The organism is Calorimonas adulescens, assembly GCF_008274215.1.
GTDB lineage: Bacteria > Bacillota > Thermoanaerobacteria > Thermoanaerobacterales > UBA4877 > Calorimonas > Calorimonas adulescens.
Map to the genome: position 1 here is coordinate 1 of NZ_VTPS01000002.1, position 57,671 is coordinate 57,671.

Annotated in this window: 50 protein-coding genes (1 of these 50 running past the window's edge); all 50 read right to left on the bottom strand. The window is 39.5% G+C overall.

The features are described from left to right. Nucleotides 1-358: 358 nt before the first annotated feature. Nucleotides 359-1,204 carry a protein phosphatase 2C domain-containing protein gene (locus FWJ32_RS01745; RefSeq protein WP_149544269.1) on the bottom strand — a complete coding sequence of 282 codons (846 nt, stop codon included), beginning with the start codon at nucleotides 1,202-1,204 and terminating at the stop codon, nucleotides 359-361. Beyond that, nucleotides 1,205-2,305 carry a tetratricopeptide repeat protein gene (locus tag FWJ32_RS01750; RefSeq protein WP_149544270.1) on the bottom strand — a complete coding sequence of 367 codons (1,101 nt, stop codon included), beginning with the start codon at nucleotides 2,303-2,305 and terminating at the stop codon, nucleotides 1,205-1,207. Nucleotides 2,306-2,346: 41 nt separating this feature from the next. Then, nucleotides 2,347-3,423, bottom strand: a complete 1,077-nt coding sequence (locus FWJ32_RS01755; RefSeq protein ID WP_149544271.1) for a mannose-1-phosphate guanylyltransferase — start codon at nucleotides 3,421-3,423, stop codon at nucleotides 2,347-2,349. Nucleotides 3,424-3,606: 183 nt separating this feature from the next. Continuing rightward, nucleotides 3,607-4,986, bottom strand: coding sequence for a sugar transferase (locus FWJ32_RS01760; RefSeq protein ID WP_149544272.1), 1,380 nt, complete (start codon nucleotides 4,984-4,986; stop codon nucleotides 3,607-3,609). Nucleotides 4,987-5,107: 121 nt separating this feature from the next. Continuing rightward, on the bottom strand, nucleotides 5,108-6,343 hold the full coding sequence (locus FWJ32_RS01765) for a glycosyltransferase family 4 protein (protein WP_149544273.1): 1,236 nt from the start codon (nucleotides 6,341-6,343) through the stop codon (nucleotides 5,108-5,110). A gap of 51 nt (nucleotides 6,344-6,394) precedes the next feature. Next, nucleotides 6,395-7,342 (bottom strand): GDP-L-fucose synthase, encoded by a 948-nt coding sequence (fcl, locus tag FWJ32_RS01770; RefSeq protein WP_149544274.1) that lies wholly within the window; start codon nucleotides 7,340-7,342, stop codon nucleotides 6,395-6,397. Nucleotides 7,343-7,382: 40 nt separating this feature from the next. Further along, nucleotides 7,383-8,450, bottom strand: coding sequence for a GDP-mannose 4,6-dehydratase (gene gmd / locus FWJ32_RS01775; protein ID WP_149544275.1), 1,068 nt, complete (start codon nucleotides 8,448-8,450; stop codon nucleotides 7,383-7,385). 131 nt (nucleotides 8,451-8,581) lie between these two features. Next, on the bottom strand, nucleotides 8,582-9,433 hold the full coding sequence (locus tag FWJ32_RS01780; RefSeq protein WP_203227540.1) for a glycosyltransferase family 4 protein: 852 nt from the start codon (nucleotides 9,431-9,433) through the stop codon (nucleotides 8,582-8,584). After that, nucleotides 9,400-9,654, bottom strand: coding sequence for a hypothetical protein (locus FWJ32_RS13405; protein WP_203227541.1), 255 nt, complete (start codon nucleotides 9,652-9,654; stop codon nucleotides 9,400-9,402). The genes FWJ32_RS01780 and FWJ32_RS13405 overlap by 34 nt, the downstream gene beginning before the upstream one ends. Before the next feature lie 82 nt (nucleotides 9,655-9,736). Then, the gene (locus FWJ32_RS01785; protein ID WP_149544276.1) at nucleotides 9,737-10,951 is read right to left on the bottom strand and encodes a glycosyltransferase; all 1,215 of its coding nucleotides are present in this window, start codon (nucleotides 10,949-10,951) and stop codon (nucleotides 9,737-9,739) included. Nucleotides 10,952-11,034: 83 nt separating this feature from the next. Continuing rightward, complete coding sequence (locus FWJ32_RS01790; RefSeq protein WP_149544277.1) at nucleotides 11,035-12,231, bottom strand: hypothetical protein; 1,197 nt, start codon at nucleotides 12,229-12,231, stop codon at nucleotides 11,035-11,037. A 17-nt stretch (nucleotides 12,232-12,248) separates the two neighbouring features. Continuing rightward, nucleotides 12,249-13,388, bottom strand: coding sequence for a glycosyltransferase family 4 protein (locus FWJ32_RS01795; RefSeq protein ID WP_149544278.1), 1,140 nt, complete (start codon nucleotides 13,386-13,388; stop codon nucleotides 12,249-12,251). Between the two features lie 278 nt (nucleotides 13,389-13,666). After that, complete coding sequence (locus FWJ32_RS01800; protein WP_203227542.1) at nucleotides 13,667-14,221, bottom strand: UDP-N-acetyl glucosamine 2-epimerase; 555 nt, start codon at nucleotides 14,219-14,221, stop codon at nucleotides 13,667-13,669. 9 nt (nucleotides 14,222-14,230) lie between these two features. Further along, nucleotides 14,231-14,941: an acyltransferase gene (locus FWJ32_RS01805; protein ID WP_149544279.1), complete on the bottom strand. Its 711-nt coding sequence runs from the start codon at nucleotides 14,939-14,941 to the stop codon at nucleotides 14,231-14,233. Nucleotides 14,942-14,944: 3 nt separating this feature from the next. After that, nucleotides 14,945-16,048, bottom strand: a complete 1,104-nt coding sequence (locus FWJ32_RS01810) for a Gfo/Idh/MocA family protein (protein WP_149544280.1) — start codon at nucleotides 16,046-16,048, stop codon at nucleotides 14,945-14,947. 8 nt (nucleotides 16,049-16,056) lie between these two features. Then, nucleotides 16,057-17,397, bottom strand: coding sequence for a nucleotide sugar dehydrogenase (locus FWJ32_RS01815; RefSeq protein ID WP_149544281.1), 1,341 nt, complete (start codon nucleotides 17,395-17,397; stop codon nucleotides 16,057-16,059). 13 nt (nucleotides 17,398-17,410) lie between these two features. Continuing rightward, the gene (locus FWJ32_RS01820) at nucleotides 17,411-18,517 is read right to left on the bottom strand and encodes a DegT/DnrJ/EryC1/StrS family aminotransferase (protein ID WP_149544282.1); all 1,107 of its coding nucleotides are present in this window, start codon (nucleotides 18,515-18,517) and stop codon (nucleotides 17,411-17,413) included. Between the two features lie 438 nt (nucleotides 18,518-18,955). After that, nucleotides 18,956-19,291, bottom strand: coding sequence for an RpnC/YadD family protein (locus FWJ32_RS01825; protein ID WP_149544283.1), 336 nt, complete (start codon nucleotides 19,289-19,291; stop codon nucleotides 18,956-18,958). Between the two features lie 139 nt (nucleotides 19,292-19,430). Beyond that, entirely contained in the window at nucleotides 19,431-19,832 is a 402-nt protein-coding gene (locus tag FWJ32_RS01830) for a CpsD/CapB family tyrosine-protein kinase (RefSeq protein WP_203227543.1), read from the bottom strand. Further along, entirely contained in the window at nucleotides 19,819-20,070 is a 252-nt protein-coding gene (locus tag FWJ32_RS01835) for a hypothetical protein (RefSeq protein WP_149544285.1), read from the bottom strand. The genes FWJ32_RS01830 and FWJ32_RS01835 overlap by 14 nt, the downstream gene beginning before the upstream one ends. 107 nt (nucleotides 20,071-20,177) lie before the next feature. Then, a complete protein-coding gene (gene pyk, locus FWJ32_RS01840; protein ID WP_149544286.1) occupies nucleotides 20,178-21,932 on the bottom strand; it encodes a pyruvate kinase in 1,755 nt (584 codons plus the stop codon). An 11-nt stretch (nucleotides 21,933-21,943) separates the two neighbouring features. After that, a complete protein-coding gene (pfkA, locus tag FWJ32_RS01845) occupies nucleotides 21,944-22,909 on the bottom strand; it encodes a 6-phosphofructokinase (protein ID WP_149544287.1) in 966 nt (321 codons plus the stop codon). 64 nt (nucleotides 22,910-22,973) lie between these two features. Further along, nucleotides 22,974-23,171, bottom strand: coding sequence for a hypothetical protein (locus tag FWJ32_RS01850; RefSeq protein WP_149544288.1), 198 nt, complete (start codon nucleotides 23,169-23,171; stop codon nucleotides 22,974-22,976). 64 nt (nucleotides 23,172-23,235) lie between these two features. Next, nucleotides 23,236-26,673 carry a DNA polymerase III subunit alpha gene (locus FWJ32_RS01855; protein WP_149544289.1) on the bottom strand — a complete coding sequence of 1,146 codons (3,438 nt, stop codon included), beginning with the start codon at nucleotides 26,671-26,673 and terminating at the stop codon, nucleotides 23,236-23,238. Nucleotides 26,674-26,678: 5 nt separating this feature from the next. Continuing rightward, the gene (locus FWJ32_RS01860; protein WP_149544290.1) at nucleotides 26,679-27,980 is read right to left on the bottom strand and encodes a DRTGG domain-containing protein; all 1,302 of its coding nucleotides are present in this window, start codon (nucleotides 27,978-27,980) and stop codon (nucleotides 26,679-26,681) included. Nucleotides 27,981-27,989: 9 nt separating this feature from the next. After that, on the bottom strand, nucleotides 27,990-29,051 hold the full coding sequence (locus FWJ32_RS01865) for an HD-GYP domain-containing protein (protein WP_149544291.1): 1,062 nt from the start codon (nucleotides 29,049-29,051) through the stop codon (nucleotides 27,990-27,992). A 14-nt stretch (nucleotides 29,052-29,065) separates the two neighbouring features. After that, the gene (whiA, locus tag FWJ32_RS01870) at nucleotides 29,066-30,016 is read right to left on the bottom strand and encodes a DNA-binding protein WhiA (protein WP_149544292.1); all 951 of its coding nucleotides are present in this window, start codon (nucleotides 30,014-30,016) and stop codon (nucleotides 29,066-29,068) included. Between the two features lie 157 nt (nucleotides 30,017-30,173). After that, nucleotides 30,174-31,163, bottom strand: coding sequence for an acyl-CoA dehydratase activase (locus FWJ32_RS01875; RefSeq protein WP_149544293.1), 990 nt, complete (start codon nucleotides 31,161-31,163; stop codon nucleotides 30,174-30,176). A 167-nt stretch (nucleotides 31,164-31,330) separates the two neighbouring features. Beyond that, nucleotides 31,331-32,410 carry a 2-hydroxyacyl-CoA dehydratase gene (locus tag FWJ32_RS01880; protein ID WP_149544294.1) on the bottom strand — a complete coding sequence of 360 codons (1,080 nt, stop codon included), beginning with the start codon at nucleotides 32,408-32,410 and terminating at the stop codon, nucleotides 31,331-31,333. A gap of 1 nt (nucleotide 32,411) precedes the next feature. Next, complete coding sequence (locus FWJ32_RS01885; RefSeq protein WP_149544295.1) at nucleotides 32,412-33,392, bottom strand: acyl-CoA dehydratase activase-related protein; 981 nt, start codon at nucleotides 33,390-33,392, stop codon at nucleotides 32,412-32,414. Between the two features lie 234 nt (nucleotides 33,393-33,626). After that, a complete protein-coding gene (locus tag FWJ32_RS01890) occupies nucleotides 33,627-34,859 on the bottom strand; it encodes a gluconeogenesis factor YvcK family protein (RefSeq protein ID WP_238988757.1) in 1,233 nt (410 codons plus the stop codon). A gap of 2 nt (nucleotides 34,860-34,861) precedes the next feature. Continuing rightward, nucleotides 34,862-35,716, bottom strand: a complete 855-nt coding sequence (gene rapZ, locus FWJ32_RS01895) for an RNase adapter RapZ (RefSeq protein ID WP_149544296.1) — start codon at nucleotides 35,714-35,716, stop codon at nucleotides 34,862-34,864. Between the two features lies 1 nt (nucleotide 35,717). Continuing rightward, complete coding sequence (gene murB, locus FWJ32_RS01900) at nucleotides 35,718-36,587, bottom strand: UDP-N-acetylmuramate dehydrogenase (protein ID WP_238988764.1); 870 nt, start codon at nucleotides 36,585-36,587, stop codon at nucleotides 35,718-35,720. A 386-nt stretch (nucleotides 36,588-36,973) separates the two neighbouring features. After that, the gene (locus FWJ32_RS01905) at nucleotides 36,974-39,382 is read right to left on the bottom strand and encodes a heavy metal translocating P-type ATPase (protein ID WP_149544298.1); all 2,409 of its coding nucleotides are present in this window, start codon (nucleotides 39,380-39,382) and stop codon (nucleotides 36,974-36,976) included. A gap of 293 nt (nucleotides 39,383-39,675) precedes the next feature. After that, entirely contained in the window at nucleotides 39,676-39,837 is a 162-nt protein-coding gene (locus FWJ32_RS01910) for a DUF2933 domain-containing protein (RefSeq protein ID WP_149544299.1), read from the bottom strand. Between the two features lie 127 nt (nucleotides 39,838-39,964). Then, entirely contained in the window at nucleotides 39,965-40,129 is a 165-nt protein-coding gene (locus FWJ32_RS13265; protein ID WP_162523469.1) for a hypothetical protein, read from the bottom strand. 27 nt (nucleotides 40,130-40,156) lie between these two features. Continuing rightward, nucleotides 40,157-40,366: a copper chaperone CopZ gene (gene copZ, locus FWJ32_RS01915; RefSeq protein ID WP_149544300.1), complete on the bottom strand. Its 210-nt coding sequence runs from the start codon at nucleotides 40,364-40,366 to the stop codon at nucleotides 40,157-40,159. A gap of 192 nt (nucleotides 40,367-40,558) precedes the next feature. Continuing rightward, nucleotides 40,559-41,842, bottom strand: a complete 1,284-nt coding sequence (locus FWJ32_RS01920) for an ABC transporter substrate-binding protein (protein WP_162523470.1) — start codon at nucleotides 41,840-41,842, stop codon at nucleotides 40,559-40,561. 132 nt (nucleotides 41,843-41,974) lie between these two features. After that, nucleotides 41,975-42,106: a hypothetical protein gene (locus tag FWJ32_RS13665; protein ID WP_275266204.1), complete on the bottom strand. Its 132-nt coding sequence runs from the start codon at nucleotides 42,104-42,106 to the stop codon at nucleotides 41,975-41,977. Nucleotides 42,107-42,220: 114 nt separating this feature from the next. Beyond that, nucleotides 42,221-43,276 (bottom strand): bifunctional phosphoglucose/phosphomannose isomerase, encoded by a 1,056-nt coding sequence (locus FWJ32_RS01925; RefSeq protein ID WP_238988758.1) that lies wholly within the window; start codon nucleotides 43,274-43,276, stop codon nucleotides 42,221-42,223. Between the two features lie 14 nt (nucleotides 43,277-43,290). Continuing rightward, a complete protein-coding gene (hprK, locus tag FWJ32_RS01930; protein ID WP_149544302.1) occupies nucleotides 43,291-44,211 on the bottom strand; it encodes an HPr(Ser) kinase/phosphatase in 921 nt (306 codons plus the stop codon). Nucleotides 44,212-44,260: 49 nt separating this feature from the next. Next, the gene (gene uvrC / locus FWJ32_RS01935; protein ID WP_149544303.1) at nucleotides 44,261-46,141 is read right to left on the bottom strand and encodes an excinuclease ABC subunit UvrC; all 1,881 of its coding nucleotides are present in this window, start codon (nucleotides 46,139-46,141) and stop codon (nucleotides 44,261-44,263) included. 47 nt (nucleotides 46,142-46,188) lie between these two features. Beyond that, the gene (locus FWJ32_RS01940; RefSeq protein WP_149544304.1) at nucleotides 46,189-47,574 is read right to left on the bottom strand and encodes a peptidoglycan D,D-transpeptidase FtsI family protein; all 1,386 of its coding nucleotides are present in this window, start codon (nucleotides 47,572-47,574) and stop codon (nucleotides 46,189-46,191) included. Further along, nucleotides 47,571-48,782, bottom strand: a complete 1,212-nt coding sequence (locus tag FWJ32_RS01945) for an FtsW/RodA/SpoVE family cell cycle protein (protein WP_149544305.1) — start codon at nucleotides 48,780-48,782, stop codon at nucleotides 47,571-47,573. The genes FWJ32_RS01940 and FWJ32_RS01945 overlap by 4 nt, the downstream gene beginning before the upstream one ends. A gap of 4 nt (nucleotides 48,783-48,786) precedes the next feature. After that, nucleotides 48,787-49,179: an FHA domain-containing protein gene (locus FWJ32_RS01950; RefSeq protein WP_149544306.1), complete on the bottom strand. Its 393-nt coding sequence runs from the start codon at nucleotides 49,177-49,179 to the stop codon at nucleotides 48,787-48,789. A gap of 3 nt (nucleotides 49,180-49,182) precedes the next feature. Beyond that, the gene (gene uvrA / locus FWJ32_RS01955; RefSeq protein WP_149544307.1) at nucleotides 49,183-51,963 is read right to left on the bottom strand and encodes an excinuclease ABC subunit UvrA; all 2,781 of its coding nucleotides are present in this window, start codon (nucleotides 51,961-51,963) and stop codon (nucleotides 49,183-49,185) included. A 132-nt stretch (nucleotides 51,964-52,095) separates the two neighbouring features. Next, nucleotides 52,096-54,093: an excinuclease ABC subunit UvrB gene (uvrB, locus tag FWJ32_RS01960; RefSeq protein WP_149544308.1), complete on the bottom strand. Its 1,998-nt coding sequence runs from the start codon at nucleotides 54,091-54,093 to the stop codon at nucleotides 52,096-52,098. A gap of 90 nt (nucleotides 54,094-54,183) precedes the next feature. After that, complete coding sequence (locus tag FWJ32_RS01965; RefSeq protein WP_203227544.1) at nucleotides 54,184-55,428, bottom strand: PDZ domain-containing protein; 1,245 nt, start codon at nucleotides 55,426-55,428, stop codon at nucleotides 54,184-54,186. 5 nt (nucleotides 55,429-55,433) lie between these two features. Continuing rightward, nucleotides 55,434-56,642, bottom strand: coding sequence for a S41 family peptidase (locus tag FWJ32_RS01970; RefSeq protein WP_149544310.1), 1,209 nt, complete (start codon nucleotides 56,640-56,642; stop codon nucleotides 55,434-55,436). 81 nt (nucleotides 56,643-56,723) lie between these two features. Further along, nucleotides 56,724-57,671: the 3' portion of a murein hydrolase activator EnvC family protein gene (locus FWJ32_RS01975; protein ID WP_149544311.1), read on the bottom strand. It continues 189 nt past the right edge of the window; the window shows 948 of its 1,137 coding nt (coding positions 190-1,137); its start codon lies beyond the right edge, outside the window; the stop codon is at nucleotides 56,724-56,726.

Here is a 57,671-nt window from a genome sequence, read left to right on the forward strand (position 1 = left end):
GCCAAGTTTGATACAGTTCCTGATGACTTTAAAAATAAAATATTAAAAATAGATGATGAAGCTAAACTTGATGAAATTTTAGTTGCAGTTATTAAAAGTGATTCAATAGATGAGGTATATAAAATGGTATGAGGCTTATTTCGTGGCCTTATACCATGGTTAAAAAAGAAAGGGCCGGGTTGAAAACTGTACCTTTTTCTTGCATACTCAATTCTTGCATATACTACTTATGGTATGCCATAAGAACTGTCCCCGCTGGCCCTTTTAAAATAATAACTACAAAAATGTTTAGTCTCCACATTTTAATTTACTCTCCTTATAAATTATTTAAAAATCTATAAGAAACTGTCTCGCCACTTTATTCACTTTCAAACTCTGCATAGATAGCAGTAGCATCATCATGAATACTAAAACGGGGATAATTTATGCATTCTGGATCTTGCAGTTCCAATTTCCTAAGACGGTTGGCCATATCTTCAAGTGTTTTATTCTCAAGGTCATTGAGCAATGACTCCCATGTGTTATAAGCACTAAATAAATCAACTAACCTTGAAAAACCGTCAGTTGACAGCAACAGTTTCCCACTATTTTTTATCTGAATTTTACCTGTTAAGGCGTTATCTATAGCGTTTATATCACCATTAAATATCCAATAGCTATTGGGAGTATTCATCTTGCTGCGGTTTTCTCTCAAGATTGGTGTTATTGCATTACGGGCTTCCTTAGATGTGAAGCCATAATCTACTTGAAGACGATATTTTTCAGTGATGGCTATCTTATCTAACACACCCACTGAATTATCTGTTATTACGTGTAGGCCATCGCTTTGAAAAACAGCAATAGTGACATCACCAAGAAGAATATAGTCTATACTTTCTTCATTTACACGGGTAATTGCAATGGCACAGCTGGGTATCTCCCATGGTTCTCGGCGGTGCAGTTCAGGGATCAAAGTATTTACTTCCTCTGCAGCCTCATACATGATATTTTTTAAAGATACTCTCGTATCATCTGTTCTGGTTTTGATTGTCTCATCGATTTTCTCAACAATTGATTGGACTTCGTATGTGGCTTTATCAGGCTTGTCAGAAGATAGTGCTGTAGCTCCGTCTATTACCCAAAAAACATTTTCTTTATGCCCTTGAAGGTCTAAATTTACATATCCACCAGACACCGAGACTTCATCTATTCTTGTAAATTTCAATCAAAATCCTCCATTCATATAAATGATAGGTAATAATGTTAGAAGTAAACCAATCAGGAATACAAGAAGGCTCCTCTGCCAATAGGTCTTCCCATGAAGTATAATACTAAGAGAGCTATATGTTATCAAAAGGCAACCGCTAAATACAACAAGCAGCATAGCCCCTTGGTTAAAAGGTTGATTTAATACAAGCTGTATGCTGGCCACAGTAAATGATATAACCGCTGCAAACAAACCTAAAAGCTCAATGCTCTGATTCCTAAAACCATTCATCTGGCTTTCTATTTCTTTCATTTTCTCATTAGTTCTTGCTGATAATTCTTTTATACGTATATTGAATAATACTTCTATATACCCGCTTATACGTATAGGATAATCGGCAGCACTGGAATCTTCTTTATCGATTGCAGTCTTAATCAAATTATAAGCATCCTGGTAATCCCCTTTTGCCGCCATAATCTGAGCCTTTGTGCTATAAAATTTAGGAAAATCAGGGTCAAGACGAATTGCCTCATCAACAGCTTCTTCTGCTTCTATGATCATCTTATTTATATCATTAGGATCAGCATAACCATCATTTACTACATTTATTATCGATTCCGCCAGATTATGAAGTACGCCCGCATGACCTTCAATCCTTTTACTTGCTTCTTTAGCATACTCCAGGGACTTAATCATGTTATAGTGCCCACCCAACGTCTTATAATATATTGATAAAAGATGGTACATTATGGGATGTTTATCATTTGTATATTCACGTCTATTTTCCTCTATAAAATCTTTCAACCTTGAAGTATCTTTCATCCTGCGATAGTAAATATTAATAGCATAAAAGCAAGTAAAAGATATCTTTTCTGATTCTGGATCTTTATTATTCTTTGTTTTATTAAACAAACCTGTTAGCAATTTAAAAACATCAGGCACTTTTTGTACAATCATTGTAACAACAAGTTCATAAAGTCTGCTTTCTTCTGATGGCATATCCGCCAAAAAGTCTTTTAGATATTCTAATTTATTTTCTTCAGTACTTTCACGCATATTATCATTTAATATATCAATCTTTTTCTTATAGTCATCTAAATTACTTTTTATATCAACCATATTATATTAATCCGCCTCTACAATCAATATTTATAAACAAGCTATAGATATTCCTCTGCCCTTTTCTTCTTTATCTCATTTAAGACTTCTTTTATATTCTGAGCTTTATCTTTTGAGCATATGAGGGTAGCGTCTTCTGTATCAACTATAATGACGTCCTCAAGGCCAAGTGTGGCTATAAGCTTGTCACTGCCTGCTATTATACATTTCTTTGTGTCTATGCTTATTACATTGCCGTTAATGACGTTTCCCTGCTCATCCTTTTGATACAGCCTTTCTATGGATGTCCAACTCCCTACATCATCCCAACCGAAGTCCCCGGGAACAACATATACATTATCCGCTTTTTCCATGATGCCATAGTCTATGGAGATGCTCTCAAGGTGTGAGTATTCCTCATAAAGGACCTTCTCAATGTCGTCTTTATCCATATGTGCCTTTATTACATTTAACGCATTGTATAGATCTGGCATATGATCTTTAAAAGCCCTTAATATAGATGCAGTCTTCCATATGAACATGCCGCTATTCCAAAGGTAGTCTCCGCTCTCTACATATTTTACAGCAATATTATAGTCAGGCTTTTCGACAAATTTTTCAACAGGATATACTTCATTATTACTTATAGTCTCTCCTGATATCCTATTGCATTTAATATATCCATAACCTGTCTCAGGGTGTTCTGGTTTTATGCCGATAGTAATAAGATAGTCTCCTTGATATGCCTTTTCAACGGCAGTCTTCAACGTTTCTATATATTCGTCCTCGTCCTTTATGACGTGGTCTGATGGCACCACCACCATGACAGATTCCTTATCCAGTCTTTCTGTGTGCAGTGCAGCAAGGCCAATACATGCAGCGGTATTTCTGCCCATAGGCTCAAGCAGTATATTGCCGGTAGGAATATCCGGTATCTGTTTGCTTATGATATCTGCATAATCGGGATTTGTTACTATGAACACATTCTCCACTGGCATTATCCTTTTCAGCCTGTCCACTGTCTGCTGTATCATGGTCCTGTCTCCGTAAATATTTAAAAACTGTTTGGGCATCTTCAGCCTGCTCTTAGGCCAGAATCTCTCGCCCTTACCTCCTGCCATGATAACACCTGTAAGCATAACATCATCCTTTTTACTTTTATTCAACAACCTGGATAAAGTTTAATAAATTGTAAAACATAATAAAGAATAGAGGGGTGAAAATAGCTATTATGCCTAATGAAAAATTTTATAAAGGTCTTTTAAATGGTCTATTATACAGTGCCATATTGTGGATTCTTATTTTTATGTTTATTAAACTTATCAATACGCACCATCTTTTTTCAGCACTGCTGGTATTGTCTTAAAGAGTATATTTATATCCAGCCAGATGCTCCAGTTCATTATATACTGCATGTCCATTTTCAACCTGCCCTCAAAGTCCACATCGCTCCTACCGCTTATCTGCCAGAGCCCAGTTATGCCAGGTGGTACCCTCCATAGATACTTTATATAAGAACCACAATCTGGTATCTCTCTTTCTAAATATGGCCTGGGACCTACAAGGCTCATCTCACCTTTTAGCACGTTAAAAATCTGAGGTAATTCATCCAGGCTGGTCTTTCTTAAGAATTTGCCAACTCTTGTAATCCGCGGGTCATCCTTTAATTTATGATTTTTTAAATATTCATCCCTTATTGCTGGATTTTTTTCCAACCATTCCATCAGTATTTCTTCTGCATTTAAAACCATAGACCTGAATTTATATGCCTTGAACGTTGTCCCATTTAACCCTATTCTGTTCTGTGTAAAAAATACAGGCCCTGGTGAGTCCAGTTTAATTATTATAGCAATTATCAGGAATAATGGAGACAATATTACAATAGCGATCAATGAAAGAACAATATCCATGATCCTTTTCAGTTTGCCTTCCGCTCCAGAAATATATATGTCCTTTACTTTGGTAAGTGCTATATCATCTATAATCTCAATCTCAGATGGTAAATTGAGTATATCAAAGCCATCATTGATCATGTATACCTTTATATATTTATTGAGGCAAATGTTGATTATCTCATTTATATCATCTACCTTAGAGGCTATAAAGACTGCTTTAATATTATGCTTTTTTATGATGCTTTCTGCATCTAACATATCGCCGATTTTATCATAACCGTTTACCGCCCCGCTTTCATTAGATATATATCCAATAATATTTATCCCAACTTCTTTATTATCCGATAATCTATGAAGTATACCCAATATCTTTTCGTCAGGCTTTCCCACCATTAATACATTGCTTAAATCTTTCCCTGTCTTATATCTGCTCGTCTGTATATAAGATACTATGACTTTATCCAGCATTTGGAATACTATTGAAAAAACCACAAAATAGAATAACGTAAGCCTTGAAAAATATGTATTTTTTATGAGATAGGAAAACATTATATACACAAATGTAGAATAGACTATCCCATCAAGTATAATCCCACACTTATTAAAAAAGCTCATAAGTTTATTGTCATACATACCTTTAAAATAAAGGATAAGAATATCCAGTGTGAGAATTATAACCAATGTAGCAATATACCATTCTCTATCTATCAGATTGAGCCTTAAATCAAATCTTAAATACAGAGATAAAATAAAGGATAATATAATTGAAATTATATCAAACAATAGAGATATAAAAGATATACTCATCCTTAGCCCCCCTTATCATTTGTTAAAATCATTTATAAAATATAAAAGGTTTTATATTATTCCTCACAATCATGCTTTTAAACCGTTAATTCGGCAGATCTATGTTATTTACTTAGTTCATTTAAATATTATCTAATAACTCTTTATATTTATTTATAGATTTATCCATTGTTAAATTCTCCTCTAAATATTTTCTTCCTCTTAATCCCATTTCTCTAATTTTTTCCTTGTTCATGTAAAGATATTCTATTTTGTTTTTTATCATTTCATAATTAGCAGGATCAACACATACACCACATTTACTATCCTCTATTAGATTTCTCGCTTCACTTCCTGGTTCCAGAATCCCTAATATCGGTTTGCCAACAGCCATCACACCATAAATTTTACTCGGAACAGAAACCCCCTTAATACCTTTTGAATTAGTAACAAGATGAATATCAGCAGCATTCAAAGAATAAATGATTCTTTCTTTGGGTTGATATGGCAAAAATCTTACATTTGATATATTATTTTTATTACAGTAATTTATAATCTCATCTTTCTTAGCGCCCTCACCGATGAATACAAACATCATATCAGGATATTTATTAAAATATGGAACTATTTTAATAATATTTTCTAAATCATAATACAATCCAATATTGCCTGAATACATAATTATAAATTTATCTTTTAATCCATTTTTCTCTATAAAAGAGCTTACTGAAACATCAGTTTTATCAAGTGGATATATCTCTTTTTCATTGATCCAGTTATTTATTACAGTGCATTTTTTATTATTAAAACTTTTATTTCTACTAATGAGAGTTTCTCTCATATCTCTTCCAACAACTACAATATTGTCTGCCATATTACATGAAAAATTATCTATTTTTCTCATCAAATTTATAATAAACCTATTTCTTGAATACTTTATTGCCTCAATCTGCTCTGGATTAAAGTCCTGAATATTGTATATAAATTTTGCTTTTCTAAATACCTTCCCCAACACCCCTAATATCCCCCCTAATATTGGAGGTTGTGAAATAGAAAATATTATGTCTGGTTTATCGGCTTTAAAAATAGCTAAAAAGGCATTTATGAAATATTCCATGATGTATTTTATTCTACTAGCCTTTTTCGTTTTATTAAATTCCGGTACCTTAACTCTTATAATCTTTATATTTTGATATTTTTCATATACGAATCTCTTACCTTTATATTTTTCTGGAATCCCATTAGCATAGTTGGGAAATGCAGCAATTACAGTAATATCATAATCATATTGTATTTTCTCACAAAGTTCTGTCATGATCTGCCCTGTTGAGGCATAATCAGGATAAAAATAATTTATGATGAATAATATGTGTTTCATGTAATCAATCCTTTAATGTTAAAATGGAGATAATTTAAAAATTAATCTACTTTATTTATTATCCGCATTATAATTAAAAGCTTTTTTATACCACTCGTAAACTTCTCTTATTCCATCTTCTAATTTGATTTTATGGATCCAACCGAGACTATGTAATTTTGATACATCCAACAACTTCCTTGGTGTCCCATCTGGTTTTTCTGGATTAAAACGTATTTCACCTTTATATCCTACTATATTTTTTATAAGATGTGCTAATTCTTCAACAGATTTCTCTTCCCCCGTACCTATATTTACATGCTCTTCTCCATCATAATTTTTCATAAGATATATGCAAGCATCTGCCATATCATCAACATGTAAAAATTCTCTTAATGGTTTACCTGTACCCCAAACTTCTACATATGGTAAATTATTGACTTTCGCTTCATGAAATTTTCTAATTAACGCTGGCATTACATGAGATGTTTCTAAATCAAAATTATCATAAGGTCCATAAAGATTCGTAGGCATAACACTGATAAAGTTATCTCCATATTGTCTCTTGAAGAATTGGCACATCTTAAGTCCTGCTATTTTTGCCAAAGCATACCCCTCATTTGTCGGTTCAAGATAACCAGACAACAAATATTCTTCCTTTATTGGTTGAGGACACATTTTAGGATATATACATGAACTACCTAGAAACAACAATTTTTTAACCTTAAAATCGTGAGCGGCTTTTATCACATTGCATTCTATCTGTAAATTTTCATATATAAAATCTGCTGGATATGTATTATTCGCTTGTATACCTCCTACTTTTGCAGCTGCTAAAAATACATACTCAGGTCTTTCTTCTTCAAAAAACTTCATTACTGCATCTTGATTAGTTAAATCTAATTCTTTATGGGTTCTTCCAATTATATTTGTATACCCATTTGATTTTAAATTTCTAGCAATTGCCGATCCAACTAGTCCTTTATGTCCTGCAATATAAATCTTACTATCTTTCTCCATACAATAACATCTCCCTAGAATATTATTCCAAAAATTATTATTAGCCGATTATATTTGTAAAAGCACATTCTTCATGTACTATATTAGTATTAAGATCACTTTCCACCATCATATATACTAATTCGTCAAATTTTACTCTTGGTGTCCACTTAAGTTTTTCTCTTGCTTTTGTAGAATCACCAACCAATAAATCAACTTCTGTTGCTCTAAAATATCTTGGATCAACCTCTATAAGTACTTTTCCAGTTTTTTTATCAATCCCCTTTTCATCAATTCCAGTACCTTCCCAAACAAGATCTATATCAACACATTTAAAAGCCTTTTCGCAAAATTCTCTCACAGAATGCGTTTCACCTGTTGCTATAACATAATCATCTGGTTCATCTTGCTGTAGCATAAGCCACATAGCCTCTACATAGTCACCAGCAAACCCCCAATCACGCATTGCATTAAGATTTCCAAGATAAAGCTTGTCCTGTTTTCCTTTTACAATATTGGCAACTGCCATGGTTATTTTTCTTGTTACAAATGTTTCGCCCCTTCGTGGGGATTCATGATTAAACAATATACCATTACATGCAAATAAATTATATGCTTCACGATAGTTTACAGTTATCCAATATGCATATAATTTTGCCGCAGCATATGGACTTTTTGGATAGAATGGTGTCTTTTCATTTTGTGGTGCCGTTTCAGGTAACCCCCCAAATAATTCACTTGTTGAAGCTTGATAGAATTTTGTTTTGATACCCGTTTCTTTTATTGCATCAAGTAACCTCAATGTCCCTATTCCAACTACTTCGGCAGTATACTCAGGTACTTCAAATGATACTTTGACATGACTCTGTGCAGCAAGGTTATAAATTTCGTCAGGTTCTATCTTTTCTATTAATCTATTGAGGTTGCTTGAATCAGTTAAATCACCGTAATGCAAAAACAATCTCACATCCTCATTATGTGGATCTTTGTACAAATGATCAATCCTTTTTGTATTAAAAGTGCTTGCTCTTCTTATAATTCCATGAACTTGATATCCTTTATTTAGAAGTAATTCTGCTAAATAAGATCCATCTTGACCTGTAATACCTGTAATCAGAGCTTTTTTCATTTCTTCTCCTCCCCGTTTTATTTAAACATTGTCAAATAATTCGTTATATTTATAAATTGATTCATACATCGCCAAATTTTCTTCTAAATATTTCCTGCCATTTAAGCTTAATTGTTTAATATTCTCTTTATTTAAATAAAGATATTATAAAGATATTCTATTTTATTTTTTATTTCCTCGTAATCCCCAGACTCAACACATATACCACAATTACTATCTTCTATTAAGTTCCTTGCTTCACTTCTTTTTTCAAGAATACCCAATATTGATTTACCCACAGCCATAACTCCATAAATTTTACTGGGTACAGAAACCCCTTTAATGCCTTTTACATTAGTAACAATATATACATCAGCAGCATTTAGCGAATAAATAATCTCCTCTTTAGGCTGATAAGGAATAAACTTTACATTAGTCACATTATTTCTATTACACCATTCAACCACCTCTTTTTTCTTTGCCCCTTCACCCACAAACACAAAACATATTTCTGGATATCTATGAAAATACGGAACAATTTTGATTATATTTTCTAAATCATAATACAACCCAATATTTCCAGAATACATGATTATAAACTTATCTCCCAGTCCATTCTTTTCAATAAATGATTTTGCCAAAACACTGTCTTTAGGAAGTGGATACATTTCCTTTTCATTAATCCAGTTATTTATTACTTCACATTTTTTAATATAAAATGTTTTATTTCTCTTAACAACGGTTTCTTTTATGTCCCTTCCAACTACCACAACTTTATCCGCTTTATTGCATGAAAAATTATCAACCCTTCTCATCAAATTTATAACAAATTTATTTTTAGAGTAATTAACAGCTTCAATCTGTTCTGGATTAAAATCCTGAATATTGTATATAAACTTAGATTTTCTTAAAATTTTTCCTAATACTCCTAATAGTCCTCCCAATACCGGAGGCTGTGAAATAGAAAAGATTACATCCAGTTTATCAGCTTTAAAAATAGCCAAAAAGCATTAATAAAATATTCAATTATGTACCTTATTCTACTACCTTTTTTCGTTTTATCAAATTCAGGAACTTTAACTCTAATAATTTTAATGCTCTGATATGTTTCATAAACAAATCTTTTCCCTTTGTATTTTTCAGGAATTTTATTAGCATAATTAGGAAAAGCAGCAATTACAGTAATATCATAATCATATTGTATCCTTTCACAGAGCTCTGTCATAAGCTGTCCCGTTGATGCATAATCAGGATAAAAGTAATTGATGATAAATAATATTTTTTTTCATGGCATCACCTATTTATAATTAAGATTTTTCAATCAATTTTTTATAGATATTTAAATATCTCTCTGCAAATTTTTCTAAAGTATAATTTTCTTCATACTTTTTCAAAGCATTTAATGAAAATTTTCTTAACAATTGTTCATCATATACTAACTTATTTATTGCATTTTTTAATTCCTTACTATTGCCTTTCTCAACTAAAATCCCACAGTTCTCATCTACTAAATCTGGAATCGGTCCAACATTAAATGCTACTACAGGTAAAGCATTTGAGAGTGCTTCTGCTGTTGTTAAAGAAAATGTTTCTCCTAAAGTTGTATTAATATATATATTACTACTTCTATAGATTTTATTTAATATCTCTCTATCTGATATATATCCCATTTGCTTTAATTTGTCAGTTTTTACATTTCGTATTTCTTTCCCTACTGATAGGAATAATATATCTTGATCAAATTCGTTTATTATATCTAAAACATACTTTATACCTTTTCTTTCGTCATTAATATCGGCAGCTACAAATAAAATTATTTTCTTATCTGTAGGTAAATTTAACTCTTCTCTTAAAATTTTTTTATCAACACCGCTATATGGACTATTTCTAACACCATTTGGTATTATTTCAATATTAAATTCTTTAAAATAAGATTTTCTTAATTCATTTGCAAGCCATTTTGAAGGTGTAACAATAACAGTCTTGTTTGATAGAAGTTTACTAAATATACTTTTCTTTTTAATCCATAGCTTTCTTGATTTATCAATATAACTCTTTGGATAAATATATCTATATTTACAATTTCTACAACCTCTTTCCCACTTAGTACATTCTGTTGGAATTGCACATCTACCAGTTATAGGCCACACATCATGAAAAGTCCAAACAACAGGCTTTTGATACTTAATGATCAAATTAATTAACTTTTCATAATTTATATAATAGCCATGCAGGTTATGCAAATGTACAATATCAGCATTTGCAATAAACCTTTCTATTTGTTTATCGAAATATAAATTCTTCGATTCACCAAAAAATCTCATTGAAAATGCCGAAAAATACACATCTAAATCGTTGCTAATTTTATAGCTATTTGGATCATTACTTTTCCCACGTCCATGCAAAAATACTGATTGATGCTCGGTATTTTCATTTATAAAATTATGTAAACTGCTGGCAATATTAGCAGCTCCACCACCAGAGTATTTTGTATTAATTTGTAAAATATTAATATTTTTCACCCTACTTTTCTCCCTTGAAAAAATCCATAATGTTACTTATAATAAAGTTACTTATCTTATAATCAATACAACTTTTGTGTTAATCAGAAATTTTTATTATTTGCTTCACTATACACTAATTTTGTAAATATATAGTATAAGATAAACCAAAATGCGGGATCCACAAGAGAACTTCCGACTGTTAAACCAATAAAAATAAAATATAATGCTAACAAAAGTAAATAGCAATTAGTATTATCAAAAACATTAATTTTTTTAATCCCCTTGATAAGATTATATAAAACTAAAAATATTAAAGGTAATGTTCCTATAATACCAAACTGACCTAAAGAATTTACAATAGTATTGTGTGCCCATAATCCATCTTTTTCATAACCCAAATACCCAAATAAAGGATTTTTGTTAAATATGTCTAATGCGTAATTTAAGGCATAAACTCTTCCATTATCCAGTGATAATGAATCAAAAAAAACATCAAATCTCAAAGAACTGTAGCTCAAAAGAGAGTAAGCTTGGCTGTATATAAAAAATAATAAACATATCATAAATAAACTACTTAACATAATTTTAATCGTTTTCCATAAATTTAGTTTATAGGATATCTTGATAATATTTTTATTCAAAAAACGTTTATAAGAATAAAAAGCCAAAACAAACATCGAGCCAAAAAATACTTGTCTTGTTGCCAGTATATAACTTATCAACAATATAAAACATGAATATAATATAAATTGTATAAAACTATTTAAAAATAATACCCCAGCAAACATCGAAAATGCAATTGACCTACTAACTGCAATATAATTAGCTTCTTTTCCAAATCTTATATAACTCATATTGTTGTTAAAAATATAATAATAAACTATTAGTGTTCCTACTGATATTAATATCCAAATAGTGCTAGTCTTTTTATTTACAAAATCGTAATTACTTCTGGCCATTAAAATGCCAACAATTGATGGTATTAAGATATACCCGAAAAACATTAGTAAATAATGAATAAAATTTACTGATGGTTTAAATGAACTATAATATATACTTATAAATAACATTAACATATTTGTAATAAAAAAAAATAGGACTTTTTGATTGATTATAGGCATATCTATTTTAACAATTAAGGTAATAACTAAATATATGCACAATAATAATATTAAGATAATTCCTTCTAAATTATTAAACCAAACACCAAACAATCTGGTAAATAATATTACAATTTGAGATCCAATAAGTATATACCAAAATATAAATTTATTATAAAATTGATAAAATCTTTCCATTGAAAGCACCTCAATTATTATGACCCTAAAGTTTTATTTGCAATTACTTGATATGATAAACTATTTTGAGCAAACTCAACAGCTTTTTTATGCATAACATCGATCAAATCTCTATTTTCAATAACTGTTCTCAAGATATTTTCGAGTTCTTCGCTCGTCATTTGCTTTAACAAGATCCCATTGTTATTTGAAACTAAAAATTTATTTAGTTCACACTCTTTTAAAACAACTGGCAAGCCACAGCAAATTGCCTGTTCAAAAATTGCCGATAAGGAGCCCGGTTGTATTAACAAATCAGCTGCGCAAAAATATTTTTCTAGTTCTTCCGAACTTTTCCAACCTATATACTTTATCCTCTTATTTACTACAATATAAGGTTCTAATTCTTTATAATAACTGTTTTCAATATCACCAATAATTAACAAATGTATATTATTAAATTCTAAATGATTAAACGATTCCAGTAATAATTTTGTGTTTTTAGAAGAGGTTATTTTTCCGGCATGAACAAATAATAACTCATTATCATTTATACCTAATAATTTTCTATACTTACTCCTAACCATATCGTAATTTTCTAATACTTTTGTATCGCCACCTAATGGAAGAAATTCTAGCTTATCTTTATATATCTTATAAACATTTTCGGCAAACTTTAGCGATTCAGGTGCTACACAATAAATCTTTTTTATATAAGGTAAACAAAATTTAATTATATTGCGCCAGATAACTTTATGATAAATTTCACTAAAATAATTTCTCATGGAATTATTATAATCCGAGTGAATATCGCAATTTAAAATAACGTATGGATTTTTTTTTACATATTTTATCGCAGTAAACAAAGAAGGCACTGTAATACCATGATGAAAAATATAATCTGGCTGTATGTTTTCTAACAAATTGTATAAGTCATTAAAAATTACAAATCTATTAATGCTCTCATATTTTATATTAATCCTAAACAACTCTACGCCTTTATAATTTTTAATAAGTTTCCCAACAATTCTCTTATCTTTATTATTATGGAATAACGGTTCTCTATCTGATGTTATTATATATACTTTGTGTCCTAAAATTTTTTGGTAAACTGGAAGTAGATTTTCTTGATAACCCATATCTTCAGCAAAATATTGACAGATATGTACAATTTTCATTATTATAACCTCTCATGATTGTTTTTGGATTTAATAATTTAATAATAGAATTTGATGAATTAGCAAAAGCCTTCTAATAACCCATATCCTTTGTTGCAATGCTATGGGTGGCTATGCCAGCAAAGCACCAAAAAAGCCTACAAGGGGAGCTATGCCCTCTACATGCTAAATATTACCAAAAAGGTGGTTAAAAACATGCAGAATATGCCTCTAAAAGTGAATTATACATAAGCCAGTACATACAGATACCAATTATTGCCTTATGCAGTTGTCAATGTTCAGTAAAAGGTGTGAAATATTGGGGTTCTTACACTAAAATCATACATTATATCGCTAACAAAATATACACCTTCTCCTATATTTTCTTTTTCAAGATTTTTTACAGCAAGTTCTGATGGGCAAAAAAGATATTGTGAAATGTGGTCAGTCACAACTCTGTTTATTTCTTCAGGCATATCTTTTGGTTGCTGCCTTATACCTGCTTCCACATGTGCTACAGGAATCTTTAATTTTGCTCCAACTAGTGCCCCAGCAACTGTTGTATTAGTATCTCCATATACAATGATTACGTCGGGTTTTTCTTTTATTACTACCTCTTCAAAAGCTATCATAATCTTACCTGTAACAGCTCCATGACTACCTGAACCCACATTTAAGTTATAATCTGGTTTTCTCATTTTTAAAACTTTAAAGAAAACATCTGACATTTTATAATCATAATGTTGTCCAGAATGAACTAGTATCTCTTGAATATTATTTTTGATAAAATGCTCTTGTAAAACAGCTTTTTTTATAAATTGCGGTCTTGCACCTACCAAAGATATAATTTTCATTTTAACCCCCTACTTCATAAACTCTCTAGCTGGATTCCCTACAACAATCTTACCATCTTTTACATCTTTAGTCACAACTGAACCGGCTCCAACAAAGGCATCTTCACCTATTACTTTGCCGGGTAAAATTGTAGCATTAACTCCAATTCTACTTTTTCTTTTAGCGGTTACTCCTTTCATTTCGCTAAATCTGTCTGGATCTCTTCCAGCCGAGTTATCATTAGAAGTTGCGACACAAGGAGCAATGAAGACTTCGTCTTCTATCTCTGAATAAGCCGTGATATAGGCATTTGTTTCTATTTTGCATTTAGAACCTATTTTGCAGTAATTTTCTATTGCCACACCTCTTCCTACAATAGTCATATCACCTATCACTACATCTTCTCTAACAGTTGACAAATCAGCAATTAAACATTTTTTACCTATTTCACAGCCAGCATATATAACGGCAAATGTACCTATTATACAATCATCTCCTATTTTACAAGGAGGTTTTTGTTGTTTATCTTTGAAAATACTAGTCGCAGCTCTCATTGGCTGTTTACCAATTACTACATTATCGTCAATTCTTACATTGTTCCCTATAATACTTCCTTTATAGATAGTGACATTATTTCCTATAGCACAGTTATCTCCTATCACTACATCATCTTCAATAACTGTAAAATAGCCTATTGTTACGTTTTGCCCAATTCTGGCTTTCTCAGATATGTAATTCATCTCTCATCGTTCCTTCATATCAAGTGTTGAAAAATCTTTTAAAGGAAATTCTACAGGCAAGCCTGTTTTTCTTGATTTATAAATTGCCAACACTATTTCCATTGCTTTTTTACCCTCTTCAGCACTTATATATGGCTCTCTATTATTTACAACTGCATCAATAAAGTCCCTATATAAGGGGGTATGCCCATATCCATATACTGAATCTGGATCATCATAATTAGCTTCTCTTTTTACCTCTTCTTCATTATCAAGTCCATCATCGAACTTCCAATCGCTAATTTTATTAATAGCTACTCCACCAATTCTTACTGTTCCTCGTTCACCAAATATGCTTAATGTTTCTTCAAGATTTTTAGGATAAATACATGCGCTACCCTCTATAATACCAATAGCACCATTTTTAAAGCGGAGTACCGCTGCTCCCATGTCTTCCCCTTCAATATTCCTTAAAAATGTATCTGCTTCCGCATAAAGTCTGTCGACTGGCCCCATCATCCATTGTAATAAATCAATATTATGAATACATTGATTCATTAATGTACCGCCATCTTGCTCCCATGTGCCTCTCCAAGGTGCTTGCTTATAATAAGCATCATTTCTATTCCATCTAATATTAGCAACACCATGAATTATCTTGCCAAATCGTCCATCTTCTAAAGCTTTTCTCAACTTTTGAACAGTCGTGTTAAATCTATTTTGATGACATACCGTTATCTTTTTATTATACTTTTTAGCCGTTTCAATCATTTTGTCAACATCTTTTATAGATAAAGCTATCGGCTTTTCAACAATGACATGCTTATTTGCTTTTAATGCATTTATTGCTATTTCAGCATGAGTACCCGAAAAAGTTGCAACACTAACTACATCTATATTATTTCTATTCAATAAATCTTCATAGTCTTTGTATATTTCTACATCACCAATAGCCAAACCTTTTTGATTAAGCAATTCATTATATTTTTCTTTTAACAACATTGCTTTGTTAACGTCTAAATCACATAATGCAACTAATTGTGCATTATTATAATTATTTGCCAATGCCTCTATATGTTTAGGCGAAATCCTACCACATCCAATAAGTCCAAACCTTAATCTATCCATTTTGCCTCCTATAAGACCTCAATTTTATTTTTATATTTACTTAGATTCTTTGTCGCATTTCTTGTATCAAAAACAAATTTTGATGTTCCTACAATACTTTCATAATCATATTTTGAATGATCTGTAGTTATAACAACAATATCCGATGAACTGAGCAAATCTGATGTTAATTCTTCTGATTTATATATTTTCCCATTATATTTGAACTCAGGTATATAAGGATCATTATATTTTACAACTGCACCATCTTTTTCCAATATTGATATTATCCTTAAAACAGGTGATTCTCTTAAATCATCAATATCTTTTTTGTATGCTACTCCTAATAGCAATACATTTGATCCATTTAGTGGTTTTTTAAACTTATTTAAAATCCTCGATATTCTTTCAACTACGAATTCAGGCATATAATTATTTATTTCTCCTGATGTTTCAATTAACCTTGTATGATAATCATATTCTCTTGCTTTCCAGGTAAGGTAAAAAGGATCTATTGGTATGCAATGACCGCCAAGTCCAGGACCTGGATAAAATGCCATAAAACCATATGGCTTTGTTTTCGCTGCATCGATTACTTCCCATACGTTAATACCCATCCTATTGCAAAGTATAGCCATTTCATTTGCCAATGCTATATTAATATTTCTAAATGTATTTTCATATATTTTCTCCATTTCTGCTACTTTAGGACTAGATACTTCAAATACTTCCCCTTCAAGGACATTTCTATAGAGAGATGCAGCAATCTTTGTACATTCTTTTGTAACACCACCTACAACTTTTGGTGTATTTTTAGTTTTATATTTTTTATTCCCCGGATCTACTCTTTCTGGTGAAAAAGCAAGAAAATAATCTACTCCACATACTAGACCTGTCTCATCCAATATCGGTTTTACAACTTCTTCCGTTGTTCCTGGATATGTAGTACTTTCTAAAACAACAAGCATTCCTCTATGTAAATACTTTGCAATAGACTTCGTAGAATTTACAACATATGATAAGTCAGGTTGCTGATTTTTATCAAGTGGAGTAGGTACACATATAGATACAGCATCAACTTCACCTAAAAAGCTGTAATCCCATGTTGCCATTAATTTTTTATCAATAACTAGTTTCTCTAATTCGCTATCTACTATATCGCCGATGTAATTTATGCCTCTATTAATTTTTTCCACTTTTTCTCTTTGAACATCAAATCCTATAACCTTGTATCCTGCTTTGGCCTTTTCTACGGCAAGTGGCAATCCAACATAACCCAAACCTATTACACCAATAACTGCCTTTTTGCTCTGTATCTTATTCAAAAGTTCTAAATATGTATTGTTAAATTCTTCTTTAACCAATTCCATAATACTTATCCCCTTAATTTATAATTTCATGAAGTACTTCACTTATATAATTAATTTCATTGTCTGTGATTTCAGGAAACATAGGTATTGCAAATATTTTTTTGCATAAATCTTCAGCTACTGGCAAATCACCTTGTCTATATCCTAAATTGGTATATGCTTTTTGCAAATGCAATGGAACAGGGTAATATATTCCTGTTGCGATACCTCTCTCTTTTAATTTCTGCATTATAATTTCTCTATTTTCACATTGAATACAATATAAATGATATATATGTTTTGCTTCTTTTATTTTATATGGAGTTTTAATAACGTCTGATAAATCGCTTAATAAACTATCATATTTATTAGCTGCATTTATTCTCATGTTATTCCATGTATCAAGATATTTTAATTTTACTCTTAAAATTGATGCTTGTAACTCATCCAGTCTACTGTTATATCCAATTTCTTCGTTATAATATTTCTTTTTGCTGCCATGTTTCCGCAATATGTCTACATTTTCAGCTATTTCTTTATTATTAGTTACAACCATTCCTCCATCGCCATAGCCGCCAAGATTTTTTGTAGGGAAAAATGAAAAGCATGCGGCATCTCCAAACGTGCCGACTTTTTGTCCCCTATATTCTGCCCCTATTGCCTGACATGCATCTTCGATTACATATAAATTATGTTTTTTAGCAATTTCCATAATTTTATCCATATTACTGAGTTGTCCAAAAATATGTACTGGTAAAATAGCTTTCGTTCTTTCAGTTATTTTCTCTTCTATTAAATCTGGATTTATATTATAAGTATCTGGGTCTATATCAACAAAGACTGGCACTGCACCTACTAATGAGACTGCTTCTGCTGTTGCAAAAAAGGTAAAAGGAGTTGTTATAACTTCATCTCCTGGCCCTATATTGAGAGCTCTTAATGAAAGAACCAAAGCATCAGTTCCATTTGCTACGCCTATTGCGTATCTTACACCTAAATATTCTGCTATTTCTTTTTCAAAAGCTTTTACTTCTGGACCTAGGATGTATTGCCCATTTTCTAAAACTTTTTCTATTGCTTGATTTATTTCGTCTTTTAAATTTTTATACTGTCGTTTTAAATTAATTAATTCTATTTGCATATTTAAAACCCTCTCTAGAAATTTTGATTTCTATAAAAATAAAAAATCCCCCATCCACCCAATTATACTAAATTTATGTTTCGTACAATTACATTTTATATCATTTTGGCATCCTTTTTTATCTTCTGGAAAATATAAAGGACTTTATTACTATATTACAAACTATGTATTCTGCATTAATCTACAAAATCCTTCTTTATCCATTACATTTTTCCTCTATAAATGTAATATTAAGGACTTTTTTCCTATGTTCTGTAATATATATTCTGCATCACTCTGCAAAATCCTTCTTTGACAATTATAATATTACTATAACTCAGTTAAAATCTGTGTTACACAGTATAACCAACAGGGTTGTCCATAATAAAACAGCCTCCTATGATATTTTTATTTTATCATAGAAAGCTGCATTTTACAGGCTTTTATTTATAGGCTCGCCTAAATCATTTTATATATCTCATCTATTGAATTACTCTTAATTACTGCTATTAGAAGCTCATCAAATTTTTCTTCATTGTTTATCTTTATCACTTTTTCTTTCAGATCATCGGGTATTGTATCAAACTTAGCCTTTATGGCATTTAGAACAGCTTCTTTCCTGCCCTCAATTTTTCCTTCTATTCTGCCTTTCTTTATGCCCTCTTTTCTGCCTTCTTCAATTAATGCTGCACCAATCCTGGTCATCCTTACCACCTCCTTCAGTCGATCTATATATTCCTTTCTAACATACTTATCAGCCAACCCAAGCACCGTAGCAATTACTACAGATTGCATGCTTTCATCCTTTATTTCAATTCAAGAGATTATACTGATGTCGTAGAATAGCTAAAGACGTTTTCCCTCATAATAAAACAGCCTCCTACGATATTTTTATTTTATCATAGAAAGCTGCATTTTACAGACTTTTATTTATTTAAGAATATGCATGACGTTTCTTTTTCCTTACTTTTTGGTTATCTTCTCCATAATAATAATAGTAATAATAATACCCGCCTCTGGATTCTTTTACTTTATTTAAAATTACTCCCAATATCCTGGCGTTTACCTTTTCTAATTGTTCTTTTGCTGCTTTTACAGCTTCTCTTTCTGTCTGATTGGCAGCAGTAACTATTATTGTACCATCAACCATCGTGGATAGTATAGAAGCATCGGCAACACTGTTGACCGGTGGTGTATCAAATAACACAGTGTCATAGATTTCTTTGCATTTTTCTATAAACAGTCTCATCTTTTTAGAGCTTAATATCTCAGCTGGATTAGGTGGAACAGGCCCACTTGTTAATATATCAAGATTTGGTATCTCAGTAGACTGCAAGGTCAACATCTGACCATACTGTATACCTTTCTTTGTCTGTCAAGGAGTCAAAGACAATTACACTTTTTGCATTAAATTTATGATATAAGATGTCAGCGATTTTCTTTGCAATGCCCCATGCCATATCGTATCTCTTGCCTAAATCCTGTCTTTCATTTTCAAGCCGTTCTTTAAGGTAAATGCGATAGGCATCTATCTCTTTTTTTGTTAAGTCTTTTGCTGTTTTAGAGTAGCTCATAGTCCGCCCTCCAAACCGATTGTTCTAGGTTGAGCAAATATTTATACTTTAATTATGGCATTATTCACCTGTAAAATTTTAAGAAAAAAGACAGGTTTCCCTGTCTTTTATACCACATTTATTTTGCCCTCATATATAAGCCCTCTTACAGGATCTATGGTAATGGTCATGCCGTCGGTCAGCCTTTCTGTGGCTCCTGCCGCACCAACTATGACGGGTATTTTGAGCTCAAGCCCTACTATAGCGGCGTGGGATGTGAGGCCGCCCTCTTCTGTTATAACTGCTGATGCCTGTCTCATCAGCTTTATGAAGTCTTCATCAGTGTATCTTGTGACAAGTATGTCGCCCTTCTCAAACTTCTGCTTGTCTTCTTCAAGGTTTCTTATGATAGATACAGTGCCTGTAACAGGCTTACTGCCTATACCCATTCCTTTTACTATGGCGTTACCCACTATATGGACCTTTATCAGGTTTGTTGTGCCCATGAGCCCTACAGGTATACCCGCAGTTATTACGACTACATCGCCGCTCTTTATAACGCCCTTTTCTTGAGCCACCTCCACGCTCTTGTCTATCATCTCGTCGGTAGACTCCATCCTTGGTGCCAGAACGGGATTCACTCCCCAGAGTATGGACAGCTTCTTTAGCACCCGTTCATCAGGTGTAATGGCTACTATGTCTGAAGAAGGCCTGTACCGTGAGACCATCCTCGCTGTATACCCTGACCTTGTGACAGTAATGATGGCATTGGCATTGAGGTCTTCCGCTATGGTGCATGTGGCATGACTGATGGCATTGGTTATATTCACCGTGCTGCCTATGTCTACCGTGCGGAGTATGTTTATGTAGTCTATGGAAGATTCGGTCTTTTCAGCTATCCTTGCCATGGTCTTTACCGATTCTACGGGATACTTGCCAGCCGCCGTCTCGCCTGATAGCATTATAGCATCGGTGCCATCCAGTATGGCGTTGGCCACATCGGTGACCTCAGCCCTGGTCGGCCTTGGGTTCCTCATCATAGAATCAAGCATCTGTGTGGCTGTGATTACCGGTTTACCCGCTTTGTTGCACTTTTTTATTATCTGTTTCTGGACAAGAGGTACCTCTTCCACTGGTATCTCAACTCCAAGGTCGCCCCTTGCGACCATAATACCATCTGATACCTTTATGATGTCATCTATGTTTTCTACGGCTTCCTGGCTCTCTATCTTGGAAATTATCTGTATATCCTCGCCATCATTTTCTTCCAAAATCCTTCTGATCTCCAGGACATCAGCGGCCTTTCTGATAAAGGATGCTGCAACAAAGTCTATACCCTGCTGTATGCCAAAAATTATATCATCGATGTCTTTCTCGGTAATGGCCGGGATATTGAGCTTAGTGCCCGGGACATTTACCCCTTTATGGTCACTGATTGTACCGGAGTTCTGCACATTGCATATGATGTCTTCCCCATCTACCCTTACAACTTCAAGGGCCACAAGTCCGTCATCTATGAGTATTTTGCTGCCCTTTTTAACGTCCCTCAGCAGTTCTTTATAGTTTATAGAGGCAATGCTGCTGTCACCCTCTATATCTCTGGTTGTAAGTATAAAGACCTGGCCCTTTTTCAGTTCTACCGGGCCATCCTTGAATTTGCCGAGCCTTATCTCAGGTCCCCTGGTATCAAGCATAAGGGCAACATTGGCCCCAAGTTCGCCGCTAATCTGTTTTACCCTGTCCATCCTGCTCTTGTGTTCCTCATGGTCTCCATGAGAGAAGTTGAATCTGGCCACATTCATGCCAGCTGCTATCATCTCCTTGAGTATTTCAGGGTTTTCACTGGCCGGGCCCATAGTACAAACAATTTTTGTCTTCCTCAATTTACCCACCTCTAAATAGAAAGGATTTTGCTGAGGTTATACATGTCCATATCAAACTCTCTCTCCATAGCAAGAGCCTCATCTACGTCAAAGTCCACCAATTTATTCTTTTTCATACCTATGACCCTGCATGTCTTACCCTGCAGAAGCAGCTCTACTGCCCTGGCCCCCATCTGGCTGGCAAGCACCCTGTCAAATGCCGTGGGGCTTCCCCCTCTCTGGATATGGCCCAGTATGGTAGCCCTGAAGTCTAATTCCGGAAGCCTTTCTTTTATCCTGTCCAGCAGCTCATATGCTGAGCATACCCCCTCAGCCAGGACTATTATATTGTGGAGCTTTCCTCTGGCCTGGCCTTCTCTTATCCTGTCCACAAGGTCGTCCATGTCAAAGGGTATCTCCGGCACCAATATTATCTCTGCGCCCCCGGCTATACCGGCATAAAGCGCAATATTCCCGCAGTGCCTGCCCATGACCTCTATTATGCTTCCTCTCTCATGGGAAGTCATTGTGTCCCTGATCTTATTGATAGCATCTAATGCGGTGTTCACTGCTGTGAAAAAGCCGATAGAGTAGTCTGTACTTGCTATATCATTGTCAATAGTCCCTGGTATACCTATAGTATTTACACCGTGTTCCTGGCTTAAAAGCTGTGCCCCTCTAAATGAGCCGTCGCCGCCTATGACAACCAGTCCTTCAATCCCGTTATCCTTCAAGACCTTTGCTGCTATCGCCCTGCCTTCGGGCTTTGTAAATTCAGGGCACCTGGCGGTCCTCAAGATGGTGCCACCTCTCTGTATGATGTCCGCCACAGATGACAGGGTCATTTCCTTAAGTTCCCCATTTATGAGTCCTGAATAACCTCTCATTATACCTATTACTTCCAGACCATTAAATATACCTGTTCTCACAACTGCTCTTATACAGGCATTCATGCCCGGGGCGTCACCGCCGCTCGTAAGGACTGCAATCTTTTTCATTGTTAACCTCCTAACCATCATGGACTTATTTTGTCCCGCTTCTCATAAAACATGGGTAGGTTCGCTACCCTATACCCCTGCTGACCAGCACGTCCTGTGCATCCTCTGCTTCAGCTTCGGGGACCATGACCTCATAAAACTCCTCGTCCTTTGCTTTTTTTGAAAGAGGCTGCATCTTTACCAGAAATCCTTCTTCAATTAATATATTCTTGACCTGCTCTGCTGTTTCTTTACTTGTTGCAACATAAACAGCGGTCCACATACTTTGCCTCCTCGAAAAAATGTAATTGAAAATGCCCACTACTATTTTAAGCTATAATTAATTGTTATGCAACTGTTCTAATACAGTTTTGTCCCAAAAGGTTTGACAGCATGTCGTAGAGGTCTTTGCAAGGGGTAACCCACAGGCTCCTGTCAGCCTGAAACCTTTTGTTGTCCCTTTCAAAATAGATGATGACAGGGGTATTCCCCTTGTACCTTTTGAGTATAGACTTTATTTCATTGATTATAGAACCATTAAAATTAGCTGGCACCTTGATGAACATCTTCCCTGAAGACTTTACCATAGGTATAACATCATCACACAGGACCTTGGGCGACTCTTCTTCCTTAATGCTTATCCTGCCTTTTATAAATACAGGCCTTTCCTCGACAAGCATGTTCCTGTATTCCTCATATATGGTCGGGAACACTATCACCTCAATGGTACCATAATAATCCTCTATAGTCACAAAGGCCATCAGGTTGTTACTGCGTGTAAATATTGTCTTGCACTCGGTTATTATCCCTCCTATAGTAACAGGCTGCCCGTCCACAAACCTTGTCTGTTGTCCCTCATCGTCATTCTTGAGGTCAAGACTGGTAATGGTAACTGTGGAGTTGAATTCTTCCTCATACTGGTCTAAAGGATGTCCTGATATGTACACCCCAAGCATTTCCTTTTCAAAATTTAACAGGGCCTCCCTTGGGTATTCCTTTATATCGGGATATTCCTCCTGCGGCATTGCCACAGAAAAAAGCGATATCTGACCAGACAGGTTTTCCTTTTTCTGTTTGCTCGAGCCGTCCATAATGTCCACGTATGCAGCCATGAGTTGAGACCTCTTTACCTTAAAGCTGTCAAATGCGCCAGCCTTTATGAGGCTCTCAATGGTCTTCTTGTTTACTACAGTGAGGTCAACCCTGGATATGAATTCCTTAAAACTCTTATATGCTCCTTTTTTTCTTTCTTCCACTATGCTCTTTACCGCATTCCTGCCTACATTTTTTATGGCGGCCAGGCCAAACCTGATATTGTTCCCAACCACTGTAAACTCTTCATCGCTTTCATTGATGTCCGGTGGGAGTACTTTCATGCCCTTTTTCCTGCAGGATTGAATATAAAAGGCCACCTTATCCATATTGTCTACCACACTGTTTAATATGGCCGCCATAAATTCAACAGGATAATAACACTTGAGGTACGCAGTCTGATAGGCCACAACAGCATAGGCGGCCGCATGGGACTTGTTAAAGGCATAGTTGGCAAAGTCAATCATCTCGTCAAAAATATGGTTTGCCACATCTTCGGGCACACCCTTTCTGATGGCACCGGGCACCTCTATGCTGCCGTCCTCATTGACAATGCCGTATATAAAGTTCTGCCTCTCCTTCTGCATGACATCCATCTTTTTCTTTGCCATAGCACGCCTCACCAGGTCTGACCGACCAAGGGAATAGCCGGCCAGGTCTCTTACTATCTGCATGACCTGTTCCTGGTAGACCATGCACCCATAGGTTACCTCAAGTATGGGCTTCAAAAGCGGGTGCTCATAGGTGACCTCCTCAGGATGATTCTTGTTGTAGACATAGAGGGGTATCTGGTCCATGGGGCCAGGCCTATACAGGGATATGCCAGCTATTATGTCTTCAAGGCAGCTAGGCTTTAAATCCCTCATGAACTGCCTCATCCCGCTGCTTTCCAGCTGAAATACCCCGTCGGTATCACCCGCTGATATCATTTCATATACCTTCGGGTCGTCATAGTCCATCCTGTCCAGGTCTATATCTACACTGCGGTATTTCCTGACATTTTCTATGGCATCCCTGATTACCGTAAGGGTCCTGAGGCCTAAAAAGTCCATCTTGAGCAGCCCCAGCTCCTCCAGCGTGCCCATAGGAAACTGTGTTATGACTGCATCCTCACTCTTCTGAAGGGGTACTATGTCAGTCAACGGAAACTTTGATATTACTACACCCGCCGCGTGGGTCGACGTATGTCTTGGCAGCCCCTCCAGCCTCTTGGCCATATCGATGAGGTTTTTGACGTTTTCATCAGATACATACCTCGCCTTGAGGTCCGGATTTAACTCCAGCGCCTTATCTATGGTCATGTTGAGTTCAAAGGGTATCATCTTGGCTATAGAGTCTACATCCCCATAGCTCATATTAAGCGCTCTACCAACATCCCTTATGGCAGCCCTGGCTGCCATGGTACCAAATGTGGCTATCTGGGCAACCCTGTCCTGCCCGTATTTTTTAACCACATAGTCTATTACCTCGCCCCGGCGCTCATAACAGAAGTCGCAGTCTATATCAGGCATACTGACCCTTTCAGGGTTCAAGAAACGTTCAAACAACAGGCCATATCTGATAGGATCAATCCTGGTGATACCAAGGGTGTATGCCACCAGACTTCCGGCAGCGGAACCACGGCCTGGCCCTGTGACTATCCCATTTTCCCTTGCAAACCTGATAAAATCCCAAACAATCAGGAAATAGTCCACATAGCCCATCTTATCGATAACACTTATTTCATAGTCCAGCCTGTCAGTAAGCTCTTTTGTTATACTGCTATACCTTTCCTTAAGCCCATCATAGCACAGCTTTTTGAGATACGAAAGATTATCATAGCCCTCAGGCACGGGAAATTCAGGAAGGAATACCCTGTCAAACTGAAAGTCTACACTGCATCTCTCGGAAATCCTTACAGTATTCTCTATGGCTTCCGGTATATAATGAAAGAGGTCTGCCATTTCATCGGGCGACTTCAGATAAAACTCCGGGGTTTCAAAGCGGAGCCTGTCCTGGTCGCCTACCTTTTTATTCGTCTGTATGCACAGGAGTATGTCCTGGGCCTGGGCATCCTCCTTATATATATAGTGGACATCATTGGTGGCAACCAGCGGTATACCTGTATCCCTTGAGAGGTCTATCAATTCCTTTACAATATTTTTTTCTACCGGAAGCCCATGATCCTGCACCTCGAGGAAAAAGTTTCCTTCTCCAAATATATCCCTGTACATCAGTGCAATCTCTTTAGCACCTTTATAGTCCCCATATGAGAGCCTGGAAGGTATCTCTCCAGCTACACAGGCAGAAAGGGCTATCAACCCCTCATGATACTCCCTTAAGAGCTCGTGGTCTACCCTTGGCTTATAGTAAAATCCCTCTAACGAGGCTTTGGATACTATCTTTACCAGGTTGGAATATCCGGTATTATTCTCAGCTAACAGTATCAGGTGGTACTGGTCCCTGTCCAGCACCGGATCGCAGTCCCTCATGGTGCGTTGGGCTACATACACCTCACAGCCAATAATTGGCTTTATTCCCTGCTTCCTGCACTCCCTGTAGAAATCTATGACACCATACATTGCCCCGTGGTCTGTAATTGCAATGCTTTCAAACCCCATATCCTTAGCGGTCTGAACCAGCTCCGGTATCCTGCAGGCCCCATCTAAAAGGCTATATTCTGTATGTAAGTGCAAATGGGTAAACCTGTGCATATCCATCACCTGCTCTTAAACATTCTTACAGATAAAATACCCCTTGCCAGTATCTCGTCCTCCGATGACACTGTAATCTCTACCTTGCTAAAGTTTCGACTCATGTCTATAACCTTCGCCTCAATAAATATCTTTATATCTATCTGGATAGGGCGCACATAGAATATGTTAAAGTTTTCTACCTCTGCCTCATAGCGCTTGTTACCAATCACTGCAGAAAGCCCTGCTGCTGCCATAAGGAGCGACAGTGAAGGAAAACTCGCCATCCCTCCATGACTCAACATAAGGGAAGGGACTGTACCTATAAAGATTGCCCTGTTCTGTTCAAAGGTAGCCTCGAAGTTTTTGAGCAGCAGGTCCTCTATGGTCTGTTCCACCTGAGGCTGGTTATACATATCTTGAAAAGCCTTTATGACATCTTCTCTCGAGATTATGCCCAGAAGTTTTTTACCCTCTACAACGGGCATGAGCTCTATACCCTGCCATACCATGGTATGGGCTGCATATGCCACAGTCATCTGAGGAGTGGTTGCAATAGGGTTTTTCGTCATTACATTACCGATGGTCTCATCAGGGCTGGAATCGGCTACATCCCTGGATGTAACCACACCCAGCAGCTCGTTCTTTTCGTTAACCACAGGAAATCTTGTATGTCCTGTCTCCAGCACAGTGTTTCTCCATGTGTCTACCTTATCTTCGGGCCTCAGGCATCTTGGAGATTCCACCATTACATCCCTCACCAGCAGGATTTCCTTTTTGCGCATCTTAAAGTATATGGCCCTGTTTATAAGTGTAGCGGCTGTAAATGTATCATAATCGGTAAGTATGACTGGTATTTTTAGTTCATCTGCCCATGCTTTTATCTCATCAGCACAGTCAAACCCACCTGTAATAAGAAGGCCACATTCTTTTGAAAGACCAATCCTCTGTGCGTCTTCCCTGTTTCCTATTATAAGCAGGTCTCCCGGTGAGATATACTTTTCTATTATATCAGGCGTCATGGCTCCAATAAAAAGCTTATTAACCCTTTTGTACAGGCCATCCTTGCCAGCCGTACATGTACCGCCTACTATGTCTACTATCTCTGTATATGTAAATTTCTCAATATCGCCTTCTTCGTTGTCCTCTACCCTCACTGTACCAACCCTTGGTATGGTATTTACATAGCCCTGGTTTTCGGCCTCCTTTATAGCCCGATATGCCGTCCCTTCACTTACACCAAGGCTAATGGATATGCCTCTAACTGAGATCCTTGTACCTGGCTCGAGTTGCTTTATATATGAAATAATTTCATTATGTTTTGTCAATCAGATCACCTATCCCATATCCTCTACTATAAATAAGCTGGGTTCATTCATCAGATCAACCGTCTTGCCATCATTCATCTTATCGCCTCTACAGTCGTAAATCGGTTTTACCTTTGGCCTCGTAGGCATGTATCTGTTTACCTCTACCACCAGGCCGATAGTCCCATCAGAGAGCTTTACCGTTGAACCAACAGGGTATACGGCTATCCTCTCAAGAAGCTTTGGGACCATAGCAGGGTCAAATTGATGTCCCTCCATAGAAATAAGGTATTCTACCGCCACATGAGGATTTTCCCTTTTCTTATACGGCCTGTTGGATGTGATGGCGTCGAATACATCAGCAACACTGACAATCCTTGCGAACTCATGGATATCATCACCCTTAATGCCCCTTGGATAGCCGGTGCCATCATATCTTTCATGATGAGCAAGAGCAACATATGCGGTCAGACTACTTATTCCCGCATTTCCCTTTAATATATCAAATCCAAAAGTGGTATGCTTTTTCACGAGCTCAAACTCTTCAGGTGTGAGAGGGCCGGGCTTGTTGATTATATCATTGGGAATCATGTTTTTCCCAATGTCGTGCAGCAGCGCTCCAACACCCAGTTCCCTGAGCCTGAGATGGTCATAGCCCAATGATGTCCCCAGTATCAGTGATAACACGCATACGTTGACAGAATGGGCAAATGTATAGTCATTCACACTCCTTATGTCGGTGAGGCTAATCATAACATCTTGATTGGCCAGGATATCATCCATGATATTATCGACAATCCTCATGGCTTCGTAGGCGTTGACTGTCTTGTTCAACTTTATCTTCTCCATAGTTTCAGCCATGAATTTTCTTGCCTCTATCCTTGTTTCCTCTCCTATGACATCTTCTATAACAACATCCTTTGACAGGTCGTCCTCGATATAGATATCATATATACCAAGTTCCTGAAGCTTTTCAATATACTTATAGGTAAGTTTTACACCAGCAGAAAGGAGTATGCTGCCGTTGGAGGCGAAAATATTCCTCGCTACTATATCACCCTCTTTTGCATGTTCTATAAGTATCTTGCGCATTAATATCCCCCTGTCTAAACATTCGCTGCACCCTTTAAAGATTCAGCAATTTTATCCAGTTTTTTGAGTCTGTAATTTACACCCGATTTACCAACCTTAGGTTCTAACATTTCCCCCAGCTCTTTTAAGCTGGCATTTTCATTCATTAATCTCAGCCGTGCTACCTCCTGGAGATTATCCGGCAAGCTCTCCAGCCCAATGGTCTCATCTATATATTTTATATTTTCTATCTGTCTTACTGCCGCATTGACAGTCTTGTCCAGGTTTGCAGTCTCACAGTTTACCAGTCTGTTCACATTATTCCTTATCTCTTTGAAGGCCCTTATATTTTCCATGGACATCAAGGATTGAAAAGCACCCATGATGTTGAGTGCATCCACTATCTTGTCTCCTTCTTTCAAGTATACAACATAATTGTTTTTCCTTTCAATTATTTTAGAACCCAACTTAAAATAGTTCAGGAGACGTCTGAGGGAATATGCGTAGTCAGGGTTATCAGTCACGAATTCCATGTGATAATTCTTTTCCGGGTCACTTAAAGAGCCGCACCCAAGAAATGCCCCTTTGATGTACGCCCTTTTGCAGCAGTTCCTGTGTATTATATCCTTATCAATGGAATAGTTTATGCTTACACCGCCTTCGTTTACGCTTATAATTCCAAGGTCTGCCAGGATGTTTTTGGTATCAGTACCAGGATTTATAGTGTAGGTGTTGTTCTTTTTTAAATGATAATTTTTGGTTATAACTATCTCCGGCTTTATGCCATACTGCTCCTTTAGCAGTATATATATAAGCCTGGCTATGCCTGCATTTTCTGTCTTTATTTGAAATCCCACACTCATATTGCCCATCAGTACCAGGCTCCCAGATGAGTGCAGAAGTGCAGATAATTCAGCCTTCATGCAGCAGGCCTTTTCGGGGATTCCCCTCGCCAGCTCTTCCTTTACATTCATTGAGAACGACATTTATAGCACCACCTATATGCACTATCATATTTATTATATAACAACCGCACATAAGATTCTACAGTTAAACTTATAAGACGCTGTATTAACACAAAATACATGAGACAGGTTCATAAAATCTCAGGGTAAAAAAATAAAAGGCCGCCTCCATGAGCGGTTAAGCCTTTCTCAATATCTCTTTCTCATTATTGTATACGCTGTTTGTCCATTTATTGCACTTATCTCCCCACCTAGCCACAACTGTGCCGTTCTGTATAAATTCAACAACCTCGCACATGTTGGCACAACCATCACAGTCAAAACCATTGGTCTCAAACTTCATATCGGATATTTCAAATCCTTTAAAGTCCGTATACCCTTTTTTCTTCACAGCTTCTTTTGCAAGCAGGGCCGAGCCTATAGCACCCATGACCCCATAGTGCTCAGGCACAATAACCTTTTTGCCCAGTGCCCTTTCAAAAGCTGCCTTTATGCCCTTGTTGGCTGCCACACCCCCCTGAAACAATATTGGCTCCAGTATTTCCTTCCCCTTCCCTATGTTGTTGAGGTAATTTCTCACCAGTGCTTCACAAAGGCCGTTTATTATATCCGGTATGGAGTACCCTAACTGCTGTTTGTGTATCATGTCAGACTCAGCAAATACAGTGCATCTTCCGGCTATCCTTACAGCAGCCTCTGACTTCAATGCAATGTCGCCAAACTCTTCAATCGGTATGTTTAACCTGTATGCCTGCTGGTCTAAAAAAGAGCCTGTCCCGGCTGCACATACAGTATTCATTGCAAAGTCAGTAACAATACCATTCCTCAGTATTATAATCTTTGAATCCTGACCGCCTATCTCCAGGATGGTATGTACATCAGGCAATATATGAGTGGCTGCCACTGCATGTGCTGTAATTTCATTTTTCACTATATCAGCGCCGATAATAAGGCCGGCAAGCTGTCTGCCACTCCCTGTTGTACCTGCACCGCATATTTCCACATCCCTGCTCAGTCCCTCTCCAATCTTTTTAATACCATCCTGTACCGCCCTTATTGGCTGACCCTGTGTCCTTAAGTATACTGAGTTTATGACTTGTCCATCTTCGTCTATTAAAGCTATATCTGTACTCACAGATCCTACATCTACTCCTAAATATGCTCTCATATTAAAGCCTCCATAAACATATATAACTGAATTACATTGCTAAACAAATAATTAAAAGTAATTATATAGTTTTCATTAAGAGCATAATAGACTCCTTTTTAGGATGCCTCAGGATGTTACATGCCTTGCCCAATTAAAGGATGTCTTTGATGTTATCGACATGCATATCATACATTTACAGCGCCCATCTCACGTCTCCTCATGAGCAGGTCTACAAATGCCTCTATGCGTGTTTGGTATCCGGCCTGGCCAGTGTTCTCGTCGTAACTCAAGGACATTACAGGAATATCTAAATCCCTGCTCATCCTGTTTAATATCCCCTGGGCCACAATCTCCGGTGTGCATGTAAAAGGAAATATCTGGATTATCCCATCATACCCCATATCAGCAAACTGCCTTGTATTGCCTATGGTATTTATGGCATGGCCACCAATGACCCTGTTCAGATACGGCCTGGCCGCTTCCTTTATCTTTTTTAATTTCCGGGGAAATATATTCATAAGCACATAGTCGCTTATATACTCAGTCTTCTCCACCTCTACCCCGAGCTCATTGAGCTCTTTAAAAATATCCTGGCTGGGGTATGGTTCAATCAGAAAATATATTTCACCTACCACAGCAATCCTCAATGCCTTGTCATCGGCAGGAACAGTCAGGGACTTCATTTCTTCAATTGCCCTGAGGCCAAGCTCTTTAACCTCCTTAGGGTCCATAGATTCATCGATATAGCCCCTGTATTCATTGTACTTATCTGTCACTGCCCCTCTATGCACCTCATGGGCACGGTACACCAGCATAGCCTTCTCCATCTTGTCCAAATAGGCCATCTTTTCCCATGCCAGCTTTACCGCATTGATGACCTTCTTGAAGGTCAATCCAGGGAACAGCGACCCAAAATCCTTTAGGAAGTCTATGAGCCTTCCCTGTGGCGGCTCTATAATCACCATCTTGGGGTTGTAACCCAAATCCTTCAATATCTCTCTTTCTACCTGCCCGTAGTAGCCAAACCTGCACGGGCCAATGCCACCAAGCATTATTATCGTATCAGCTCCCAATTCCAAGGCCTCAATGAAATTCCCAACGTTTATTTTCAATGGAATACAGGCAAATTCTGGAGAATACTGCACGCCCAATGAAAGTGTCCTCTCTGTGATTGGCGGTGGTGTAACAACCTCCGCCCCAAAGCCTTCAAATAGGGCCTTAAGAATGATATCCAGATTGCCCATATGCGGATAAGTAAGCCTCATATCAGACTACCTCTTTCCACCTCAACAGATCCATAAAGGCCTCAAGCCGTGTTATGACACCAGCCTCACCTGTATGTTCATCTATGGTTAACGATAGTAGAGGGACTGTGTTTCTCCTCTTGTATTCCCTCTCCACCATCTCCTTGATGAGAGAATCTGGACCGCACCCGAAAGCGGTAATTATTATTACTCCATCTACAGTACCGCTGTCCAGCATATATCGCCCCGCCCCAAGCATTTCCCTGCCGTATGTCCAGAACATGTCCTTGGGATAGCACGAGGCTCCATACTCAATATCGCTATCTTTCAGCATATCGGCAGTAACCAGGGTACCGCCAAAGTCCTCAACCTTCTTTATAATATTCATGTTGACATATTCGTCCATAAGGTTATAGCTATGTCCCAGCAGACCAATCCTCAAAAGACCGTTGTCCGGTTTTTTTGCCACCTTTGCACCCTCTATTTTCCTCAATGCTTCTCCCGGAAGGAGTCCCGACTTTAAATAACCCTCATAGGTGCTCTGCGCTATAATGGCCGCCTCTTCAGCCCTCTTGATTTTTTTCCTGTCTCTGGTAAAGATTCTGCCAATCCTGTCCAGTTCTCTGCCAACCATCCTGTTGTATCCCCTGTACAAATCTATCTCCATATCTATAAGAGGGGGGATATCGCTCAATGAAGCCCTTACAAGATCCGGCAGTCCAAGAAACTTGGCGCACAGGTATCTCTTTTTCTCCACACTTACTATGCGTGGAACAAAAATATAGTCTACACCTTTCTCCTTTAAATTCAGGACATGTCCAAAAAATACCTTCACAGGAAGACATGCCTCGTCTACGGTATTTGATACCCCGTCATCCACTATCTTCTTGTTTGTCTTCGGTGATAATACCACCTCTGCTCCCAATTCATTAAAAAAAGCCTTCCATGCAGGATAGAAGTTATAGTATAGCAGTGCACGGGGAACACCTATCTTTATAGCCAAGATGTACCATCCCCTTTGTAATGTTACTCATTCAAATTATTTCCATTCCCTGCGTAAATTATTCATTTTTTATCCTTATTATTTAATAATAAGTAAACAGAATGGCAACCTTCGCTCATCAAGCCATATAACAACATAATAACTTGTTTATAAAGAATTATAGTACTTTCATATAAAAAAACAAGACCCCCGTGCTTTTACATCAAATAAAAAAACAAACAGTCAGCCGCTGTCTTACTGAGGCCTTTTACTGATAAGGAGGCTTTTTATATAAAAATAATCAAATACCCTTGAATGGTCTTTTTTCAATCTGGTGTTTAATACCACCTCCATGATTCTATATGCCAGCTTCTTTTCATCATGCCTTATATAGTCTTTTTTTAATTTGATAAAGTCATCATATATCACTTCGGGCCCTGGTGGAATCTTTTTTATCTCTTTAACAAGTTCTGCACCATCTTCTCTGTATTTATTTTCTATCTCTGCTGATACAGTACCATTGTTCGCTATTATATAGTCAATATTGTCAACCCCTCCAAGCCTTTTTATAGCGTCATAATGGTCAAGCAGGTCATATCCCTCTGTTTCGCCGGGCTGCGTCATTATATTGGATATATAAATCTTAACTGCCCCGGATTCATTTACAGCTTTGCTCACGCCAGCGACACAAAAGTTGGGCAATATACTTGTGTACAGGCTGCCAGGACCTATTATAACAGCATCTGCTTCCCCTATGGCGTCCAGTACCTTCTCATAGGCTGGAGGATCTTTTGGCTTTAAATATACGCTTTTTATTGATACACCGGTATTATGGGATATCACAGGTATCTTGGACTCCCCCTCCACCACTGCCCCATTAGAAAGTTCCGCTACAAGCCTTACATCTTCAAGTGTGACAGGCAATACCCTTCCCGCAATTGAAAGCACCTCACTCATCTTTTCTATACCCTTTTCAAAGCTTCCCGTTATATCATTAATGGCAACAAGAAATAGATTGCCGAAACTCTGACCCTTCAATGAGCCATCCTTAAACCTGTAGTTTAAGAGTTTATCCATTTCTGGCTCAGTGTTGGCCAGTGCAAGTATACAGTTCCTTATATCGCCTGGCGGCAACATGCCCATCTCTTCCCTTATAATGCCGGAACCTCCACCATCGTCAGCTACTGTAACAACGGCCACAAGGTTTGACGTATATTCCTTCAGGCCTCTGAGGAGTGTGGAGAGCCCTGAGCCGCCGCCTATCACCACTATTTTGGGCCCTCTCTGTAAAATATGATACTTAAAGATTCCATTGTGATGAACCAGGGATTTTAGATTCTCATAGTATCGAATGTCAATATACATCACTGCAAATACTATTGTGACTATAACAGCACCAATTATGAGCATGTGGCCATCCATGAAATACGATGCAGTGATAAGTGAAATCCCCCCAAGAAACCCAAGAAGGTATAAAAGACGCTTCACAACTACCCCTCCTCTATGTCCCTGTGTTCAATATACGCATTGTAGTCCTTCTTTTTCAACCTGTCGTAAAGCAGGTTTGCAATGGTAATGGAACGATGTCTGCCGCCGGTACACCCAATGGCTATCACCAGCTGGCTTTTCCCTTCCCTGATGTAGAAGGGTATGAGAAATTCAATCATATCCTCAAGCCTGTCTAAAAACTCAGATGCCTCTTTGTTTTGCATTACGTATCGTTGGACCTCCCCGTCATTGCCGGTGAGCGGTCTTAATTCATCTATATAAAACGGGTTTGGGAGAAATCTGACGTCAAATACCAGGTCTGCGTCTAACGGCAACCCGTATTTATATCCAAAGGATACAATATTGATAATGAGGCCACTGAATTTCCTCCCCTCTACATATATGTTGTAGAGCTGCTCCTTTAACTGTGCAGATGTGAGGCCTGTAGTATCTATTATTATGTTAGCAATCTTCTTTACATCCCCTAAAAGCTCCCTTTCTCTTTTAATCCCCTCCATGATATTCCCTTTATTATTTAAAGGATGCTTTCTCCTTGTCTCTTTGTATCTGCGTACCAGTACAGCATCTGAAGCCTCAAGGAATATTATTTCATAGGGATAGTTTGCCTCTTTAAGATATTCTATACCCTCAAAGAAGTCATGAAAAAATTCTCCCCCGCGTATGTCCATAACAAGGGCCACATTGGAAATTTTTTTTGAATCAAAACACAGGTCAGCCAGCTTTGGTATAAGTGCCGGCGGCAGATTATCTATGCAGAAGTATCCTATGTCCTCCATGGCTTTCATAGCCTGGGACTTTCCAGCCCCTGAAAGTCCGGTGATGATGACAAACCTCATATCAATTCCTCCTACGGTCCTCACCAATAATTTTTATCTCCGGGTACATATCAACCCCAAATTTATCCTTTACGGTTTTCTGTACCATATCTATAAGACGGATGACATCCGATGCAGTGGCATTGCCAAGGTTTATTATAAAGCCGGTATGTTTTTCTGATATCTGCGCATCGCCTATCCTCGCCCCCCTCAAGCCTGCATCCTCAATGAGTTTACCTGCATAATATCCAGGCGGTCTCTTAAACACACTTCCTGCAGAAGGATATTCTAAAGGCTGCTTTTCCTGCCTCCTCCTGGTAAGGTCGTCCATGGTGCGCTTTATTGTTTCCCTGTCTCCTACCCTTAATAAAAAACATGCCCTGAGGACAACCAAATCCTTGCTCTGGACTACGCTCGCCCTGTATCCAAATTCCATTTCTCCATTATTCAGTACATATGATTTCATACTCTTTTTATCTAACACCTCACACCACTCGAGCACATCCTTGATTTCACCGCCGTATGCCCCGGCATTCATATAGACAGCCCCTCCGACCGTACCAGGTATGCCACACGCAAACTCCATTCCTGTAAGAGAGTTCTCGAGAGCAGCATTGCAGACATCCTTTAGAGGCGCCCCTGCCTCTACTGTTATCCTCGTCCCGTCCACATATATGCCATTAAGCTTTGTGACATCCACTACTGCGCCACGTATGCCCCCATCCCTTACAAGAAGGTCGGTGCCTTTGCCAATAATAATATAGGGATAATCGTGCATCGTAAGTACTACGAGTGTGGAAACCAGTTCCTTTCTGTCCTGTGGTGCTATGTATATATCTGCAGGCCCGCCTACCCGGAAAGAGGTATGGCAGGACATGGGTTCATCCATCATAATGTTTTCCGGATTCACACAGTAAAGAAGGTCATTATATATCAATTTAGCTATATTTATTGCAGACATGATCTTTGACTCCTTTTGATTGTATTTATTTGATATTTTATGCAGTAAGTCAATTTTCAAGCACAACCATATTAAGTATATCATAACCTTACGCATTATAGACAAAAAATTAAGGGCCTTTACAGACCCCTATTCATTGATACATACCTTTATCTTCTTGTCAATGCAACCCTCGCTGTCATATTCAAATACATATGCCCCCCATTTTTCTACCCTGAACTCACAGCTGCAATCCCTGCAAAAGTACTTTTTCTTTCCTATTTTCCCTATGTTAGTACTTTTGCATATTGGACAACGCACTTAAATCACCTCGCAATTTAAGGCTTAAACCGCCTCAATCTTAAAGCGTTGGTCACCACAGATACTGAGCTAAAGGCCATCGCAGCGCCTGCAATGGCTGGGTTCAATAGTCCTGCTGCGGCAAGAGGTATGCCTGCTGTGTTATATCCAAATGCCCAGAAGAGGTTCTGTTTTATATTCCTCATCGTAGCCCTGCTCAGCTTTATTGCAGTCACAATACCTCTGAGATCTCCACTCATAAGGGTTATATCCGCTGCCTCCATTGCTACGTCAGTGCCTGTGCCTATTGCTATCCCCACATCTGCTGCAGCCAAAGCTGGAGCATCATTAATGCCATCACCTACCATTGCAACAATTTTACCTGACTCCCTTAGCTTTGCTACCTCCTCTGCTTTATTCTCAGGTAGTACCTCAGCAAGTACGTGGTCTATGCCAACCTGTTTTGCTATAGCTTCGGCAGTACGCCTGTTGTCACCTGTTATCATCCATACTTCTATACCCATATCCTTAAGCGCCTTAATTGCTTCTTTTGAGCCATCTTTGACTGTGTCAGCTACAGCTACTATACCTTTAATCCTGTCTTTCTCTGCTAATATCATAGCTGTTTTGCCTTCGCTTTCCAGTCGGTCCAGTATGGATACAATTTCGTCAGATATTTCAATATTTTTGATATTTATTAATCTCCTGTTACCTAAATATAACTCTTTTCTGTCTATTTCTGCAACCACACCATGCCCCGGTATTGCTTCAAATTTTGCCGGATCTGCCATTTGCAGCTGGTTTTCCTTGGCTTTGTTCACAATTGCTTCACCTAACGGGTGCTCAGAATTTTTTTCTGCTATAGCTGCAAGTCGCAATACCTCGTTCTCCTCTGTACCGTCTATGCTGATAACATCTGTAACCTCAGGTTTACCTTTTGTTATAGTACCAGTCTTATCCAGAATTATGGCATTTATCCTGTGGGCCCTCTCTAAGTGCTCACCGCCTTTTATCAGCACCCCGTTTTCTGCACCCTTGCCTGTTCCCACCATGATGGATGTTGGAGTGGCCAGGCCGAGGGCGCATGGACAGGCTATGACCAGTACTGATACTGCAGCTACCAATCCTACAGTAGCATTGCCAAAGCCAAAGGTCCATACCAAGAATGTAGCTAATGCTATAAGTATAACCGTTGGTACAAATATACCTGATATCTGGTCTGCCAGTTTCTGAATGGGTGCCTTTGAACCCTGGGCATCCTCTACCATCTTTATAATCTGGGCCAGGGCTGTATCCTTGCCTACCTTTGTAGCCCGGAACTTGAACGATCCAGTCTTGTTTATCGTGGCTCCAATGACCTCATCTCCTTCTTTCTTCTCTACAGGAATGCTCTCGCCTGTGAGCATTGATTCATCCACTGAGGAATAACCCTCTATTATCACTCCATCCACCGGTATCTTTTCGCCGGGCCTCACTACCACTATATCTTCTACCTCAACATCCTCTACAGGAATATCCTGTTCCACACCGTCTCTTATCACTCTTGCGGTCTTTGCCCTAAGCCCCATGAGTTTTTTTATCGCCTCGGATGTCCTGCCTTTAGCTGATGATTCCAGGTACTTCCCGAGGAGTATTAAAGTAATTATCACTGCTGCTGCCTCAAAATAAAGCTGATGGTAATGGCCAAGTATGACATTGGCTAAGCTATAAAAATACGCTACTGAAGTACCCATAACTATGAGTACATCCATGTTGGCGCTGCGGCCTCTTAATGCGTGATAGGCATTTTTATAGTATCTTGACCCTATCCAGAACTGTATCGGAGTATCTATGACAAGCTGAAAATATGGGTTTGACAAAAAGGTCATAATGCCAAAACCTATCTCCAGTATCATATTTAAGACCAAAGGGACTGTAAGTATAGCAGATATTACAAACGATGTCCAGAGACTCTTTGCCTCTCTCTCCCTTTCCTGTCTTTCTATATCTACCCCTTCTTCTTTTTCTCTGGCATCATATCCGACTTTCCTTATGGCCTTTATCATGTCCTGGACAGTGACTTCACTGCTGTTGAAGTCAACCGTGGCTGTCTCTGTTGCAAAGTTTACAGTGGCCTTGACTACGCCATTCAACCTGTTTAAAGTCTTCTCTATAGTATTGGCACATGAGGCGCATGACATTCCGATAAGCATAAGCTGTGCCCTGTCAAATACAACATCATAGCCTAAATCCCGCACCTTATTAACCATGTCGTCCATGCTGACCTGGGCAGGGTCGTATATAACTGTGCCTCTCTCTATGCTAAAGTTGACATTGGCCTCCTTCACACCCGGTAGTTTCGATAGGCCACGTTCTATAGTATTGGCACAGGAAGCGCATGACATTCCTTTTAATTTCAATGTCACTTTCTTCTCATTACCCTTTACATCTTTATTTATTGTCTCCATTTTTCTTCCTCCTCTTTGCAGTTATACCCCGTGGGGGTATCTTCTGATTTTATTCTATCCCATATATTTCTTAATGTCAATACTTATTATCCAAAATAATAATTAATTCCAGTGTACAAAGCAGGTAGAGTCGACATGTAAAGACCGGAGGCACCATAAAGTGAGACTTAGCCGCTCTTAGCCTTGAAACAAGCGAGGCATGAAAAAGTGCTATACAAAAACACTGAGTGTGAAAAGCAGAAAATATGTATTCTAAGAAAGAAATAATGAGTAGGGCCAATTGGCCCTACTCATTATTTATCCTGCAACGGCTTCTCCTCATTTTGTTCACGCTGATGATTTCCGTGGCATCCACCGCCGTGGTTATGCCCAAACATCCCAAACGTCATAAGTATCATCATTAATGGACAAGCTAACACTGCAAGCAATGGTAAAACTCCTAATATCCAGTTCATATATTCATCCTCCTTTCATAATACCCTATACGGGTATTATAATATACTTTTCCCGAAAAAGTGTGATGGAAGTATGATATATTTGTAAACATAATAAAGACACCGGAAAGATCCGATGTCTGAATATTTATAGAATATTAAGAGCAAGTACAGCTACCACAGCAGCAACTGTAAGTCCAATTATATAGGGGGTATAATTTACTTTACTGGCTGTCTCTTCATTGCTTATTACTCCAGCCTCTTTTGTCTTTGGCCTCTCCGGATCAAATTCTTCACCACAGCATCCTGCCATTCCGTACACTTCCCTTTAGGTTTAATTTTAAGCTACTACTTCATACCCTGCATCATCAACAGCAGCCTTTATGTCGTCCAATGTAACCTTTGCAGGATCGTATGTTATATCTGCCTTACCTTCTTCCAAACTTACCTTCACATCTGATACTCCATTTAGAGATTTAATGGCATTTTCCACATGCATCTTGCAGTGCTCGCATGTCATGCCGTTAACCTTTACCGTCATTTTTTCCATTTACATCACCTCCAGAAACGTTATATACGGTAGGGGGGTACCCTATCTATTTTTATTTTACACCTAATTGCAAACAAAGTCAATACAAATGCTGGCAGCAATTATGACATATATAAGAATCTTATCATATTTAGTCATTTGCATTACCTATACCAATTATACCTTAATGGGGTATAATATAATAAAGCATAATTATGATGAGGCAGATATATACTCCTTATATTCCCTCTCTATTTCCGCTGCTGCCTCATCCACATTCTCATATCCCAGCACCACCTGTCGAAGGTGTGTCTTTAAAATCTCATCCAGTGCCTCCATGCTTTCATTCTTAGGTAAATATGCTGTGTTGTCAACTATTTCCTGCACCCTACCCATAAGTTCGTCGTCTTTATAGAGTCCTTCAGAACCTTTATAAACGGGCAGCAGATTGAAATCCCTTATTCTTTCCTGTTTGTTCTTTGACGTAATCTGATCTAAAAACATCATTATTGCCTCCATCTTTTCAGGGTCATCCTGTTTGAACACTGAATAGGCTATGACCATTTTGGTCGCTGGAGACTGTACAGGATATGCAACAGCATCGTAATGCCCGGATGTTTTGCCCTTCAGCTTTAGTATCCCTGTGAGATGGTACGGCATCATGACAGTATCATTGTCTTCAAGAAATCCATCCCATGCCTTTGTCTTATCTACCACGCCAAAGTCCCGGGTTAAAAGTTCCCTCTCTTTCAGGTCTGCAAAGAATCTAAGTCCCTCCTTTATCTCTTCAAAATCGGGAGTGCCATCATCATTGAATATTTTACCGTCGTTAAACAGGAATGGCAAAAGGGTGTAATCGTCTATGTCTATATAGCCACCAAGGGCATAGACATTTTCCTTTTTCCTGGATGCATTTGCCCTATCAATAGATTCCAAGAGGTTTTTAAAGGTAGCGGCATTGAGGTCTTTAATGTCATTTAATCCATAGTTGCTCGCTATATCCCTGTTTACATACAGTATGTCAGAGGTTATAGCCCACGGGATACCATAAATATTGCCGTCTTTGCTTACCTGTTCTATAACATCCTCTCTATAGTCGTCTTTATTATTTATGTATTTATTTAGAGGCTCCAGGGCACCGCTGGATATATACCAGTAATTTCCTCCAACAGGGGCTATGTCAGGGTAGACCCCTGTCCTTACAGCCGACTCAAGCCTGGCATAACCGTCCCTGTAGTTTAAAGGGACCAGGTCTATCACAACCCCTGGATTTTGTCTCTGGAACCTCGAAATTTCCTCTCTTATCCATGAAAAGCCACCCGGGTCAGCCGCCGTTGGGTGAGGAAAATCCACCATTGTTATAATTCCTTTATATTTAGTTTCATTCTCCTGCGGGTTTTCTATGCTTTCTTTATACAGATTGTAGTAGAACGGCCAATATATAAGGAAGGTTATAAGCAACAAAGAAAAAAATAGGATAAAAGGACGTTTCAGCATAATCATCATCCCTCTATCCTATTTATATTTTTGCATGTAAATATTATTCAACCAAGTTCTATTACTATAGACTACAAGTCTATATAGGCATATCAATGACATGCCGGGCACCTGATCGTTCGTCTCGATATTCTAAGGATTTGTGTCTGAATTCCATCGGGTGTGCTTCCATTCGGCATCCTGCCTCAGCGTCGGCTCAGCAGGCGTCTTTGCCCCAAATCCAAGAGTATTATAGGCTCTCTTTAAAGATGTCCTGGGTGCCATACAACATACCCCGTAAAGCATAACCTTACCAGAGTGTCCAAACCAGAAAAGACGGTCAGCAGTTAATAATTTGAAATCCCAGGAACCGTCCCCGCAGTTCACGTGGCCTTCCCTCTACTTCGCAAGCTGATCTTTGAGATAGCTTATCCTCTTTACGGGAGATGGATCTGTGCCATTGAGGAAGGCAAGATATACACTGGTGTAGTCACCTATATATATAAGGGAAAACAGCCTTGCCAGCCTTGTACCGCCGACAGCCTGAACCTCATCCACCTTATATACAGCATCTTCTATGATTTCTCTTGTGATTTCCATGCGTCTCTTTATCCTCGGATGGTCCTCATCGTCCTGCAGGTATACAATGACAAATTTCTTTAAGAGCTCTTTTGGAAACTCAAAGCCCACTATCTCATTATGGTTAAGTTCTGAAAATACGTTGTAGTAGGCCATAGCCTTGCCGTTTTCACTCATCTGGCCCTTCCATCTCTGCGCCACTATTTCTGTAGTGCCTGCACTTCCATAGATAACCGGCAATCTGCCATAGAAGTCATCGGCCAACTGCTTTGCATTGTTGTCTTCAAACATGACCTCCGGCTTTAATTGTTCTCTCAGGTCTTTCAACACACCTATGGCATCGTTGATTTCCCCCTTTGGGTCATCTATTATGCCAGCCTTGTATAGGGTCATAAGGGTTGTTACAAAGGAATAGCCAATGGCTGCCCTTGGTTGATATCCAGCAGGGATAGTGAGTACGGGATATCCATCTGCAAGGGCCATTTCCTTCAGTTTGCCACCGGTAGTAATGGCAACTATTTGGGCCCCCTTTTGTTTTGCCTCTGCATATGTAGAAAGTGTCTCTTCTGTATTGCCGGAATAGCTGCTGGCAATAAACAGCGTACTGCCGTCAACAAAGGCAGGTATACTGTAAGCCCTGTTGACCAGGATTGGTATACGTACCCTGTCCATTAGATATACCCTTACCAGGTCTCCCCCAATGGCAGAACCGCCCATGCCGGAAACAACCACATTTTTGATATTGGACGCCTTAAAGTTGAAACCCTCAGAGATTGAAAGGGCCTCTTCCATTTGCTCAGGCAAATGATAGACGGCATCCAGCATCCCTTCTTTGTCAAGTTCCTGCAGTTTGTTTAAATCATCAAGTATGTGCATACACCTCATCCTTTCTATTGCTCTGTTAATCTTTTTAATAATCTTTCATCAAATTCCTTTGCAGCATTGTACCCCATGTCTCTCTGTCTCTGGTTCATGGCTGCTACCTCTACTATGATGGCAAGGTTGCGGCCAGGCCTTACAGGAATTGTTACTTTTGGTTTTTTAACCCCAAGAATCTCCATATACTCATTATCCATTCCCACCCTCTCATAAAACTTGCTGTCATTCCACGGCTCTAACTGTATGACCAGGTCTATGTTTTTGGACTGCCTTATAGCCCCCACGCCGTAGAGCGTCCTTATATCCAGGATACCTATTCCCCTTATCTCTATATAGTACCTGATAAGGTCTGGGGCTGTACCAGTGAGGGTATTTTCATCGGTAAGCTTAATCTCCACAGCGTCGTCAGCAACCAGCCTGTGACCCCTCTTTATGAGCTCAAGGGATGTCTCGCTCTTACCTATGCCGCTCTGGCCCAAAAGAAGTATGCCTACGCCATAGACATCTACAAGGTCGCCATGGATGGTTATGGATGGAGCAAGCATATCATTCAGATAGTTATACAGGCTGTATATGAGCCGCGTGGTGGCTTCTTTTGATCGGAAGAGCGGCCTCCTATACTTGACAGCGGCATCATATATCTCCTCTGGGACATCAAGATTTCTTGAAATTATAGCGCAGGGAAAGGCAAACTTGAAAAGCTCATCAGCCCTTTTTTTCCTCGTAGCAGGGTCCAGTGTCATGAAATAGGTGACCTCCACCTTTCCTATAACCTGCACCCTTTCATAACCAAAGTATTCGTAGAATCCTGCCAGTTCCAGGCCTGGCCTGTTCACATCTGCGGACTCTATATATATATCCTCATCATAGTTATCATTGATTATCTCAAACTTAAAGTCTTCTGCCAGCTTCGTTACAGGTATCCTGTTCATTCTAACCCTCCCTGGACAAATATAGAGCATATGGCCATAAAATGTCCCACTATTTTTTTATTCCTCTAAAATAATTATACACCTGTTCAGCAGCTTTTGCATTCATTGAAGGAACTTTTTTTAATTCCTCTATGTCAGCCCTGCTAACAGCCTCTGCAGAACCAAAGTATTTTAAGAGCTCTTTTCTTCTGGTTTTACCAATGCCAGGTATATCATCCAGCAGGGACTTGACAGCCTGTTTTTGCCTGAGGTCCCTGTGATAGTTTATGGCAAACCTGTGAGCTTCATTCTGTATAGCTGTAATAAGCCTGAAGGCGTTGCTGTTTACGGGTATATGAATTTCTCTATTGTTGTATATCAACCCCCTCGTCCTGTGTCTGTCGTCTTTAACCATGCCGCACACAGGTATATCAAAGCCCACAGCATTTAAAACCTGTTCACATGCACTGACGTGGCCTTTACCTCCATCCACCATAATCAGGTCGGGCAGCGATGTAAACTTTCCCTCCTCAATGTCTATGCCTTCCTTTTTCAGTCTCTCTGCCTCCTCTATGCTGTGGGTAAACCTTCTTTCTATGACCTCTCTCATGCTGGAATAGTCATTGGGACCTGAGACGGACCTGATTTTAAAATGCCTGTAGTCGCTGTTTTTTGGCTGTCCATTCTCAAACACAACCATAGAGGCAACAGAGTTGGTACCCTGAATGTTGGAAATGTCGTATGCTTCAATACGGTATGGTTTGTCAGCAAGGTCCATATACTCCATGAGCTCTTTCAAGGCTTCATGGGAGGACTTCATCTCATTTTTCAACCTGTCTCTGTAATTTTCCAGCATATCCTGTGCATTCTTCATGACCATATTTACAAAGTCTTTCTTTTCTCCCCTCTTCGGTACTGTGAGTTTTACTTTTGAACCCCTCCTGGTTGTCAGCCAGTCCTCAATCAGCTCCCTTTCATCTATCTCACACTGGATGACCACTTCTGCGGGTATATGGGATATATTGGAATAAAACTGTTCTACAAACTGCGTCATAGTATCCCTTATGGTTTCCTCATCTATTTTACTGAAGAAAAAGTGCTCCCTGTCTATCAGCTTGCCCTCCCTGACAAAAAATACCTGAATGCAGAGGTCACCTTCAGAAAGGTAATAGCCAATGACATCCATATCTTTTTCTACAGTCTTTAGAACCTTTTGACTGTAGCTGATCTGTCTTATGGAATCTATCTGGTTTCTTATCTCTATGGCCTTCTCAAATTCCAGATTTTTTACATGATTTTCCATTTTATCCCGGAGTATGGCTATGAGTCTGTCCTGGTGCCCGTCCAGAAACTCGCATATCTCCTCACACATTTGCCTGTAATCTTCCTTATTTATCCTGCCGGTACACGGCGCTTTACATTCACCTATATAATAGTAAAGACATTCCCTTACCTTACCCATCCGCTCTTCAATATTTATATTGCATGTCCTCACAGGATACATACGCCTTAAAATGTTTACAGTTTCTTTTGTGGCATAGGCACTGGAATACGGGCCAAAGTATCTTGCACCATCGTGGGTCACCTTGCGTGTTACAAAAACCTTCGGATAATCTTCATTCATGGTTATCTTAATGTATGGATAGCTTTTGTCATCCTTGAGGGAGATGTTGTATTTTGGCCTGTATTTTTTGATGAGGTTGCACTCTAATATCAGTGCCTCCATCTCATTGTCCGTAATTATATACTCCAGGTCAGCTATGTGGTTTACCATAGACCTGACCTTGGGCATCTGATTTGTTGTATAATGAAAGTACTGCCTCACCCTGTTTTTGAGAACCTTGGCCTTGCCAATATATATTATGTCTCCCAGTTCATCCTTCATTATATATACCCCGGGCTGCGCTGGGAGTGATTTCAAACGTTCCTCAATGAGCGGAGTTATTTCCATGCGTCATCACCCTGCATTAATTATAGCATATTCTGAGCAATCATAGTCTACTTCAGGTACTTATTCAAAACCTGCTTCGCAACCGGTGCCGCCACCTGACCACCGCTGCCACTGTTTTCTACTATCACAGCCACAACAATCTGAGGGTCATCGGCAGGAGCAAATCCCACAAACCAGGCATGAGACTTTTTACCCTCCACCTCAGCAGTTCCTGTCTTTCCCGCCACATCAACACCTGATATCTTGGCTGCCGTACCTGTGCCGTTTTTTACTACCCCTATCATCATTTCTTTTATTTTGGCTGCCGTACTTTCAGTTATTGGGGAGAGGTATGGCTCATCCTGCCTGTTATAACTTATCCTGCCCTCTGAGTCTGTTATGCCCTTTACTATATATGGACGCATTATGGTCCCTCCGTTGGCGACAGCCGATGTAACCAGCGCCATCTGTAGAGGGGTTGCCAGAATATCGGCCTGGCCTATGGACGACAGTGCCAGCTCTCTTTTGCTGGTTGGATATGGAAATACACTCATCTTTGTAGGCAGGTCAAAGTCCAGATTTTTATTAAAACCAAACCTGCCAGAATATGCATACATATTATCTGCGCCCAATTCCAGCCCTATATTTATAAAGGTGGCATTGCAGGATACCTCAACTGCCCTCCTTATGTCAATGTTTCCATGGGCAGTGCCGTTGTAGTCCTTGATTACAAGGCCATCCACATCAGTAGAACCAGTGCACTTAAATGTCCTTTCTTCCAATCCTCCAATCTTTTCAATGGCCGCAGAGAGGGGTATGAGTTTAAAGACTGAACCCGGCGGGTATAACCCTTGTATAGCCCTGTTTAACAGAGGGCTGTCTTTACTGTCCTTCATCATTTCCCAATCCTTTTCTATATTATTGGGGTCAAACCCCGGTGATGAGACAAGGGCAAGTATCTCACCTGTCTTAGGGTTCAGAGCCACCACTGCCCCTTTACGCCCGTCCAGCGCCTCATAGGCTGTCTTCTGGAGACTGCTGTCTATGGTCAGTATGACGTCATATCCCCTGTCCTTAATGCCAAGAATATTCTGCTTGAAGAGCAAGAATGGGTTCTTTGTCTCCAGGCCGAGGAGTTCTTTGTTGTATGCGGCCTCTATTCCTGACCTCCCATACTGCTGGCTGTTGTAACCTACCACAGGACCAATGGCCGGTCCGCCGTAGTAGACCCTCTTTCTCTCTCCTCCGTCCTGGACGGTCTCAGCTATGGTGTTGCCGTTCCTGTCTACTATACTGCCTCTTACCACCCTGTTTTCCTCTTCCCACAGCCTCCTGTTGTAATCAGAGGCAAGGAGGGTATCCCTCATAAAAAATTCAAAATAAAGGAGATAGGCGATGAGTGATGAAAACATCAGGACAACTGCGATAAGGACATTTCGTATATTATTTCTCATTTTGTACCCTCCTCTAAACTGAGAGAGTTCATTATACCAAGGAGGGAAAAGGAGGTAACAATGGAACTCCCACCATAACTTATAAATGGAAGGGTAACCCCTGTAAGCGGTATGAACTTGGTGACCCCTCCTATGATTATAAAGGTCTGAAAGGCCAACATGGAGGCTATGCCGGTAAGAAGCAACTCCTTCAGCCTGTCATTGGAGGACATGGCGCTTATATATGCCCTCACAAATATAAACAGGTAGATTGCTATTACGGCCAGGCCTACCAGAAGCCCAAACTCCTCCACCAAAATGGAAAATATCAGGTCTGTGGACACCGCAGGGATATACTCGGGGTGGCCAAGCCCCAGTCCAGAACCAAACAACCCACCTGCTCCTATAGCAAACAGGGACTGCACTATCTGATATCCCTTGCCCGGTACATCCATCCAGGGGTTCAACCACGCCTCAAACCTCACCCTCACATGGGAAAAGATGAGATAACTCAAGACAGCGCCTGTGACAAGCAGGATAATACCAATCAACGGATATACCGGTTTCCCGGTAGCCACATATACAAATACTATACCAGTCATAAAAAATATGAGGGCGGTCCCAAGGTCCTTTTGAGCAAAAAGCAAAAGGACAACAGTGGCAACAAAGCTGCCATATAAAAGCACATCCTTTGTTTCATTCCTATCCTTTAGAAAGGAGGCTGATGCTATGCAAAAAAGTATCTTTACGAACTCGGATGGTTGAAAGGAATGGCCCGATATAACTATCCAGTTTGTAGACCCTCCAATCTCCCTTCCAAAGATTATAGTAATAAAGAGCAACATGAGCGAAGTTGCTCCAAACAACCAATGATATTTCATAACATAGCTATAATATTTGAATAAAAATGTAAACACAATAAAAGTAGCTATGCCGCCCGTTATCCATATAAACTGGCGATAGGCCAGGCTTTCATTGACCCGATAAATCATCACCAAGCCTATCCCACAGAGGAAATTACTAAGAAGAAACAGCATAGCATCACCATTCAGGGCAAATATGCGCATGGTAATAAAACCTATAGTTATTATTGCTATAAGCCCCAGCCCCATATATAAAGGTTTTGGATTTATTGGTGTCTCGTGAAGAGATAACAGAGAAAAACAGATGGTTAAAAACAAATAGAGGGACAAAAGCATCGCCCTGTAATATCTGGAGGCTTTTGCCATATAATCAACTCCTGTATATAAGTTTGACCGGCCCCACCATTATGACGTCTTTATCCCTTAGCTTCCTGCTGCCTTCAATCTTCTTGCCATTTATTATAGTACCATTTGTGCTTTTAAGGTCCTCTATATAAAACCCCATCATCCCCCTCTTAATGCGGGCATGTTTGCTGGATATAAATGGATTGTTTAAGACTATATCACAGTCCTCGCCTCTACCTATAATAGTGTCATCCTTTAATTCAAATCTCATACCGGGGTCATCTGCACAGATCAGATAAGACCCCAGTTTCTCACCGTACCATCCAGTAAGCCTTATCACCTGTATAGTGTTAAACAGGAAAAAATATACTATAGAAAGCAATATCCATTTAAAAAGGCCTGATAAAAACTCATACATAGGTTATACAACCTCCACGCCCACCTTCAAATAATCCTTTAAATACTGTCCTGTATATGAGTCAGCCACCATGCTAACCTCTTCAGGTGTGCCTACAGCTACAACCTCTCCCCCTCTGTCTCCGCCGTCCGGTCCGAGGTCTATGATGTAATCTGCAGTCTTTATCACGTCCATATTATGTTCTATCACAATTACCGTATTTCCACCATCAACCAGTCTCTCCAGCACATTTAAAAGCATATGGACATCAGCTATATGCAGACCAGTAGTAGGTTCATCCAGGATATACACTGTTTTCCCGGTAGGCCTTTTAGAAAGCTCAGTGGCAAGCTTTACCCTCTGGGCCTCACCACCTGAAAGTTGAGTAGATGGTTGCCCCAGCTTAATATACCCCAACCCTACATCATAAAGAGCCTGCAGCTTTGTCTTTATACGCGGAATATTATCAAAAAACCCCAGAGCCTCCTCCACAGTCATATCCAGTATATCGGCAATATTTTTGCCTTTATACTTGACCTCTAAGGTCTCCCTGTTGTATCTTTTGCCCTTACAAACCTCACAGGGCACATAGACATCCGATAGAAAGTGCATCTCTATCCTTATAATGCCATCTCCGCCACAGGCTTCGCAACGCCCGCCCTTTACATTAAAGCTGAAGCGTCCCGGTTTATAACCCCTCATCTTAGCATCCGGGGTCTGCGAGAATATTTCCCGTATGAGGTCAAAGACACCTGTATAGGTGGCCGGGTTAGACCTTGGGGTACGGCCTATGGGCGACTGGTCGATATTTATTACCTTATCCAGGTATTCTATACCCTCAATTGAGTCATGTTCTCCAGGCTCTTCCCTTGAACCGTTCAGTCTCCTTGCAAGAGACTTGTACAATATCTCATTTATCAGGGTGCTCTTACCTGACCCTGATACCCCTGTAACACATGTGAATACACCAAGTGGAAACGACACATCAATGTTTTTTAAGTTGTTCTCCCTGGCTCCCCTAACGGTAAGCCAATGCCCATTGGGTTTTCTTCTATATTCAGGCACAGGTATGCTCTTCTTGCCGCTCAAATACTGTCCTGTTATGGATCTTTCGCACCTTTTTATATCGTCAATGGTGCCACAGGCCACTATCTCTCCACCATGCGCTCCTGCACCCGGCCCTACATCTATAATGTAGTCCGCCGCATACATCGTCTCCTCGTCATGCTCTACCACTATAAGGGTATTGCCAAGGTCCCTCAGATTGAGCAGTGTCTTTAAAAGCTTGCTGTTATCTTTCTGGTGAAGCCCTATACTCGGTTCATCCAGTATATACAACACACCCACCAGTCCTGAACCTATCTGGCTTGCCAACCTGATCCTTTGAGACTCACCACCAGACAGTGTGGATGCAGCCCTGGAAAGAGTGAGATAGTCCAGACCAACATTTATCAAAAATCCCAACCTTGCTTTTATTTCCTTGAGTATCTGAGATGCAATCACCTCTTCCCTCTCTGTAAGGGTCATTTCATTCAGGAATTTAAGCAGGTCTCTTACAGACATGTCTGTCATAGCAGCAATATTTATGCCTCCGACTGTCACCGCCAAGCTCTCCGGCTTTAATCTGGCACCATGGCAGGCTGGACATGGTGTGGTCTTTAAGAAGTTATATATCTCCTCTCTCACAAAACTGGACTTTGTATTTTTAAACCTTGTCTCGATCTCATTGAGTATGCCATCATAGTGTTCACCGTCGCCGTAGAGGAGTTTGTTATACTCATCCTCCTTCATGTCCTCTACAGGCACATATATATCTACGCCCATCTTTCTCAAGGCGGTAACCATGTTGTGATATGCCATGGTGTCCTTGGCATACAGCCACGAATCTATAGCCCCTGAGGTTATTGCCTTGGACTTGTCAGGTATTAAAAGGTCCGGATCTACCTTAAGGTCTGTCCCAAGCCCGCTGCAAACCGGGCACGCCCCAAAAGGGCTGTTGAAAGAAAACATCCTCGGGCTCAATTCCTCAAGGCTTATACCGCAGTCAGGACATGCGTAGTTCTCACTAAACAGCCATTCTTCTTTATCCAGTACCTCCACAATGACCAGTCCATCTGAATGTTTTAAGGCAGTCTCTATGGAGTCTGTAAGCCTTCCTTCTATGCCCGGTCTCACCACCAGTCTGTCTACTATAACCTCTATGGAATGCTTCTTATTCTTTTCCAGCTTAACAGCATCATTTACATCCACGACAGAACCATCGACACGCATTCGCACAAATCCGCTCTTCTTTATGAACTCAAATACCTTGACAAACTCTCCTTTTCTGCCTCGCACAAGTGGGGACAATATCTGTATCCTTGTCCCTTCTGGCAAAGTCATTACCTTGTCCACCATCTGGTCTATACTCTGCCTGCTTATCTCCCTTCCACAGTTTGGACAATGGGGGATGCCTATACGGGCATATAAAAGCCTCATGTAGTCATATATTTCGGTCACAGTGCCCACGGTGGAACGAGGGTTCTTGCTGGTGGTCTTCTGGTCAATGGATATGGCTGGAGACAGGCCTTCTATATAGTCTACATCGGGTTTATTGGCCTGGCCAAGAAACTGCCTTGCATAAGCCGACAGAGACTCAACATACCTCCTCTGTCCCTCCGCATAAATTGTATCAAAAGCCAGGGATGATTTGCCAGACCCGCTCAGGCCGGTGATTACAACCAATTTGTCCCTGGGTATGGATACATCTATGTTTTTTAAGTTGTGTTCTCTGGCCCCTTTAACGAATATTTCATCTTTGGACATTTATATAATCACCTCAATAAGTTAAATAGCCCGTTAAATTCTGTGCAATTTATCTGTGTGATAGCGTCAATAATATCCATGCACCTGGCACTCACTTCGATACTCTAACACTTGCACATACACTACTATCATCTATTGCCTTGCCAGAAGTTTCTTGAGCTCCATCATTTTATCCCTGAGCTCAATTGCCTTCTCAAACTGAAGATCCTTTGCTGCAGCCATCATCTGGTCCTCAAGGAAACTTATAGTTACCATCAGTTCTTCCTTGTTGACAGGCTTTTTGCCCTTCATTTTCTTTTTATCAGCCTTATACTCACCCTTTGACTCACTTACCTTCGTCATGGCCAATATATCCCTTACTGACTTCTCTATAGTCGTCGGCGTAATGTTATGCTCGATATTATAGCGGATTTGTATTTCTCTTCTTCTGTTGGTTTCATCTATAGCCTTCTTCATAGAGTCTGTTATTACATCAGCATACATTATGACCCTGCCGTTTACATTTCTTGCAGCCCTGCCGGTTGTCTGGATAAGCGAAACTTCTGACCTCAAAAAACCCTCTTTGTCGGCATCCAGTATTGCCACCAGTTCCACCTCCGGCAGGTCTAATCCTTCCCTTAAAAGGTTTATTCCCACCAACACATCAAATTCGCCAAGCCTTAAGTCCCTTATTATCTCCATCCTCTCCAGGGCGTCTATATCAGAGTGCATGTACCTTACCCTGATACCTATATCTTTAAGATAGTCAGTCAGGTCCTCTGCCATTCTTTTAGTCAGTGTGGTGACCAGCACCCGGTTACCTCTTTCTGTTGTCTTTTTTATCTCGGATATCAGGTCGTCTATCTGACCATTGACAGGCCGTACCTCTATGCTGGGGTCTATCAGCCCGGTGGGCCTTATTATCTGCTCTACCACCTGTTCTGAATGTTCCAGTTCAAAAGGCCCTGGTGTGGCTGAAACAAATATGGCCTGATTTATTTTCTTTATAAACTCGTCAAACTTAAGCGGCCTGTTGTCATAACATGAAGGCAACCTGAACCCATGCTCCACCAGGGCATCCTTCCTGGATTTGTCCCCATTATACATGGCCCTGAGTTGTGGTATAGTCTCATGGGATTCGTCTATAAAGAGCAGAAAGTCGTCCGGAAAATAATCTATGAGGGTATAGGGCGCACTGCCAGGCTCTCTGCCAGAAATATGCCTGGAATAATTTTCTATGCCTTTGCAATACCCCATTTCCTGCAGCATCTCCAAGTCAAACATCGTCCTCTGTTTTAATCTTTCTGCTTCCAGTATCTTACCATCATCCTTAAGTTTCTTATACCACCACTCAAACTCTTCCTGTATGCTGTTTATAGCTGTCTTTAATTTTTCCTGTGTGGTTGCATAGTGGGATGCAGGTAGTATTGATACATGCCTGAGTTCCCCCAGTATCTCCCCTGTAAGCACATCTATCTCCGTAATCCTATCTATCTCATCTCCAAAAAATTCAATCCTTACAGCTTTGTTGGTAGAGGATGCCGGAAACACCTCAATGGTATCTCCTTTTACCCTGAACTTTCCTCTGGAAAAGTCTATGTCGTTTCTATCATAATGGATATTAATAAGGTGTCTTAAGACCTCATCCCTGTCCTTGCTCATGCCTGGCCTTAAAGAAAGCACGAGATTCCTGTAATCTGACGGGTCGCCTAACCCATATATGCAGGACACACTGGCTACTATAATGATATCCCGTCTTTCAAACAGGGCCGCAGTGGCGGAGTGCCTCATTTTATCTATCTCATCGTTTATTGAAGCATCCTTTTCTATATAAAGGTCAGACTCAGGCACATATGCCTCGGGCTGATAATAGTCGTAATAGCTAACAAAATACTCCACTGCATTCTCAGGGAAAAACTCCTTAAACTCACTGCATAGCTGTGCAGCTAACGTCTTGTTATGCGCAATAACCAGGGTTGGTTTCTGTACACGCTGTATGATATTGGCCATAGTAAATGTCTTGCCGGAGCCGGTAACGCCCAGCATGGTCTGGTACTTCATACCCTCCATTATCCCCCTGGACAGCTTATCTATAGCCTGCGGTTGGTCTCCTCTTGGTACATAATCACTTACGAGTTTGAACTTCCCCACTATAATCACCACCACTTTTAATTGTCTATCATTTTATTATACCATATCCTACATGTACATATAAAACTGTAGATGTAAAAAGCCACCATGTCAATGGCGGCCCCATCTATCCCTTATATTTTTATACAACCTCTCCAAAATTGAAGGCGCTTCAGATACTATAAAACCGGGACTGGTATTTTTGGGCACAAAGAGTATCCCAAGCTGTTGAATCCCATTCTTGTAATCACTATACTTGTATGTCTTCCTGACACCATCCGTGTCTATGACATCTACCCATATATATGCTGGCATTTCATACATCACATCCTTAACATTGCTCTCACTGTTCACCTCTCTGCCGTTTATGTTCAGGATAACATCACCAGGCCGCAGACCCATTCTATCAGCCGGCCCATCCTTTTTTACCTCCAGCACCCTCATCCCCTTGTCCGGAGGCACATAAAGAGGCTTGCCCTTATCCTCTATATATCTACCATACAAAATCAAAGACTCATGGCCTATAGGGGCAAACAACGCCGCTACATATTTCATGATGGTACTGTTTGCAGCAAATAGTGACAGAACAATCAAGATAATGCTGAAGCCAAGAAGCCTCAAGGCTGAACTCTTGCTCCTCTTTTCGGGAGTTTCAGTAAGGACTATGTCTCCATACCCAAGTGCAGCAATACCATTTAATATTATAAATACAGAGCTCTCTGTAACACCGGGCATCCTTATGAGCGGCCACCAGTCGGGGGTTGGCACTGTGCCACCATTTAAGACTGGCCCTGTATAAAGGACAAGCATGAGTATTGGTATAGGCCAGAACCTCTGGAGGTTAAAACCACCCACTACACTGCCGTCTTTGCGCTCAATAAATATGGGTATCCTGTCCCTGTGGCCATCCAACCATATCAGCAAGCTCTCCATAAGGTGCAGGACCCCCACCAGGGCCATGAGCCCTGCCACATTTATTTCAGGATAGCCAAAAATAAGACTTATAAGGGACACAATGCCTCCTGCATAGGAAAAACACAGATATCTCGGGTTTATAAGCATCAAAAGTATAGCTAACGGCCATACATACGCCAGGCCAAACTGGTCCATGGTAATTCCAAGAAATACCATAATAAAACTGCCTACGAGCCCCCCCAGCAGCCCAAAAAATATGGAGTCCAGCACCCTTTCCCTTATAGGGTACTGGACACTTCCAAGTATTTCAATCTCCATACTGGCAATCCGGCGGTATTGAAGGTACACTATAAGCACCACAACCCAGAAAACCGGTTGGACAAGCGAAAGAGAATATGATTTGATTATAAGCCAGGACATATCAAGAAAATTGGATAACATTTTAATCACCTGCTGCCCATTTTCTGTTTTAGTACCTCTATTGCTTTTTGCAACTGGGTATCCTTATCTCTTGGTATATCGGTCATCTGGGCAACCTCCTTCGGTAATTCCACAACTATATCAGGGGCTATACCTTTACCTTGTATGTCGGTGCCTTTGGGTGTATAATACTTTGCTATCGTATATTTAAGCCCTGAGCCATCGTCAAACTTATACATTGTCTGGACGAGACCCTTGCCAAATGTCTTGGTCCCCACAAGCGTCCCTGCACCATTGTCCTTTATAGCACCCGACAGTATCTCAGAGGCACTGGCGCTGCCACCATTGACAAGAACCACAAGCGGCAGCCCCAAAGACCTATCATCCGAATAGCTGTATTCTCTCTTGCCATTCCTGTCCTCCGTATAGACAATAGTCCCTTTTGGCAGGATTTCATCGGCAATATTCACGCACACGTCAAGAAGACCGCCGGGGTTATCTCTGAGATCGATAATAATCCCCTTTACATTTTGAGACTTCAATTTCTTGACCGCATTGCTGAAGTCCTCATCGGTATGTTCATCAAACATGGTGAGCCTGATATATCCAATGTCGTCCTCAAGTTTTTCATAACTTACTGTTTCCAGCTTTATGATATCTCTTTTTATATTAAAGCTAATGGGTTGGTCTACCCCTTCCCTTGTCACCGTCACTTTTACCATTGTACCGGCCGGCCCCTTCATCATAGCCACTGCAGCGTCAAGGTCCTTACCTGATACTGGCTTGTCGTCAACAGCTATGATTATATCACTGGCCTTCACCCCGGCAGCCTCGGCGGGAGAACCCTTTATAGGGGATACTACACGTATGTTTCCATTCTCATCCGCTGAAACCACAAGACCAATACCAGCATAATTCCCCGTGGTTTCAGTCATAAAATCCTGGTACTCTTTCTCAGTCATATATACCGTATACGGATCATTTAGAGATGCCGCCATGCCCTTAAAGGCCCCATCATACAGCGTATCCGGGTCTACCTCGGTCAAATACCTCTGTGTCAGAATGGACTTTATCTGCAATAGTTTCATGAATTCCTTGAAATCGTCATATTGTTTTCCGGAAAGTACTACTGAACCACCAGGCAGCGGTACCGGTATAAAACTTATTAATGCAAAAGCTACAACAAAACCAACTAAAACCAGCGCAAAGTCTTTAATAAAATTTTTATATCGCACAGATCATCACCTCTAACAATGTATGAACCTACTATAGAATTATACAATATTATTATCAAAAAAAATAGGTACCAATGGTACCTATTTCAGATACGGCATCGGATCTACAGGCGTACCATCTTTCCTCACCTCAAAGTGGAGGTGTGAGCCTGTAGACAGACCGGTACTGCCTGCCTCTGCAATCTGTTGTCCCTTAACCACCTTGTCTCCAACTTTTACCAAAAGCTTTGAGTTATGACCATACAGGGTTGAAAGCCCGCTACCATGGTCTATGATAATGGCATTACCATATCCGCCATACACCCCTGCAAATATTACCTCCCCATCTGCTGCCGCTACAATTTTGCTCCCCATCGGCGTCGCTATATCTACACCGCTGTGAAACTTTTTTGTCTTTAATATCGGATGTATTCGCCATCCGTACGGATCGGAAATCCTCGTATACTCCGGAGCAGGCCAGGCAAATACACCACCGTTATAGGTAAGCTTTGACTTTGCCTGCAGTTTCTTTATCATATTACCAATCTCTACAGACTCCTGCTCAAACTCATCCAGGGCAGCCTCCAGCTCTTCCTTCTGTGCCTCAAGTCTCTGGACGAGCAGGCTTCTGTCTGTTTCCTGGTCTTTAAGCTCCTTCTTTCTCAAATCTATCTGGTTCCTGGTGGAAAGAAGCTGTGCCTTTTGGTCTAAAAGCTTTTGCTTCTGGGCCTCTATGGCGTCCCTGTTTGATTTCATTTCATCCAGTAAATTGTTGTCATAGTCTATAACCCTCTGTATCATATCCAACCGGGATATAAAGTCACTAAAGTCAGTTGAATCTAAAAGGACCTCTAAGTATCCTGTAGGTCCGTTTATGTACATAGCCCTTACCCTCTCTTTATACAGGGCCTCCTCCTTTTTAAGCATATTCTGGGCTTGCTCGAGGGCCTTCTGAGTCTGATCATAATTTCGCTGGATCTGATTCAACTGGACCTGCAGGGTTTCCAGTTGGGTATTTGTCTCTTCAATTTTCCTGTCCAGTTCTTCTAA

Coding starts and splice junctions, on each gene's coding strand:
- FWJ32_RS01750 (WP_149544270.1), bottom strand. CDS start 2,305: ATGGTTGATATAAAAAGTAATTTAGATGACTATAAGAAAAAGATTGAT.
- FWJ32_RS01755 (WP_149544271.1), bottom strand. CDS start 3,423: ATGCTTACAGGTGTTATCATGGCAGGAGGTAAGGGCGAGAGATTCTGG.
- FWJ32_RS01760 (WP_149544272.1), bottom strand. CDS start 4,986: ATGAGTATATCTTTTATATCTCTATTGTTTGATATAATTTCAATTATA.
- FWJ32_RS01765 (WP_149544273.1), bottom strand. CDS start 6,343: ATGAAACACATATTATTCATCATAAATTATTTTTATCCTGATTATGCC.
- fcl (WP_149544274.1), bottom strand. CDS start 7,342: ATGGAGAAAGATAGTAAGATTTATATTGCAGGACATAAAGGACTAGTT.
- gmd (WP_149544275.1), bottom strand. CDS start 8,450: ATGAAAAAAGCTCTGATTACAGGTATTACAGGTCAAGATGGATCTTAT.
- FWJ32_RS13405 (WP_203227541.1), bottom strand. CDS start 9,654: ATGACAGAGCTCTGTGAAAGGATACAATATGATTATGATATTACTGTA.
- FWJ32_RS01790 (WP_149544277.1), bottom strand. CDS start 12,231: ATGGAAAGATTTTATCAATTTTATAATAAATTTATATTTTGGTATATA.
- FWJ32_RS01795 (WP_149544278.1), bottom strand. CDS start 13,388: ATGAAAATTGTACATATCTGTCAATATTTTGCTGAAGATATGGGTTAT.
- FWJ32_RS01800 (WP_203227542.1), bottom strand. CDS start 14,221: ATGAAAATTATATCTTTGGTAGGTGCAAGACCGCAATTTATAAAAAAA.
- FWJ32_RS01805 (WP_149544279.1), bottom strand. CDS start 14,941: ATGAATTACATATCTGAGAAAGCCAGAATTGGGCAAAACGTAACAATA.
- FWJ32_RS01810 (WP_149544280.1), bottom strand. CDS start 16,048: ATGGATAGATTAAGGTTTGGACTTATTGGATGTGGTAGGATTTCGCCT.
- FWJ32_RS01815 (WP_149544281.1), bottom strand. CDS start 17,397: ATGGAATTGGTTAAAGAAGAATTTAACAATACATATTTAGAACTTTTG.
- FWJ32_RS01820 (WP_149544282.1), bottom strand. CDS start 18,517: ATGCAAATAGAATTAATTAATTTAAAACGACAGTATAAAAATTTAAAA.
- FWJ32_RS01825 (WP_149544283.1), bottom strand. CDS start 19,291: ATGCAATCTGTAGTAATTGCTACGGTGCTTGGGTTGGCTGATAAGTAT.
- FWJ32_RS01835 (WP_149544285.1), bottom strand. CDS start 20,070: ATGAGCTACTCTAAAACAGCAAAAGACTTAACAAAAAAAGAGATAGAT.
- pfkA (WP_149544287.1), bottom strand. CDS start 22,909: ATGAAAAAGATTGCAGTCCTTACGAGCGGCGGTGACGCCCCGGGCATG.
- FWJ32_RS01850 (WP_149544288.1), bottom strand. CDS start 23,171: ATGTGGACCGCTGTTTATGTTGCAACAAGTAAAGAAACAGCAGAGCAG.
- FWJ32_RS01855 (WP_149544289.1), bottom strand. CDS start 26,673: ATGCACAGGTTTACCCATTTGCACTTACATACAGAATATAGCCTTTTA.
- FWJ32_RS01865 (WP_149544291.1), bottom strand. CDS start 29,051: ATGCGCAAGATACTTATAGAACATGCAAAAGAGGGTGATATAGTAGCG.
- whiA (WP_149544292.1), bottom strand. CDS start 30,016: ATGTCGTTCTCAATGAATGTAAAGGAAGAGCTGGCGAGGGGAATCCCC.
- FWJ32_RS01875 (WP_149544293.1), bottom strand. CDS start 31,163: ATGAGAGCATATTTAGGAGTAGATGTAGGATCTGTGAGTACAGATATA.
- FWJ32_RS01880 (WP_149544294.1), bottom strand. CDS start 32,410: ATGAGGCTTACTTATCCGCATATGGGCAATCTGGATATCATTCTTAAG.
- rapZ (WP_149544296.1), bottom strand. CDS start 35,716: ATGAGGTTTGTCATCATCACCGGACTTTCAGGGGCTGGAAAGTCCCAG.
- murB (WP_238988764.1), bottom strand. CDS start 36,587: ATGATGGATGAACCCATGTCCTGCCATACCTCTTTCCGGGTAGGCGGG.
- FWJ32_RS01905 (WP_149544298.1), bottom strand. CDS start 39,382: ATGGAGACAATAAATAAAGATGTAAAGGGTAATGAGAAGAAAGTGACA.
- FWJ32_RS01910 (WP_149544299.1), bottom strand. CDS start 39,837: ATGAACTGGATATTAGGAGTTTTACCATTGCTTGCAGTGTTAGCTTGT.
- FWJ32_RS13265 (WP_162523469.1), bottom strand. CDS start 40,129: ATGGCAGGATGCTGTGGTGAAGAATTTGATCCGGAGAGGCCAAAGACA.
- copZ (WP_149544300.1), bottom strand. CDS start 40,366: ATGGAAAAAATGACGGTAAAGGTTAACGGCATGACATGCGAGCACTGC.
- FWJ32_RS01920 (WP_162523470.1), bottom strand. CDS start 41,842: ATGCTGAAACGTCCTTTTATCCTATTTTTTTCTTTGTTGCTTATAACC.
- FWJ32_RS13665 (WP_275266204.1), bottom strand. CDS start 42,106: ATGGCACCCAGGACATCTTTAAAGAGAGCCTATAATACTCTTGGATTT.
- FWJ32_RS01925 (WP_238988758.1), bottom strand. CDS start 43,276: ATGCACATACTTGATGATTTAAACAAACTGCAGGAACTTGACAAAGAA.
- hprK (WP_149544302.1), bottom strand. CDS start 44,211: ATGAACAGGATACCTGTAACGAAGCTGGCAGAAGACTTTAAGTTTGAG.
- uvrC (WP_149544303.1), bottom strand. CDS start 46,141: ATGGAAATAACTCCGCTCATTGAGGAACGTTTGAAATCACTCCCAGCG.
- FWJ32_RS01940 (WP_149544304.1), bottom strand. CDS start 47,574: ATGAGAAATAATATACGAAATGTCCTTATCGCAGTTGTCCTGATGTTT.
- FWJ32_RS01945 (WP_149544305.1), bottom strand. CDS start 48,782: ATGGCAAAAGCCTCCAGATATTACAGGGCGATGCTTTTGTCCCTCTAT.
- FWJ32_RS01950 (WP_149544306.1), bottom strand. CDS start 49,179: ATGTATGAGTTTTTATCAGGCCTTTTTAAATGGATATTGCTTTCTATA.
- uvrA (WP_149544307.1), bottom strand. CDS start 51,963: ATGTCCAAAGATGAAATATTCGTTAAAGGGGCCAGAGAACACAACTTA.
- FWJ32_RS01965 (WP_203227544.1), bottom strand. CDS start 55,428: ATGTTATCCAATTTTCTTGATATGTCCTGGCTTATAATCAAATCATAT.